The sequence below is a fragment of the Pseudoalteromonas aliena SW19 genome, assembly GCF_014905615.1.
GTDB classification, from domain to species: domain Bacteria; phylum Pseudomonadota; class Gammaproteobacteria; order Enterobacterales; family Alteromonadaceae; genus Pseudoalteromonas; species Pseudoalteromonas aliena.
Genome location: NZ_AQGU01000020.1, coordinates 1 through 57,671, shown reverse-complemented (window position 1 = coordinate 57,671; position 57,671 = coordinate 1). Strand labels below are relative to the sequence as shown.

Annotated in this window: 55 protein-coding genes (1 of these 55 running past the window's edge); 26 read left to right on the top strand and 29 right to left on the bottom strand. The window is 39.6% G+C overall.

Translation table 11 applies throughout. The features are described 5' to 3' along the window. The 18 genes from atpD to rpmH all read right to left on the bottom strand — a co-directional run. Positions 1-1,219: the 5' portion of a F0F1 ATP synthase subunit beta gene (atpD, locus tag PALI_RS02000; protein ID WP_024611288.1), read on the bottom strand. Its footprint begins 167 nt before the window's first position; the window shows 1,219 of its 1,386 coding nt (coding positions 1-1,219); the start codon lies at positions 1,217-1,219; its stop codon lies off the left edge, out of view. A 33-nt stretch (positions 1,220-1,252) separates the two neighbouring features. Continuing rightward, complete coding sequence (gene atpG / locus PALI_RS01995; RefSeq protein ID WP_193154695.1) at positions 1,253-2,113, bottom strand: F0F1 ATP synthase subunit gamma; 861 nt, start codon at positions 2,111-2,113, stop codon at positions 1,253-1,255. A gap of 60 nt (positions 2,114-2,173) precedes the next feature. Next, a complete protein-coding gene (gene atpA, locus PALI_RS01990) occupies positions 2,174-3,715 on the bottom strand; it encodes a F0F1 ATP synthase subunit alpha (protein WP_138584863.1) in 1,542 nt (513 codons plus the stop codon). Between the two features lie 14 nt (positions 3,716-3,729). Next, positions 3,730-4,263: a F0F1 ATP synthase subunit delta gene (gene atpH, locus PALI_RS01985; protein ID WP_077536547.1), complete on the bottom strand. Its 534-nt coding sequence runs from the start codon at positions 4,261-4,263 to the stop codon at positions 3,730-3,732. A 16-nt stretch (positions 4,264-4,279) separates the two neighbouring features. After that, positions 4,280-4,750 (bottom strand): F0F1 ATP synthase subunit B, encoded by a 471-nt coding sequence (gene atpF / locus PALI_RS01980; RefSeq protein WP_077536546.1) that lies wholly within the window; start codon positions 4,748-4,750, stop codon positions 4,280-4,282. A gap of 41 nt (positions 4,751-4,791) precedes the next feature. Then, positions 4,792-5,025, bottom strand: coding sequence for a F0F1 ATP synthase subunit C (gene atpE, locus PALI_RS01975; RefSeq protein WP_004335261.1), 234 nt, complete (start codon positions 5,023-5,025; stop codon positions 4,792-4,794). 61 nt (positions 5,026-5,086) lie between these two features. After that, positions 5,087-5,944 carry a F0F1 ATP synthase subunit A gene (gene atpB / locus PALI_RS01970; RefSeq protein ID WP_077536545.1) on the bottom strand — a complete coding sequence of 286 codons (858 nt, stop codon included), beginning with the start codon at positions 5,942-5,944 and terminating at the stop codon, positions 5,087-5,089. 15 nt (positions 5,945-5,959) lie between these two features. Further along, positions 5,960-6,340, bottom strand: coding sequence for an ATP synthase subunit I (locus PALI_RS01965; protein WP_182701909.1), 381 nt, complete (start codon positions 6,338-6,340; stop codon positions 5,960-5,962). Between the two features lie 142 nt (positions 6,341-6,482). After that, entirely contained in the window at positions 6,483-7,409 is a 927-nt protein-coding gene (locus PALI_RS01960; RefSeq protein ID WP_077536543.1) for a ParB/RepB/Spo0J family partition protein, read from the bottom strand. Positions 7,410-7,429: 20 nt separating this feature from the next. Then, positions 7,430-8,215: a ParA family protein gene (locus PALI_RS01955; RefSeq protein ID WP_004335235.1), complete on the bottom strand. Its 786-nt coding sequence runs from the start codon at positions 8,213-8,215 to the stop codon at positions 7,430-7,432. Between the two features lie 14 nt (positions 8,216-8,229). Then, entirely contained in the window at positions 8,230-8,850 is a 621-nt protein-coding gene (gene rsmG, locus PALI_RS01950) for a 16S rRNA (guanine(527)-N(7))-methyltransferase RsmG (RefSeq protein ID WP_077536541.1), read from the bottom strand. A 15-nt stretch (positions 8,851-8,865) separates the two neighbouring features. Next, positions 8,866-10,755 carry a tRNA uridine-5-carboxymethylaminomethyl(34) synthesis enzyme MnmG gene (mnmG, locus tag PALI_RS01945; RefSeq protein WP_077536540.1) on the bottom strand — a complete coding sequence of 630 codons (1,890 nt, stop codon included), beginning with the start codon at positions 10,753-10,755 and terminating at the stop codon, positions 8,866-8,868. Positions 10,756-11,183: 428 nt separating this feature from the next. Next, the gene (mioC, locus tag PALI_RS01940; RefSeq protein WP_193154693.1) at positions 11,184-11,633 is read right to left on the bottom strand and encodes an FMN-binding protein MioC; all 450 of its coding nucleotides are present in this window, start codon (positions 11,631-11,633) and stop codon (positions 11,184-11,186) included. Between the two features lie 1,104 nt (positions 11,634-12,737). Continuing rightward, positions 12,738-14,102 (bottom strand): tRNA uridine-5-carboxymethylaminomethyl(34) synthesis GTPase MnmE, encoded by a 1,365-nt coding sequence (mnmE, locus tag PALI_RS01935; protein WP_193154692.1) that lies wholly within the window; start codon positions 14,100-14,102, stop codon positions 12,738-12,740. 164 nt (positions 14,103-14,266) lie between these two features. Further along, positions 14,267-15,901 (bottom strand): membrane protein insertase YidC, encoded by a 1,635-nt coding sequence (yidC, locus tag PALI_RS01930; protein ID WP_193154691.1) that lies wholly within the window; start codon positions 15,899-15,901, stop codon positions 14,267-14,269. A gap of 8 nt (positions 15,902-15,909) precedes the next feature. After that, the gene (yidD, locus tag PALI_RS01925) at positions 15,910-16,179 is read right to left on the bottom strand and encodes a membrane protein insertion efficiency factor YidD (RefSeq protein WP_077536537.1); all 270 of its coding nucleotides are present in this window, start codon (positions 16,177-16,179) and stop codon (positions 15,910-15,912) included. Positions 16,180-16,308: 129 nt separating this feature from the next. Beyond that, positions 16,309-16,731 carry a ribonuclease P protein component gene (rnpA, locus tag PALI_RS01920; RefSeq protein ID WP_077536536.1) on the bottom strand — a complete coding sequence of 141 codons (423 nt, stop codon included), beginning with the start codon at positions 16,729-16,731 and terminating at the stop codon, positions 16,309-16,311. A 7-nt stretch (positions 16,732-16,738) separates the two neighbouring features. Continuing rightward, positions 16,739-16,873: a 50S ribosomal protein L34 gene (rpmH, locus tag PALI_RS01915; RefSeq protein ID WP_004335215.1), complete on the bottom strand. Its 135-nt coding sequence runs from the start codon at positions 16,871-16,873 to the stop codon at positions 16,739-16,741. Between the two features lie 517 nt (positions 16,874-17,390). Here rpmH and dnaA point away from each other — a divergent pair. From dnaA to PALI_RS01870, 9 genes are all read left to right on the top strand, one after another. Continuing rightward, on the top strand, positions 17,391-18,779 hold the full coding sequence (dnaA, locus tag PALI_RS01910; RefSeq protein ID WP_077536535.1) for a chromosomal replication initiator protein DnaA: 1,389 nt from the start codon (positions 17,391-17,393) through the stop codon (positions 18,777-18,779). A gap of 13 nt (positions 18,780-18,792) precedes the next feature. Then, positions 18,793-19,896 (top strand): DNA polymerase III subunit beta, encoded by a 1,104-nt coding sequence (dnaN, locus tag PALI_RS01905; protein ID WP_077536534.1) that lies wholly within the window; start codon positions 18,793-18,795, stop codon positions 19,894-19,896. Between the two features lie 15 nt (positions 19,897-19,911). Next, positions 19,912-21,006, top strand: coding sequence for a DNA replication/repair protein RecF (gene recF, locus PALI_RS01900; protein WP_193154690.1), 1,095 nt, complete (start codon positions 19,912-19,914; stop codon positions 21,004-21,006). Positions 21,007-21,018: 12 nt separating this feature from the next. Next, on the top strand, positions 21,019-23,445 hold the full coding sequence (gyrB, locus tag PALI_RS01895) for a DNA topoisomerase (ATP-hydrolyzing) subunit B (RefSeq protein ID WP_193154689.1): 2,427 nt from the start codon (positions 21,019-21,021) through the stop codon (positions 23,443-23,445). A gap of 142 nt (positions 23,446-23,587) precedes the next feature. Beyond that, positions 23,588-24,490, top strand: coding sequence for a glycine--tRNA ligase subunit alpha (glyQ, locus tag PALI_RS01890; RefSeq protein WP_007377648.1), 903 nt, complete (start codon positions 23,588-23,590; stop codon positions 24,488-24,490). Between the two features lie 2 nt (positions 24,491-24,492). Beyond that, on the top strand, positions 24,493-26,562 hold the full coding sequence (gene glyS / locus PALI_RS01885) for a glycine--tRNA ligase subunit beta (protein ID WP_193154688.1): 2,070 nt from the start codon (positions 24,493-24,495) through the stop codon (positions 26,560-26,562). Between the two features lie 74 nt (positions 26,563-26,636). Then, positions 26,637-27,086, top strand: a complete 450-nt coding sequence (locus PALI_RS01880; protein ID WP_193154687.1) for a hypothetical protein — start codon at positions 26,637-26,639, stop codon at positions 27,084-27,086. A gap of 148 nt (positions 27,087-27,234) precedes the next feature. Further along, positions 27,235-28,356, top strand: a complete 1,122-nt coding sequence (locus tag PALI_RS01875; RefSeq protein WP_008138036.1) for an AAA family ATPase — start codon at positions 27,235-27,237, stop codon at positions 28,354-28,356. Further along, positions 28,350-28,952, top strand: coding sequence for a DUF4276 family protein (locus tag PALI_RS01870; RefSeq protein WP_193154685.1), 603 nt, complete (start codon positions 28,350-28,352; stop codon positions 28,950-28,952). Before PALI_RS01875 ends, PALI_RS01870 begins: the two co-directional genes overlap by 7 nt. A gap of 12 nt (positions 28,953-28,964) precedes the next feature. On the opposite strand, the gene tusA is transcribed toward PALI_RS01870, so the two are convergent. The 3 genes from tusA to fadB form a co-directional block, all read right to left on the bottom strand. Beyond that, complete coding sequence (gene tusA / locus PALI_RS01865; RefSeq protein ID WP_007377644.1) at positions 28,965-29,204, bottom strand: sulfurtransferase TusA; 240 nt, start codon at positions 29,202-29,204, stop codon at positions 28,965-28,967. A 316-nt stretch (positions 29,205-29,520) separates the two neighbouring features. Continuing rightward, positions 29,521-30,690 (bottom strand): acetyl-CoA C-acyltransferase FadA, encoded by a 1,170-nt coding sequence (gene fadA, locus PALI_RS01860; RefSeq protein WP_004335189.1) that lies wholly within the window; start codon positions 30,688-30,690, stop codon positions 29,521-29,523. A gap of 4 nt (positions 30,691-30,694) precedes the next feature. Next, on the bottom strand, positions 30,695-32,854 hold the full coding sequence (fadB, locus tag PALI_RS01855; RefSeq protein ID WP_193154683.1) for a fatty acid oxidation complex subunit alpha FadB: 2,160 nt from the start codon (positions 32,852-32,854) through the stop codon (positions 30,695-30,697). Positions 32,855-33,046: 192 nt separating this feature from the next. Here fadB and PALI_RS01850 point away from each other — a divergent pair, with 192 nt between their 5' ends. The 9 genes from PALI_RS01850 to PALI_RS01810 all read left to right on the top strand — a co-directional run bounded on the left by PALI_RS01850 (position 33,047) and on the right by PALI_RS01810 (position 40,900). After that, a complete protein-coding gene (locus PALI_RS01850) occupies positions 33,047-34,933 on the top strand; it encodes a transglycosylase SLT domain-containing protein (protein ID WP_193154682.1) in 1,887 nt (628 codons plus the stop codon). Between the two features lie 114 nt (positions 34,934-35,047). Continuing rightward, the gene (pepQ, locus tag PALI_RS01845; protein ID WP_182701898.1) at positions 35,048-36,370 is read left to right on the top strand and encodes a Xaa-Pro dipeptidase; all 1,323 of its coding nucleotides are present in this window, start codon (positions 35,048-35,050) and stop codon (positions 36,368-36,370) included. 73 nt (positions 36,371-36,443) lie between these two features. Next, the gene (locus PALI_RS01840) at positions 36,444-37,058 is read left to right on the top strand and encodes a YigZ family protein (RefSeq protein WP_193154681.1); all 615 of its coding nucleotides are present in this window, start codon (positions 36,444-36,446) and stop codon (positions 37,056-37,058) included. 95 nt (positions 37,059-37,153) lie between these two features. Then, positions 37,154-38,605, top strand: coding sequence for a TrkH family potassium uptake protein (locus tag PALI_RS01835; protein WP_138584848.1), 1,452 nt, complete (start codon positions 37,154-37,156; stop codon positions 38,603-38,605). Between the two features lie 33 nt (positions 38,606-38,638). Continuing rightward, positions 38,639-39,304 carry a flagellar brake protein gene (locus PALI_RS01830; protein WP_077536522.1) on the top strand — a complete coding sequence of 222 codons (666 nt, stop codon included), beginning with the start codon at positions 38,639-38,641 and terminating at the stop codon, positions 39,302-39,304. Between the two features lie 457 nt (positions 39,305-39,761). Continuing rightward, entirely contained in the window at positions 39,762-39,974 is a 213-nt protein-coding gene (locus tag PALI_RS01825; protein WP_193154680.1) for an EF-hand domain-containing protein, read from the top strand. 63 nt (positions 39,975-40,037) lie between these two features. Further along, positions 40,038-40,250, top strand: coding sequence for an EF-hand domain-containing protein (locus PALI_RS01820; protein ID WP_138584847.1), 213 nt, complete (start codon positions 40,038-40,040; stop codon positions 40,248-40,250). A gap of 144 nt (positions 40,251-40,394) precedes the next feature. Beyond that, a complete protein-coding gene (locus PALI_RS01815) occupies positions 40,395-40,607 on the top strand; it encodes a calmodulin (RefSeq protein ID WP_193154679.1) in 213 nt (70 codons plus the stop codon). Between the two features lie 77 nt (positions 40,608-40,684). Beyond that, complete coding sequence (locus PALI_RS01810) at positions 40,685-40,900, top strand: EF-hand domain-containing protein (RefSeq protein ID WP_138584846.1); 216 nt, start codon at positions 40,685-40,687, stop codon at positions 40,898-40,900. Positions 40,901-41,254: 354 nt separating this feature from the next. Here PALI_RS01810 and PALI_RS01805 read toward each other — a convergent pair whose 3' ends face one another. From PALI_RS01805 to def, 5 genes are all read right to left on the bottom strand, one after another. Continuing rightward, complete coding sequence (locus PALI_RS01805) at positions 41,255-43,405, bottom strand: TonB-dependent siderophore receptor (RefSeq protein WP_226894476.1); 2,151 nt, start codon at positions 43,403-43,405, stop codon at positions 41,255-41,257. A gap of 643 nt (positions 43,406-44,048) precedes the next feature. Beyond that, positions 44,049-45,425, bottom strand: a complete 1,377-nt coding sequence (gene trkA, locus PALI_RS01800) for a Trk system potassium transporter TrkA (RefSeq protein WP_193154678.1) — start codon at positions 45,423-45,425, stop codon at positions 44,049-44,051. Between the two features lie 79 nt (positions 45,426-45,504). Further along, positions 45,505-46,803 carry a 16S rRNA (cytosine(967)-C(5))-methyltransferase RsmB gene (gene rsmB, locus PALI_RS01795; RefSeq protein ID WP_193154677.1) on the bottom strand — a complete coding sequence of 433 codons (1,299 nt, stop codon included), beginning with the start codon at positions 46,801-46,803 and terminating at the stop codon, positions 45,505-45,507. After that, the gene (fmt, locus tag PALI_RS01790; RefSeq protein WP_193154676.1) at positions 46,796-47,749 is read right to left on the bottom strand and encodes a methionyl-tRNA formyltransferase; all 954 of its coding nucleotides are present in this window, start codon (positions 47,747-47,749) and stop codon (positions 46,796-46,798) included. Before fmt ends, rsmB begins: the two co-directional genes overlap by 8 nt. Positions 47,750-47,770: 21 nt before the next feature. Next, positions 47,771-48,277, bottom strand: coding sequence for a peptide deformylase (gene def / locus PALI_RS01785; protein WP_193154674.1), 507 nt, complete (start codon positions 48,275-48,277; stop codon positions 47,771-47,773). A 118-nt stretch (positions 48,278-48,395) separates the two neighbouring features. Between def and PALI_RS01780 the strand changes: the two genes are divergently transcribed. From PALI_RS01780 to hemF, 6 genes are all read left to right on the top strand, one after another. Continuing rightward, positions 48,396-49,517, top strand: coding sequence for a LysM peptidoglycan-binding domain-containing protein (locus PALI_RS01780; RefSeq protein ID WP_193154672.1), 1,122 nt, complete (start codon positions 48,396-48,398; stop codon positions 49,515-49,517). Between the two features lie 31 nt (positions 49,518-49,548). Further along, entirely contained in the window at positions 49,549-50,640 is a 1,092-nt protein-coding gene (gene dprA, locus PALI_RS01775; protein ID WP_193154670.1) for a DNA-processing protein DprA, read from the top strand. A 1-nt stretch (position 50,641) separates the two neighbouring features. Next, positions 50,642-51,115 carry a DUF494 family protein gene (locus tag PALI_RS01770; RefSeq protein ID WP_138586671.1) on the top strand — a complete coding sequence of 158 codons (474 nt, stop codon included), beginning with the start codon at positions 50,642-50,644 and terminating at the stop codon, positions 51,113-51,115. 114 nt (positions 51,116-51,229) lie between these two features. Continuing rightward, a complete protein-coding gene (locus PALI_RS01765; protein ID WP_193154667.1) occupies positions 51,230-51,805 on the top strand; it encodes a DNA topoisomerase family protein in 576 nt (191 codons plus the stop codon). Positions 51,806-51,830: 25 nt separating this feature from the next. Then, a complete protein-coding gene (locus tag PALI_RS01760) occupies positions 51,831-52,394 on the top strand; it encodes an L-threonylcarbamoyladenylate synthase (protein WP_138586669.1) in 564 nt (187 codons plus the stop codon). A 1-nt stretch (position 52,395) separates the two neighbouring features. After that, the gene (hemF, locus tag PALI_RS01755) at positions 52,396-53,346 is read left to right on the top strand and encodes an oxygen-dependent coproporphyrinogen oxidase (RefSeq protein ID WP_193154665.1); all 951 of its coding nucleotides are present in this window, start codon (positions 52,396-52,398) and stop codon (positions 53,344-53,346) included. A gap of 116 nt (positions 53,347-53,462) precedes the next feature. Here hemF and PALI_RS01750 read toward each other — a convergent pair whose 3' ends face one another. Together PALI_RS01750 and PALI_RS01745 are read right to left on the bottom strand one after the other, a co-directional pair. Beyond that, positions 53,463-55,064 (bottom strand): methyl-accepting chemotaxis protein, encoded by a 1,602-nt coding sequence (locus tag PALI_RS01750; protein ID WP_193154663.1) that lies wholly within the window; start codon positions 55,062-55,064, stop codon positions 53,463-53,465. Between the two features lie 105 nt (positions 55,065-55,169). Then, entirely contained in the window at positions 55,170-55,607 is a 438-nt protein-coding gene (locus tag PALI_RS01745) for a group II truncated hemoglobin (protein ID WP_182701888.1), read from the bottom strand. Between the two features lie 53 nt (positions 55,608-55,660). On the opposite strand from PALI_RS01745, the gene aroE reads away from it, so the two are divergent. Next, a complete protein-coding gene (aroE, locus tag PALI_RS01740) occupies positions 55,661-56,485 on the top strand; it encodes a shikimate dehydrogenase (RefSeq protein WP_193154661.1) in 825 nt (274 codons plus the stop codon). Then, positions 56,482-56,742: a DUF1488 family protein gene (locus PALI_RS01735; protein WP_138586179.1), complete on the top strand. Its 261-nt coding sequence runs from the start codon at positions 56,482-56,484 to the stop codon at positions 56,740-56,742. The genes aroE and PALI_RS01735 overlap by 4 nt, the downstream gene beginning before the upstream one ends. Here the strand turns inward: PALI_RS01735 and PALI_RS01730 are convergent. Continuing rightward, positions 56,725-57,261 carry a gamma carbonic anhydrase family protein gene (locus PALI_RS01730; RefSeq protein WP_193154659.1) on the bottom strand — a complete coding sequence of 179 codons (537 nt, stop codon included), beginning with the start codon at positions 57,259-57,261 and terminating at the stop codon, positions 56,725-56,727. The two genes, PALI_RS01735 and PALI_RS01730, sit on opposite strands and share 18 nt — an antisense overlap. Between the last annotated feature and the right edge of the window lie 410 nt (positions 57,262-57,671).

Below are 57,671 nucleotides of genomic sequence, written 5' to 3'. Positions count from 1 at the left end.
AGAACGGCTGAGATAGGAAACGTTGGATTTTACGCGCACGAGATACAAGTTGCTTATCTTCGTCAGAAAGCTCGTCCATACCTAGGATTGCAATGATGTCTTTAAGTTCTTTGTAACGCTGAAGAACTGTTTGAACGCCACGTGCTGTATCGTAGTGCTCTTGACCAATTACTTGTGGGTCAAGTTGACGTGAAGATGAATCAAGTGGATCTACCGCTGGGTAAATACCAAGTGATGCGATATCACGTGAAAGTACTACAGTTGCATCTAAGTGAGCAAAGGTCGTTGCTGGAGATGGATCTGTTAAATCATCCGCAGGTACGTATACCGCTTGGATTGATGTAATTGAACCCGTCTTAGTTGAAGCGATACGCTCTTGAAGCACACCCATTTCTTCAGCAAGTGTAGGCTGGTAACCTACCGCTGATGGCATACGACCAAGTAGTGCAGATACTTCTGTACCAGCAAGTGTGTAACGGTAGATATTATCTACGAAGAAAAGTACATCGCGACCTTCGTCACGGAACTTTTCAGCCATAGTAAGACCTGTTAACGCTACGCGTAAACGGTTACCTGGAGGCTCGTTCATCTGACCGTATACAAGCGATACTTTATCAAGTACGTTTGAATCGTTCATCTCATGGTAGAAATCGTTACCCTCACGTGTACGCTCACCAACACCTGCGAATACTGAGTAGCCGCTGTGCTCGATTGCGATGTTACGGATAAGTTCCATCATGTTTACAGTTTTACCAACACCGGCACCACCGAATAAACCAACTTTACCACCTTTAGCAAATGGACATACAAGGTCGATAACCTTGATACCAGTTTCTAAAAGCTCAACTGAACTTGATTGCTCTTCGTATGAAGGCGCTGCACGGTGAATAGACATACGGTCTTCTTCGCCGATTGGACCCGCTTCATCAATTGGCTCACCAAGTACGTTCATGATACGACCAAGCGTTGCTTTACCAACTGGAACTTGAATCGATTCACCTGTATTCATAACTAAAGCACTACGACGTAAACCGTCTGTAGTACCCATAGCGATAGTACGCACTACACCGCCACCTAGCTGCTGCTGGACTTCTAAAGTCAAGCCTGCTAAGTCGCCATCTGTTACTCTTAGTGCGTGATATACCGCTGGCACGCTATCTTGTGGAAATTCAATATCCACAACGGCGCCGATAATTTGGACGACCTTACCTAAACTCATGTCTATTCCTCTCGTTAATCTTTACCCGAAGCATTAAACTGCTGCTGAGCCAGAACAAATCTCACTAATTTCTTGTGTGATTGCTGCTTGGCGAGCCTTGTTATAAACAAGCTGTAGCTCATCCATAAGGTCACCTGCGTTATCAGTTGCAGCTTTCATTGCAACCATACGAGCAGCCTGTTCAGAGGCAGCATTTTCTACCACACCTTGGTATGCTTGAGACTCAATAAAGCGTACTAACAAAGACTCTAAAATAGCCTCTGGGTTTGGCTCATATAAGTAATCCCATGTGTGGGCAGATACTTCTTCTTCAGCTTTTGGCAAAGGGAGTAACTGATCTATAATTGGCTCTTGCTTCATGGTATTAACGAACTTGTTATATACCAAGAATAAACGGTCTATTTTGCCTTCAGAAAATGCATCAAGCATAACTTTTACAGGACCAATTACGTCTTGTACTGAAGGTTTATCTCCTAGGCCCGCTTTTTTAGCGAGTAGTTGACCACCAAAACGTTGAAAGAAGCCAGCTGCTTTACTACCTAAAGTAGCAAATTCAGCATTAACACCTTTTTCTTTCCACGCTTTAACATCAAGTGCAACTTTCTTAAACTCGTTTGAGTTTAAGCCGCCACACAGACCACGGTCTGTAGAGATAACAATATAACCAACTCGTTTTACTTCACGTTCTTTCAAGAACGGGTGAGTAAAATCAAGATTTGCTTGAGCAACACGACCAATTACTTCACGTAATTTGTCAGCGTATGGACGGCTTGAAGCAACGCGTTCTTGCGCCCTTTTCATTTTAGACGCAGCAACCATTTCCATTGCGCTAGTGATCTTTTGAGTATTTTTAATACTCCCGATCTTGCTTTTAATCTCTTTTCCGCTGGCCATGACTCTCTCTCCGAATCAAGGTGTGCTTTAGAAAACTAAAGCGCACCATTAATAACTAAATTACCAAGTTTGCGTAGACTTGAACTTCTCTAGAAGTTCTTTAAGCTGCGCTTCGATCTCGGCATTTAAGTTACCTGTTTCATTGATTTGAGCCACAAGCTCTGCGTATGTGCTAGTTGCATAAGAAAGTAAAGCCTCTTCAAAGTCACCGATTTTCGCGATTTCGATATCTTGAAGGAAGCCTTTTTCAGCAGCAAATAGCGACAAAGACATTTCAGCAACAGACATTGGCGCGTACTGCTTCTGCTTCATTAGCTCTGTTACACGCTCACCATGCTCAAGTTGAGCACGAGTTGCATCATCAAGGTCAGACGCGAACTGCGAGAACGCAGCTAATTCACGGTACTGAGCTAGGGCTAGACGAATACCGCCACCTAGTTTCTTAACGATTTTAGTTTGCGCAGCACCACCAACACGCGATACCGAGATACCAGCATTTACTGCCGGACGGATACCTGAGTTGAATAAGTCAGTTTCTAAGAAAATCTGACCATCGGTGATAGAGATAACGTTAGTCGGTACGAACGCAGAAACGTCGCCGCCTTGAGTTTCAATGATTGGCAATGCCGTCAATGAACCTGTTTTACCTTTCACTTCACCATTGGTGAACTTTTCAACGTACTCAGCGTTTACACGCGATGCACGCTCTAAAAGACGAGAGTGAAGGTAGAATACGTCACCTGGGTATGCTTCACGGCCTGGTGGACGCTTAAGTAGTAATGAAATTTGACGGTAAGCAACTGCTTGCTTAGACAAATCATCATATACGATTAACGCGTTTTCACCACGGTCACGGAAGTATTCACCCATAGTACAGCCCGCGAACGGTGCTAAGTACTGAAGTGCCGCAGATTCAGAAGCAGATGCAACAACTACGATAGTATTTGCTAGTGCACCATGCTCTTCTAATTTACGTACTACGTTAGCAATAGTAGATGCTTTTTGACCAATCGCTACGTACACACACTTAACGCCTGTGTCTTTTTGATTGATGATTGCATCGATTGCTAGTGCAGTTTTACCTGTTTGGCGATCCCCAATGATAAGTTCACGTTGACCACGACCAACTGGAATCATCGCATCAATAGATTTATAACCAGTTTGAACTGGCTCATCTACAGATTTACGCTCGATTACACCTGGTGCAATTTTTTCTACAGGTTCAAACCCGTCGTTATCTAAAGCGCCTTTACCATCGATTGGTGCACCTAGTGTGTTTACAACACGACCAAGTAGACCAGGGCCAACAGGAACTTCTAAGATACGACCAGTTGTATATACTTTTACGCCTTCAGTAAGGTCAGCGTAAGGACCCATTACTACTGCACCAATTGAGTCGCGCTCAAGGTTTAGTGCGATAGCATAACGGCTGCCTGGAAGCTCAATCATTTCACCTTGCATACAGTCAGCTAGACCGTGGATGCGGATGATACCGTCAGTAACAGATACAATAGTACCTTCGTTACGAGCTTCACTTACAACTTCGAACTTCTCAATACGTTGTTTGATTAGTTCTGAAATTTCAGTGGAATTAAGTTGCATGCTCTTTTTCCCAATTACGATTGTAGTGTTGTGGCTAAGCGATTTAATTTACCGCGTAAAGAGCCGTCGATTACAGTGTCACCCGCCTTAATAATAAGGCCGCCAACAACTGTAGCGTCTTCACTACAATTCAGCTTAACTTTGCGTGCGAAACGTTTTTCAAGTGCCGCTACCAATGACTCCTGCTGCGTTGCAGCAAGAGGTGTTGCCGAAATCACGTCTACTTCGATTTCTTTGTCGTATTCTGCTTTAAATTCAGCAAATAACTGTGCAACTGCAGGTAGTGCTATCAAACGTCCATTTTCAGCCATCACCTTAACTAGGTTTTGACCTTGTTCGTTGAGCTGCTCTGCACAAATGCTGATAAATAATTCAGCTTGTGCATGAGCAGTAGGCAATCCAGATAGAATGGCTGATGCTTGTTCATCACCGGCAACGTGGCCAGCAAAGAACAACATGTCATTCCAACTTTCTATAGTGCCTTTTTCAACGGCAAGTTCAAAAGCCGCTTTAGCGTATGGGCGAGCGATAGTAGTCAATTCAGACATGCTCATACCCTCCTAATTACAGCTCAGCGACAAGTTTTTCAACGATGTCACTATGTGCGGCTTGATTAATTTCACGCTCTAAAATACGTTCTGCGCCAATCACTGCAAGAGTTGCTACTTGCTTACGTAGCTCTTCTGTTACACGATTACGCTCAGACTCAACTTCAGAGTGCCCTTGAGCAATGATATTTTCACGCTCTTGCTGTCCACGAACTGTTTCTTCGTCAACAATTAGCACTGCACGCTTTTTAGCTTGATCAATGATATCAGCCGCTTGAGCTTTTGCATCTTTAAGCTGTTCAGCAGCTTTCTTTTGCGCAAGTTCTAAGTCTTTTTCGGCTCTATCAGAGGCAGCTAAACCATCTTCGATTTTTTTCTGGCGAGCTTCAATTGCACCGTTTAGTGGTGGCCATACGTATTTCATACAAAATAATACGAACACCGTAAACGCAATCAATTCACCGATAAGAGTGGCGTTTAAATTCACAACCGCTCCTCCTTAAATAGTAAGCTGTTCAAAAAATAAAATTAAAGTACGAACAACAATACCATAGCGATACCAACACCAATCATTGCTACAGCATCGATTAGACCAGCAAGAATAAACATCTTAACTTGTAGCGAAGGTGCAAGCTCAGGTTGACGTGCACATGCTTCAAGGAATTTACCGCCCATGTTACCAAAACCGATTGCTGTGCCGATTGCACCAAAACCGATTAGTAAAGCTACTGCGATGTACTTAAGACCTAATACTAGTTCCATTTTTTTCTCCAAAGTTTCAATTGTAAAGTTAAAAGTAAAAGTAAAATTGTAAATATAAAAATTAGTGATTATCTGAGCTTGCCATGCTTAGGTATACGATTGTTAGCATCATAAATACGAATGCTTGCAATACAATGACTAAGATATGGAATACAGCCCAAACAAAATGCAATGGTAATTGCATAAATCCGATAGCGCCGATCAATATGAAAATCAATTCACCCGCATATAAGTTACCAAACAAACGTAGCGCTAATGAAAACGGTTTAGAAACCAGCGCAATCAGTTCAAGTAATAAGTTAAATGGGATTAAAAGGATTTGTAGTGCCATATTATTTGAGCTAAACGGGTGAAGCGTTAACTCTTTAATAAACCCGCCAATGCCTTTTATTTTAATAGAGTAACCAATCATTAAAATAAATACACCTAGCGCTAGCGCTGCAGTCAAATTGATATCTGTAGTAGGTACAACTTTCATGTACACGTCATGTGAATCCATACCAAATGCAGTCTCACCAACAAAGCCAGCAAGTGCAGGTAAGAAATCAACTGGGATTAAATCCATCAAGTTCATTAAAAATATCCAAACAAATATCGTTAATGCTAATGGTGCAATAAGCTTGCTTTTACCATGGAAAGTATCGCGTACGTTGTCGCCAACAAACTCTACGACCATTTCAATAAAACATTGAAATTTTCCAGGTACACCTAGTGTTGATTTTTTAGCGGCACTACGGAAGATCCATAAAAATATAAGACCTAAACCGATTGACCACGCGAGGGTATCTATATGCCATGTCCAGAATCCACTGTCCGTACATGCTTTATTGAAGGCGAGACCTGTATCGGTCGAGCACATCTTAGCATTGGTCAAATGGTGCTGGATATGGCCAGATAGAGTAACTTCTTCTGCTGCCATGTTATATCCCAAAAGTTAATGTTTAAAAAAAACGGGTGCAAACAATCCAGTAAATAACGCCAGTACATAACTACTAAAAAAAGGTAATAAAATCACCGGAAAATGCTTTAGTACTAGCGCAAACAATACGATTGTTAGCATAAATTTTAATCCGTTGCCGCGTTTTAACGAAGCATACGCTTGATCTGCTCTACTTGCTCCCATATATCTGAATGCATAGAGCGCAAATACAAAATGTGGAAGTACTGCTACAGCGCCACCAGCGAGTGATGAAAGTGCGGCATTGACTCCCGAACTAAAAAAAATAATTACAGCAGCAATTAATGCTACAACTCCCTGAAGACAAATTAACTTTAATGCGGCAAGTCGATATGGACTTGCTAACTTATTAGTCACTGTTAGTTAACCTTTATGGCGTTCTAATTGTTAGGGTGTTAAAACTGGCGAAATTATACTTAATCCTGCCAGTTTTGCAACTTGAGTAGACGGTTTGTAACACAAAATGGCTACAAATGTCTCTTTTCAGACATGTAATAAATTAATGGTGGGTATTGTCGTGATTGATACGGTTTAAAATGCCGTCTAACTCATCTAAATTTGTATATGAAATAACCAGTTTACCTTTGCCTTTTTTGTTGTAGTTAATTTCTACTTTGGCACCAAGGTTTTCAGCGAGTTGTTGCTCTAACTGCTTAACATCTGGATCTTTTTCAATGACTTCTTTGGCTGGTATCGGCTCTAAAATTGAGCGTACTAGCTTTTCTGTTTCACGAACAGTGAGCGCTTTAGCTACAGCTAAACGAGCAGCATCGGATTGTGCTTCACCTTCAAGGGCTAATAAGCAACGCGCATGACCCATTTCGATATCACCATGCTCTAACAAAATTTTCACATCACCGTTTAAATTATTTAAGCGTAATAAATTAGTGACTGTGGTGCGTGATTTACCAACGGCATCAGCTACTTGCTGATGTGTTAATTCAAATTCATTAAGTAGGCGATTTAACGCAACTGCTTCTTCCATTGCATTTAAGTCTTCACGCTGAATATTTTCTATCAGTGCAATAGCAACGGCTGCTTCATCTGGTACATCTTTAATAATACAAGGTACCGTTTCAAGCTTTGCTATTTGCGCTGCGCGCCAACGACGCTCACCCGCTATGATTTCAAAACTATTGTGGGCAACAGGGCGTACAACTATTGGTTGAATTATCCCTTGTGAGCGAATAGAACTAGCAAGCTCTTCTAACGCTTCTTCAGACATGTCTTTACGAGGTTGATATTTACCTGAGTGTAAAAACTCAATAGGGAGTTTTTGTAATTCACTGTTATTAGGTCCAGCTGCATTTTGCACAGCTTCGGTCACATTTGATGTGTCTTGTTCCTTGCTTTCGATTGGTGCAGGCTTTGACGAACTTAAAAGTGCGTCGAGTCCTCGGCCTAAACCTCGTTTTTTAGCAGACATGTTATTTTTTTACCTCAAAGTTAGGCGACAACTGACGCTGTTTTTTCTTTTCTGCGCAGCATTTCACCAGCAAGTGCTAAATAGGCTTTAGCGCCACTTGATGCCCGGTCATAATACATAGCAGGAGTACCAAAACTTGGGGCTTCCGCTAAGCGAACATTACGTGGGATCACCGTGCGATATACTTTATCGCCAAAATGTTGTTTTAATTGTTCTGATACATCATTTGCTAAACGATTGCGTGGATCATACATAGTACGAAGTATGCCTTCAATTTGTAAGCTAGGATTCACTAACTTAGCAAGTTGCGTAATCGTATCCATTAATGCTGTTAGTCCTTCGAGCGCATAATACTCACACTGCATCGGTACTAAAATAGAATCGGCTGCTGCCATGGCGTTAACCGTTAGCATATTTAGAGAAGGGGGACAGTCGATAAAAATAAATTCGTACTGATCCTGAATTTTTTCAAGCGCGTTACGCAAACGCACTTCACGAGCAAATAATTCCATAAGCTTAACTTCTGCAGCGGTTACGTCACCATTTGCAGCAATCATATGATATTCGCCCGACGTTTCTTTGATGATTACGTCTTCTATAGGTTTATCTTCAATTAGCAAATCGTAAATAGTTGGCACATCGCCATACTTATCCACGCCACTACCCATAGTCGCATTACCTTGCGGATCGAGATCAATTAACAGCACTTTACGTTTCGTTGCAGCCATGGACGCAGCGAGATTAACAGCGGTTGTAGTTTTACCCACTCCACCTTTTTGATTTGCTAATGCGATGACTTTTGCCACGGTGTCTCTGATCCCTAGTCTTTAGAAAGAATAATTAAATGTCGTTGTGCATCTAACTTAGGTACTTCTAATGCAATTTTTTGCTCAAACTTAACGCCAGCGGGTAATGACTCTAGCTCTTCGCTAGGGAATACACCCTTAAGGGCTATAAATTTACCAGAATGATCAATTAAGTGCGAACACCAGTCAACCATATCTTGTAATGAAGCAAATGCACGACTGAGTACGCCATCTAATTTAACACTTGGTTGATATTCTTCAACTCTTGACTGCACAGGGGTGACGTTATCGAGTCCAAGTTCATGTTTAACATGCATTAAAAATCGTACACGTTTGCCCAAGCTATCTAATAACACAAAATGTGTATCCGGTAATGCAATCGCTAATACGATACCCGGTAAACCAGGTCCTGTTCCAACATCAATATAATGATGACCGGGTAAATGAGGCGCAACAACTAAGCTATCCATAATATGCTTAATCATCATTTCTTCTGGTAAGCGTACTGAGGTTAAATTATAAGCTTTGTTCCACTTATTCAGTAACTCGACGTAACGAACTAGCTGTTGCTGTTGTTTTTCTGTTAGCGCAATATCAGTTTGCGCTAACAATGTAGTTAATTGTTGCTGTAACACTATGTACCCTTACTGTTACGCAGATTTGCGTAATAAGCCTTGCTTCTTCAGATACACTAATAATAGCGAAATCGCCGCTGGGGTGATACCAGAAATACGCGATGCTTGACCAATAGTGTCAGGACGCGACTCAACAAGCTTTGCAACTACCTCATTTGATAAACCAGATACGGTTTTATAATCAAACTCTTTTGGTAAAATTGTTTGCTCATGACGAAGTTGTTTATTGATCTCATCTTGTTGACGCGCAATGTAACCGGCGTACTTAGTATGGATCTCAACTTGTTCAAGTGCGGCTTTGTTTGTAAATTCAGATCCTAATCCATCAATAGCCATAAGATCGTTATAGCGAATCTCAGGACGGCGAAGTAATTCTTCTAAACTAGCTTCACGAGTAAGCGGTGTTTTTAGTAATGCATTAACTTGATCAATAACATTATGATCTTTGTGGATCCATGTATCTTTAATACGCTGTTTCTCTTTTTCGATCACTTCTATTTTTTCATTAAAAGCCTGCCAGCGTTCGTCATTAACAAGTCCTAGCTCACGGCCTTTTTCAGTTAAACGAATATCAGCATTATCTTCACGAAGTAATAAACGGTATTCGGCACGGCTTGTAAACATACGGTACGGTTCTTTCGTACCCAGTGTTGCCAAATCGTCGATTAAAACACCCACGTAAGCTTCATCACGGCGTGGAGTCCAAGAATCTTTACCTTGCACTTTTAGCGCCGCATTCATACCTGCAATTAAACCTTGTGCACCGGCTTCTTCATAGCCGGTAGTACCGTTAATTTGACCCGCAAAAAATAAGCCTTCAATAAATTTAGTTTCTAAAGACTGTTTTAAATCACGTGGATCAAAGTAATCGTATTCAATAGCGTAACCAGGACGACAAATATGTGCGTTTTCAAAACCTGTAATTGATTGCACTATTTCTAATTGCACGTCAAACGGTAAACTTGTTGAAATACCGTTAGGGTATAGCTCATAAGAGGTTAAGCCTTCTGGCTCAACAAAAATTTGATGTTTGTCTTTATCTGCAAAACGAACAATTTTATCTTCAATTGATGGGCAATAGCGCGGACCAATCCCTTCAATAACACCTGAGTACATTGGTGAACGATGTAAATTTTTACGAATTACATCATGTGTTTTTTCGTTTGTGTAAGTGATGTAACACGGTATTTGTTGTGGGTGATCTGATTGTTTACCCATAAATGAAAATACAGGTGTTGGTGTATCACCAGGCTGTGCTTCCATTTTTGTAAAATCAACAGTACGGGCATCAATACGCGGCGGTGTACCTGTTTTTAAACGATCCACTCTAAAAGGATGCTCGCGTAAACGTTCAGCCAATGCAATTGATGGAGGATCGCCAGCACGGCCACCTTTGTAATTTTCTAAACCTATGTGTATTTGGCCACCTAAAAAAGTACCTACGGTTAGCACCACACTCGGTGCACTAAAACGTAAACCCATTTGAGTTACTACGCCAGTGACACGATCGTTTTCAACAATAAGATCATCACATGATTGTTGAAAAATTTTAAGGTTATCTTGGTTTTGTAATGTTGTTTGAATTGCCGCTTTGTACAAAGCGCGATCTGCTTGTGCTCGAGTTGCACGAACAGCAGGTCCTTTTGAAGAATTCAGTGTACGAAATTGGATCCCGCCTTTGTCAATAGCTTGTGCCATTGCACCACCAAGCGCGTCAATTTCTTTTACCAAATGACCTTTGCCTATCCCACCAATTGCTGGATTACAAGACATTTGACCAAGGGTATCCATATTGTGAGTCAGTAGCAGGGTATTCATCCCCATTCGGGCAGCTGCTAATGCGGCTTCAGTGCCAGCATGTCCACCACCTACTACGATAACGTCAAAATTTTCGTGAAAAATCATTAATGGGATCCTACTTAAATCAAACCGGTAAACTTCAAAAGGGAGCGTATTCTACCTAGAAATTAGCAGAAAATAAATGATTAAACAGTGGGCAAGATCTAAGTATGTGATCTCTAATAATATAAAGGATCTTTTAAAGAGATCTTTAATTACTATTACTACTACTGATCGGCTTTTCTGTTGATAAGGTTTAGATCTTCATTTAAAACATGAAATTAGATCGGATCTAAAGGTGTTAATATGATCGGATCATCCAGCAAATAAGCTCTGATCAAAAAGGCACTTTATGCACAGGGCTGAATCAGTTAGATCTTATCCAATGGATAAGCATGCTTTAAAAAGCAGTTTATTCAATCTTTATCCACAAAATCTATTAAATTATTAGTAAATTGTGGGTAACTTTATATATAACTTTTCACTTGATCTATCTATTTTAAGCCTGTTTGAGCTATCCAAGAGTCTATCCATGCTAATGCAGTATCTTCTGGTAGTGGTTCATCAAGAATATTAAGCTCTAAACGCTCTGCTACTTTCATAGCCCCTTTTTGAGTTAATAATGCATCTATATTACGTCCAGCAAGGTTATAAGTGTCATAACTGGTGTCGCCCAAAGCGATTACTGAATATTTTAAATGAGATAAATCATTTACTTGTGTCAGATCTTCCACAAAACTAATAAGGTTTTCAGGGTAATCACCCGCACCATACGTTGATGTACAGATTAGCCAAATAGTATTTTGCTGATCAATATTATTAAACTCAGGTTGATCATGCAGTTGACTCGTAATACCTCGATTATTAAGTTCATCGTTTAATTGCTCTGCAACATACTCGGCTGATCCCATTTGGCTGCCAACAATAAGATTTACTGAACTCATGAATATTAGTGATCACATTAGTTTTAATTGTTGCCTATGATAACTGAGTGAGTATAACAGTAAAGTTAAGAGTGCTATTTTGTATAACTATTTTTGTAGTAATTTTACACTGCTTTTTTAGAGAGCCTTTAACTTATTGATAATTAATAGATTAACAAATTATCTTTAAATGTAATCTTCTTATCAAGTTGTTGATAAGGTTGGGGGAAGCTATGTTTAAAGTGATTTTTAGGTTGTTTTATATTCGCTAAGCTATTGATATTACTTATTAGTCAAAAACTGAATTGCAAATTTTTCGATCTAAAATACATGTTGATCATAATGTGGATATAAAGCCTGTTGATAACCTCAAATACAGATCAAAAATAATTTTAAAAAATGATCTAATAGAGCAGATCTAATGAAATTAATAAAAAATAAGCTTATAAACAGGTAAATTTTAATTGATCGCGAGTTTTTTGCGGCTGATTTACCTTGTTTTGGTATTTATTTGAGCAAAAAAGCTGGCTTTGTGGATAAGTGATCTGGATATTTTTAATTTAATATAGATTTAGATCCGTTATTTAAAAAAATTTAGTTGGTGAATTAGTAGATCAAAGGTTTAGTGGGCTTAACTGTTGAGTTGTTTTATTTAAATAATGATAGTGATCATCAAATCATATAGTGTCAAAAGTAAGCTTTTTACACTATTAACCTATGTTTTTTAGCTTTTTAATTGAGTAAAAAACATCATTTTTATGTGTGTGAGGTATGTTACAGAGTGTTTTGGCTAACTAAAGTTAGTATAAAAAGGCAATTTATAACTATTTTTTGCATGAAGCATAATGCTTTAAAAGCGTGTTCTGGTTTGAAAAATGTATCGATTATGTATTAATTATAGGTGCAAGTTTCGCTAATAATGCCTCCAAAGTGTGTACCTCTTGTTGTTTAATCTACGTAATCTGACCTCTCTTGGCTGTTATAAAGGTAACTTTGAATATTATTTTATTGGCAGTAATTCTCAGTTATTAGACCAATAAATAGCATATTTTAGAGCAGAATTTTTTATATAAAAAAGAGCACCTGAGTGCTCTTTATAATAAGAATATGTTTGTAATAAGGTGTTTATTTACCAATACAAAACGAGCTAAATATTTTGCCAAGTAGGTCGTCTGAGGTAAATTCACCTGTAATTTCGTTTAAATACTGCTGTGTTAAACGCAGTTCTTCAGCCAGTATTTCACCGGCAATGTGCATTTCTAATTGCGTTTTACCTGTATCTAAATGATACGCAGCACTTTCTAGTGCATCTAGATGACGGCGGCGCGCCATAAAGCCACCTTCAGTCGCGCCCTGAAAACCTATACAGGCCTTTAAATGCTCGCGAACGAGTTCAATACCGTCAGCATTTTTGGCACTTAAGCTGATGACCGGGTATTGTTGCTCTTGCTCCATACCGACTATATCGCCCGACAAATCAGCTTTATTTCTGATGACCGTAACGCCCATACCTTCTGGTAATTTTGCCATAAATTCAGGCCAAATTTTGTGTGGGTCAGTATCTATCGTATCTGTGCCATCAAGCATAAATAAAACCCGATCGGCTTGGTTTATTTCATCCCAAGCACGTTCAATACCTATTTGCTCTACGCGATCGGGGCTTTCGCGTAGGCCTGCGGTATCTATAATATGCAGTGGCATACCATCTATATGTATATGCTCTCGTAGTACGTCGCGAGTGGTACCGGCTATTTCTGTTACGATTGCGGCTTCACGACCAGCTAGGGCATTGAGTAGGCTTGATTTACCCGCATTAGGGCGACCTGCAATTACAACACGCATACCTTCGCGCATGATGCTGCCTTGTTTAGCTTGATTGGTTACGGTATTGAGCTGATTTATAATGGCATCTAAATCACCAGATACTTTACCGTCAGATAAAAAATCAATTTCTTCATCAGGAAAATCAATTGCCGCTTCTACGTACATACGTAAGTGAATTACTTTTTCTACCAGTGTTTCTATGTGCTTAGAAAATTCACCTTGCAGCGACTGTAGGGCGCTTTTAGCGGCTTGCTCACTTGTAGCATTAATTAAGTCGGCGATAGCTTCTGCTTGTGTTAAATCAAGCTTGTCGTTCATAAATGCACGCTCAGAAAACTCACCTGGCTTTGCTAAACGAACGCCGTCTATTTTACTAATTTCTTTAAGTAACATATCCAGTACTACAGGACCGCCGTGGCCTTGTAACTCAAGTACGTCTTCGCCAGTAAATGAGTTAGGGCCTGCAAAGTAAATGGCAATACCTTGATCAAGCTGTTTGCCAGTAAGGCTTTTAAATGGCACATAATCGGCGTAGCGAACTTTAGGTATTTTACCTACCACTTTTTCGGCAACACTTTTAGCAAGGCTACCTGAAACGCGAATAATACCAACACCACCACGTCCGGGGGCAGTTGCTTGTGCTGCAATTGTATCTTGATTGATCATGCTATTAATTTGCCAACGATGAGTAACTTTATGGCGGTATTGTAACCTATGAAATAAACACTCGCGAATACTCTGGTGAAAAACAGGCAATAAAAAAGGCGACCGAAGTCGCCTTTATATGAGTAATATACCCAAACCATCTTGATGTGGCTGGGTATAGGCAATTAGCCTCTTACTTTAATTCCTTTCTTTTCCATGCCACGGTAGATAATTAACATCTGGACGATAGAAATAAGGTTAGACACTAACCAGTAAAGAACCAAACCCGATGGGAACCATAAGAAAAATACAGAGAAGATAACCGGCATAAAGGTCATCATTTTTTGCTGCATTGGATCTGTCACCGTCATAGGTTGTAGTTTTTGCGTCACAAACATACTCAAACCAAATAAGATGGGTAGTACGTAGTATGGGTCTTTCGCAGAAAGATCTGTTAACCAAAAAATAAATTCAGCATGGCGAAGTTCAGTAGACTCTAAGAATACGTAGAACAAGGCTAAGAAAATTGGCATTTGTAGCAAAATAGGGAAACAGCCACCCATAGGGTTCACTTTTTCTTTTTTGTACATTTCCATAGTTGCTTGGCCGAACTTTTGACGGTCATCACCAAACTTTTCTTTAAGGGCTGCCATTTTAGGCTGTAGGGCACGCATTTTTGCCATCGAAGTATATTGCGCTTTGGTAAGTGGATACATTAACGATTTAACGATAATAGTGATGGCAATAATAGCTACACCCCAGTTACCCAAAATGCTGTGTAACCATTTTAGCAATACAAATAAAGGCTGCGAGATAAAAAATAACCAACCGTAATCTACAGTTAAATCTAGGTCTGGGTGAATCGCTTCAAGAATATCTGATTCTTTCGGACCCATATAATAAATAGCAGTTAGTGTTTGCTCACTACCTGCTTGAATATTAACAGCTTCATCTTTAGCACCAATAATAGCGGCATTACTTTTTGTAATTAAACTATAAAGTGTATTTGATTGATCCTGCATTGGCACCCAAGCACTTACAAAGTAATGCTGGATAAACGCAACATAACCACCTTGGGTGTTTTTGTTTAGGTTTTTATCAGCCATATCTGAAAAGCTATACTTTTCGTATTTTTCTTCATCAGTACCGTATGCAGCGCCTAAATAGTTTTGATCAACCATGCTGCCTTTTTCTTGTACTGTGCGCTTAATTTGAGTGTATAGCTGTACTTGAAGCGGTGCGCTGGTGGTGTTGTTAATTTTATATTCTAGACCAACATCGTATTGACCTTTTTTGAATACATAGGTTTTAGTAAAGTTAACACCATTACTATCAGTAAACTGAAGTGGAACACGAAGCTCATCACCTGTTAAGGTATATGATTTTTGTTCGGTACTGTAAGTAGGGCGGCCATTCGCTGATGCGTCAGGGCCATTCAAACCAATTAAGCCACTTTGTGAAAAGTATTGATTACCATCAAACTCACCAAGCAACATATAAGGCGTGTTACTTCCTTTGGTATCTTCGTATTGAAGAAGGTCTGTTTCAACAATGTCACCGCCTTTGGTGTCAATTTTAACTTTAAAAACGTCAGTTGTAATTTCAATAACTGAACGTTTAGCTAAAGTTGCTGAAGTAGGTAATTCTGAATCTGATGATGAAGGAATATAATCATCTGACTCTGGTGAATTTGCTTTTAGTGTTTGTGTTGTGGCACTTGGATCGACTTTAGGCTTGTTGTAATCATTGTCCCATTCTTGGAACAATAAAAACGACACTAGCATTAGGCCAATTAATAAAAACGTGCGTTGCGATTCCATAACAGCTCTTATTTCTCGTGTTGGTGGTTAATATATTTTTCAGGGACGGGGTCATCTCCGCCTGAATGTAAAGGATGGCATTTTAATATGCGCTTCAAAGCTAACCAACTCCCTTTTACCGATCCATGCAATTTAATTGCTTGAATAGCGTAACTAGAACAGGTTGGATTAAAACGACAATGCGGACCTAACAGCGGGCTAATCCACTTTTGATAACCGCGGATAAATAACACTAAACAAAAAGTTGGTAAAGCAACAAGTGGTTTAAGTAACCTCATGATGTTTATGCCCCTACTTAAGTTTAGTGAGATAGATATCATGTATTTAAAGACTCAATTAGAAATTTTAAATGCATGATTAAAAGGTGAGCTAAAGATACATTAATTAACCCTGCAATTCTATTGCAATTAGGCTTGTTTATTAGATTTAGCTGATTTGTTAGGGCGTTTCTTAAAAGGTGGCGGTTTAGGTGCACCTGGTTTACAGCGTTCGTTAATTTTTCGCCATAATTTAGTAAGTTGCTTGGTTAATTCTTCATTAGACTGATCGTCAATACCATTTTTGACCATAAGCACAATATCAATATTATCGATGCTGTGTTGATTTAAACGAAAACTTTCGCGAGCGAGACGTTTAATACGGTTTCGTTGGCATGCCTTTTTTACACGTTTTTTAGCAACAGTAAGACCTAACCTAGGTTTATCTTGGTCATTCGGTTTAGCTAATAGAGTAAAGAAAGGAGTTGCAGCCCGAGCGGGTTCATTAAATATGCGAGAGTAATGCGAGGGAGTTAACAGACGTAACTCCCTGCCAAAGCTAAAGTCTTCCACTTATAAATTAAGCAGAAAGAACTTTGCGGCCTTTAGCGCGGCGACGTGCTAATACTTTACGGCCATTTACAGTTGCCATGCGAGCACGGAAGCCGTGTGCACGTTTGCGTTTTAAAACGCTAGGTTGAAAAGTTCTTTTCATAACAATCTCATCCGATCGGTTAAAGTTAAAACATCCTATACAGGTCGCGATCCTGGCATAGGTGCCATTGCGAGCGCGAGATATTATAGATGAAGTGACTTAAAGTCAATCATAATTACACCCTACACTAAGTGTTAGTTACTCTATTAATGGTGATCGAAAATTATGATCAACTAGGATCATCATAAATAAGAAGTTTTCCACAGCCCCTGTATAGAAAGTGAATAAAAGCGGGGGAAAAGTAAAATGGATCGTAAAATTGGTTCGCGATCTTCGTGTTATTTTGTTATGATCTATCTTCAGGCTTTTAAATAAAAGCTCATTAAAATCAGTCTGTTAATGTTTTTATACAGCGATATCAACAATTTTATAAAAATCAATCTTTTACTTGTGGATAAAGTGCCTTCATAATACGCGGCCTTAGGCCACTTATTTGGCTATTTTTACGCAATAAATGCATGATTTTTAATCATTAATGATGTGCGGGAATAAAAATTATATCTCTGGGAGTTTAACTGTGTATCTGTCGGTTTGGCAAAGTTGTTTATATGTATTGCAAGATGAATTGCCTTCGCAGCAGTTCAGTATGTGGGTAAGACCACTTCAAGCAGAAAGTACCGAAGATACCTTGACGATTTATGCACCTAATCGCTTTGTGCTTGATTGGGTGAGAGAAAAGTACCTAAATAGAATTAACGAATTATTGGTTGAGATCTGTGGCGTTGAAGCACCAGAGCTGCGTTTTGATGTGGGAAGTAAACCTTTATTGAATGCGCAGGCTGCACCTGTTGTAGAAACTCAACTAGCGCCAAGTGCGCAGGCTTCAACAAAGCAACAGCCTCGAGAGCAAAAGCCGGTGGTTGAGCCTGCACCTAAGTCTGGTTATAAATCTAATATTAAAGAAAACTACACATTTGATAGTTTTGTTGAAGGTAAATCAAACCAATTAGCAAAAGCTGCGGCCACACAAGTTGCAGATAATCCTGGTTCTGCTTTTAACCCTGTATTTATATACGGTGGTACTGGTTTAGGTAAAACTCACTTATTGCATGCTGTAGGTAATGGCATAATGGCTAATAAGCCAGATGCTAAAATTGTTTATATGCATTCAGAGCGCTTTGTTCAAGACATGGTAAAAGCGCTACAAAATAATGCGATTGAAGAGTTTAAGCGCTATTACCGAAGTGTTGATGCATTAATGATTGATGATATTCAATTTTTTGCTAACAAAGAACGCTCTCAAGAAGAGTTCTTTCATACCTTTAATGCCTTACTTGAAGGCAACCAGCAAATTATCTTGACCTCTGACCGTTATCCTAAAGAGATTGAAGGCGTTGAAGATCGTCTTAAATCACGTTTTGGTTGGGGGTTAACTATCGCGATTGAGCCACCAGAGCTCGAAACGCGAGTTGCTATTTTGATGAAAAAAGCCCAGCAGAGTAAAATAAACTTACCTCACGAAGTTGCTTTTTTTATCGCTAAAAAATTACGTTCAAATGTACGCGAATTAGAAGGCGCGCTTAACCGTGTAATTGCTAACGCTAACTTTACAGGTCGTCCAATTTCTATCGATTTTGTAAAAGAAGCGCTGCGTGATTTGCTTGCCTTGCAAGATAAACTGGTTACCATAGATAACATTCAACGTACGGTTGCTGAATACTATCGAATTCGTATATCAGACCTGTTGTCTAAGCGTCGCAGTCGCTCTATAGCGAGACCGCGACAAGTTGCTATGGCACTGTCTAAAGAATTAACTAATCACAGTTTACCGGAGATTGGTGATGCATTTGGTGGACGCGATCATACGACCGTATTGCACGCTTGTCGTAAGATCAAATCGCTACGTGACGAAAGCCACGAAATTAAAGAAGATTACCAAAATTTAATAAGAACATTGTCATCTTAGGGCTGACTTTATTATGCAAATAACAATATCAAGACAACAATTTTTAAAGCCATTGGTACAAGTGTCTGGCGCCATAGAGCGTAAACACACGCTACCAATTTTATCTAACGTTTTGTTAGTAGTAGAAAACGGACAGCTTTCAATGACAGGGACTGACCTTGAAATTGAACTCGTTTCGGGCGTATTTGTAGGTGATGACATTGCTGATACAAAACTAACGTTACCCGCTAAAAAGTTACTCGATATTTGTAAAAGTCTACCTGATGGTTCAGACATTACTTTAAGCTTGCAAGAGCATCAATTACTTTTGACTAGTGGTAAAAGTCGCTTTTCATTAACGACTTTATCGGCTGATGACTTTCCAAATTTAGAGCAGTGGGATGGAGAGGTTGAGTTTCAGCTTACTCGTTTAGAGCTTCGAAAGTTACTCGAAAGCACGCATTTTTCGATGGCGAATCAAGATGTACGTTATTACTTAAATGGTATGTCGTTTGAAGTAGATAATACTGATATAAAAACAGTGGCCACTGACGGGCACCGTTTGGCTATAGCGCAAAAACAATTAACGCAATCGCTTAACACTCAGCGACAACTCATTATCCCTCGTAAAGGGGTGCAAGAAATTATGCGCCTAATGGTTGCTGATGACGAGTTAGTAACAATTCAATTTGGCGCTAATCATATTCGCATTATTGACCTTGAATTTATATTTACGAGTAAATTGGTTGATGGACGTTTTCCTGACTATCGTCGTGTATTACCGCGCGGTGGCGACAAAGTAATTACGGCTAATCGTGAATGGCTGCGAAATGCTTTTCAGCGCGTATCTATTCTATCGAACGAAAAGTTTAGGGGTGTTCGTTTAAACTTATCGAATGGTTTATTAAAAATTACGGCTAACAACCCAGAACAAGAGCAAGCTGAAGAAGTTGTTGAGGTAAGTTACCAAGGCGACGATTTAGAGATAGGTTTTAACGTATCTTATGTATTAGACGTTTTAAATACATTAAAAACAGAAGATGTATTATTTACATTAGCCGATTCAAACAGCAGCGCATTAATTGAAGGTGCAGGCGATGAAGAAGCGATGTACGTTGTTATGCCTATGCGCTTATAAGACTATTAATATATAATGAGTTTAAGTCATTTGAGCCTCAAATATTTTCGTAATATTGAGGCACTGACGCTAGAACCAGTAAATGGCGTTAACATAATATATGGTGAAAATGGCAGTGGTAAAACTAGCCTTTTAGAAGCTATTTATTACCTTTCTCACGGCAAGTCTTTTCGTACTCCAAAACACAAAAGTATTATTGCGCACCAGCAAGAACAATTTGTTATTCATGGTCGTAAAGCAATACATGATTTATCCATTCCTATCGGTATAAGTAAAACCCAAACAGGCGAAACGAATTTAAAAATTCAGGGTAAGGCAAGTCGTAAAATATCAGAGCTCGCTCAGCTCATGCCAGTTCAAATAATTACACCAGAGAGTTATTCTTTATTTTTTGGTGGACCTAAAGAGCGTAGAAAGTTTTTAGATTTGGGTTTGTTCCACGTGGAACATGAGTTTTTTTACTTGTGGCAATCGTTTAATAAAGTATTAAAACAGCGTAATGCATTGCTAAAGACTAAGCCTAAGAATTATTTTGACCAAATTAAGTTTTGGGACAAAGAATTTGTTAGACTGGCTGAACAAATAAATAAATTAAGAATGGCGTATATAAGTAGGTTTAAGCAGCAATTTTTTGATAAAATGTGTGCAGAATTAACGCTTATACGCGATTTAGAAATGAGCTTTAATGCAGGCTGGAAAGAGAATGAATCTCTTGCAGATGCATTAGAGCAAAACTTTGAGCGAGATGCTCGCCAAGGGTTTACAAGTAAAGGGCCGCATAAGGCCGATTTTAGTTTTAGTGTCGCTGGCAGTAGTGTAGAGAATACTTTTTCGCGCGGTCAATTGAAGCTATTACTGTATGCGTTAAAAGTAACGCAAAATAGCTTAATTGAGTCAGAGACAGATAAGCAATCAATATTGCTAATAGATGATCTACCTTCAGAGTTAGGCGAAGATACAAAAGAGAAAGTCGGACAGTTATTGTCTCACTGCAGTTCTCAAATTTTTATCTCTTCAATTTTGTCTGAAAGTATTTCTGCTGTGGTGGAACCCATGCAACGAGAACTACAAATGTTCCACGTGAAACATGGCAACCTAATAACAAGATAAGTGGGATTAACCATGTCTGAGAATTATGACTCGTCGAGTATTAAAGTACTTAAAGGATTAGACGCAGTAAGAAAGCGTCCTGGAATGTATATAGGGGACACCGATGATGGCACAGGCTTACACCACATGGTGTTTGAAGTAGTCGATAACTCTATCGATGAAGCCTTAGCTGGTCATTGTGATGATATTTATGTAACGATTCACCTAGATGGTTCTGTCTCAGTAAGAGATAACGGTCGTGGTATCCCAACTTCTATTCATGAAGAAGAAGGCGTATCAGCAGCAGAAGTTATCATGACGGTACTTCATGCTGGTGGTAAGTTTGATGATAACTCTTATAAAGTATCAGGTGGTTTACACGGTGTTGGTGTTTCTGTTGTAAATGCACTTTCTGAAAAGTTAAAGCTTACTGTTCGTCGTGAAGGGAAACTTCATGAGCAGTTTTACACTATGGGTGTTCCAGATGCACCTTTAGCAGTTATTGGTGATTCAGAAACGACTGGTACAGAATTACGTTTTTGGCCAAGTGGTGAAACATTTACAAATCTAGATTTTCATTATGAAATTCTAGCTAAGCGTTTACGCGAGCTTTCATTCCTAAATTCAGGTGTGAGCATCATTTTAAATGATGAACGTGAAGAAAATAAATCAGATCACTTTAAATACGAAGGCGGTATTCAAGCATTCGTAGAATACTTAAACCGTAATAAAACACCTATCCATAAAGGTGTATTCCATTTTACTCACGAACGTGAAGAAGATGGTATTAGCGTTGAAGTATCAATGCAGTGGAATGATGCATACCAAGAAAATATTTATTGTTTCACAAATAATATTCCACAACGTGATGGTGGTACTCACTTAGCCGGTTTTAGATCTGCGCTAACACGTACACTAAATAACTACATGGAAAAAGAAGGCTTTAATAAAAAGGCCAAAACAACCAGTAATGCGACCGGCGATGATGCCCGTGAAGGCCTAACTGCAGTTGTAAGCGTTAAAGTTCCTGATCCTAAGTTTTCATCACAAACTAAAGATAAGCTCGTTTCAAGCGAAGTTAAATCTGCGGTTGAGCAAGCAATGGCTGAAAAGTTCACTGAGTTTTTATTAGAAAACCCAGTAGATGCCAAAATTGTTGTTGGTAAAATCATTGATGCATCTCGTGCGCGTGAAGCGGCGCGTAAAGCTCGTGAAATGACACGTCGTAAAGGCGCTATGGACCTTGCCGGTTTACCAGGTAAATTAGCCGATTGTCAGGAAAAAGATCCTGCACAATCAGAACTTTACATCGTGGAAGGGGACTCTGCTGGCGGATCAGCCAAGCAGGGACGTAACCGTAAAAACCAAGCTATTCTTCCTCTTAAGGGTAAAATCTTAAACGTAGAAAAAGCACGTTTTGACAAAATGTTATCTTCGCAAGAAGTAGCAACGCTAATTACTGCATTAGGTTGTGGTATTGGTCGTGACGAATATAATCCTGAAAAACTACGTTATCATCGTATCATTATCATGACCGATGCGGACGTAGATGGTTCTCACATTCGTACCTTACTACTAACATTCTTCTATCGTCAAATGCCAGAAATCGTTGAGCGCGGTTATATTTACATTGCTCAACCACCACTTTATAAAGTGAAAAAAGGCAAGCAAGAGCGTTATATTAAAGATGATCCTGCATTAGTAGAATACCTAACATCACTTGCGCTTAACAATGCTGCTTTATATACAGGTACTGATGCATCGGCACTCGAAGGTGAAGCACTAGAAACAATCGTTCACGATTACCAAAACACAGTTAAAGTAATCGAGCGCTTAAAACGTAAATACCCAAGTACGGTTATGGAGCGTTTAATCTACCAAACCGAGCTGAAAAAAGAAGACCTTTCAGACGAAACTAAAGTAATTGCATGGACTAAAGAGTTAATTGACGATTTAGTTACTCGTGATGAAGATGCAACTATTTTTAATGCTGCAACACAGCATGATACTGAACGTAATTTATACTATCCAGTTGTGAATATTCGCCAGCACGGTGTAGATAAGTCACATGTACTTAGTCATGACTTTATTGCATCACGTGACTATCAACGTATTGCTGCAACTGGTGTTAACATTGCAAACATCATTACTGAAGGCGCATATATTCAACGCGGAGAGAAAACACTTCCTGTTGATAACTTTGTGGATGCTTTAGAATGGTTGATTGCTGAGTCTAAGCGTGGTTTATATATTCAACGCTATAAAGGACTAGGTGAAATGAACCCAAGCCAGCTTTGGGAAACGACAATGGACCCAGATGCACGCCGTATGTTACAAGTAACAATTGAAGATGCCGTTGGCGCCGATCAGTTATTTGCTACATTAATGGGTGACCAAGTAGAGCCACGCCGTGAGTTTATTGAAACTAACGCACTGCGCGTAGTTAACTTAGACGTGTAAAAAATAATACTTACTTCAAAAGAGGAGCCTGATGGCTCCTTTTTTATTTTCTTCAATTACACAAACTGCTTAAAACCTGAGTGTACACACGGTATACTAAGGGTAATTTTCACGCTACTTCTTAGATAGTAAAAAGCCAAATATGCAAAAATATGACGTAAAAACCTTTCAAGGTTTGATCCTGGCTTTACAGGATTATTGGGCGCAGCAAGGCTGTGTCATTATTCAACCACTTGATATGGAAGTGGGCGCAGGGACATTTCACCCGCAAACATTTTTAAAGTCTATTGGTCCAGAACCAATGTCTAGCGCATACGTTCAACCGTGTCGCCGTCCTACAGACGGTCGCTACGGCGAGAACCCAAATCGCTTACAGCACTACTACCAATTCCAAGTAGTTTTAAAGCCATCACCAGATAACATCCAAGAGCTTTACTTAGGCTCTTTAGCGGCTATGGGTATCGATACATTAACTCACGAAGTTCGCTTTGTAGAAGATAACTGGGAATCACCTACGTTAGGTGCGTGGGGCCTAGGATGGGAAATTTGGTTAAACGGCATGGAAGTAACGCAGTTTACCTACTTTCAGCAAGTTGGCGGTATTGAGTGTTCACCAGTAACAGGTGAAATTACTTACGGCCTAGAGCGTTTAGCTATGTACATTCAAGGCGTAGATAGTATTTACGACTTAGTATGGGCAGACGGTCCACTAGGGCGCGTAACCTACGGCGACGTGTTCCATCAAAATGAAGTAGAGCAGTCTACTTACAATTTTGAACACGCAAACGTAGAAGACTTATTTGCTCAGTTTGATAAATGTGAAGCAGAAAGCCAAAAGTTAATTGAAGCAAACTTACCACTACCGGCTTACGAGCAAGTAATGAAAGCATCGCACGCATTTAACTTACTAGACGCACGTCACGCCATTTCGGTAACCGAACGCCAACGTTATATTTTACGCGTTCGTGCGTTATCAAAAGCGTGTGCACAAAGTTACTATGACAAACGCGAAGCGCTTGGTTTCCCGCTGTGTAAGGATAAGTAAGTATGTCAGCACAAAATTTATTAGTAGAAATTGGCACAGAAGAGTTGCCACCAAAAGCACTGCGTAAATTAGCAGAAGCCTTTGCTGCAAACCTAACTGCAGAGCTAGAAACACTAGAATTAGCACACCAAGGCGTAAGCTGGTATGCATCGCCTCGTCGTTTAGGTTTACAAGTAAAAGCGCTTGCAGCTAAGCAACAAGACAAAGAAGTTGAAAAGCGTGGTCCAGCAACTAAAGCCGCATTTGACGGTGACGGTAACCCAACAAAAGCAGCAATGGGTTGGGCACGTGGTTGTGGTATTGAAGTAAAAGACGCACAAACACTCGAAACAGACAAAGGCGCATGGTTATTGCACATTGCTAAAGTAGCAGGGCAAGAAACTAAAACGCTAATGACAGGTGCAATTACTAAAGCATTGGCTAAATTACCAATTCCTAAACCTATGCGTTGGGGCGCGAATAAAACACAATTTATTCGTCCTGTGCACACGGTAACTATTTTGTTTGGTGATGAGCTACTTGAAGGCGAAATTCTTGGTAAGCAAATAACTAACCAGCTTCAGGGTCATCGTTTTCATCACCCAGAAATAATTAGCATTAACCATGCGGACGACGTTTTTGACGTACTTAAATCTGCTTACGTTATTGCTGATTACGAACAACGTAAAGCGCAAATTCGTACACAAATAGAAGAGGCTGCAAGCGCAGTTAACGCTGTTGTTGCAATGGATGAAGATTTACTAGAAGAAGTAACATCACTTGTAGAGTGGCCAGTGACTTTAACGGCAACGTTTGAAGAAGCATTTTTAGATGTACCGGCCGAAGCGTTAATTTACACCATGAAAGACGATCAAAAATACTTCCCGTTATTAGATCAAAACGGCAAACTTTTAAATAAGTTTTTGTTTGTATCTAACATCGAAAGTAAAGATCCAAGTGTGGTTATTTCTGGTAACGAAAAAGTAGTGCGCCCGCGTTTAGCCGATGCACAGTTCTTCTTTGAAACAGATAAAAAGAAAACCCTAGAAAGCCGACTAGAGTCGCTTGATAGCGTATTGTTCCAAAAGCAACTTGGTACGCTTAAAGATAAATCAATGCGTATTTGTGAACTGGCAGGTTACATTGCAGAGCAAATAGGTGCAGATAAAGCGCTTGCTGAGCGTGCGGGTAAATTATGTAAAACTGACCTAATGACTGAAATGGTCATGGAATTTACCGACGTGCAAGGCGTAATGGGAATGCATTACGCTCGCCACGACGGTGAAGCCGAAGATGTAGCCATAGCGCAAAACGAGCAGTACATGCCACGCTTTGCAGGGGATAACTTACCTACAAACTTAATTAGCTGCGCAGTAGCAATTGCTGATAAGTTTGACACGCTGGTGGGTATTTTTGGTATAGGCCAAGCACCTAAAGGTGACAAAGACCCATTTGCGCTTCGTCGTGCTGCTATTGGTGCATTGCGCATCATGGTCGAAAAAGAACTTCCACTTGATATTTTAGACCTAGTCGCTAAATCGCAAACATTGTTTGGCGACAAGTTAACTAACTTAAATGTATCAACTGACGTATTTGAATTTATGCTAGGGCGCTTCCGTGCTTGGTATCAAGACGAAGGGATTGAAGTAGACGTAATTCAAGCCGTGCTTGCACGTCGTCCGACTAAACCAGTTGATTTTGATCGCCGCGTTAAAGCCGTAAGTCATTTCCGTACATTAGACGCAGCAGAAGCGCTTGCAGCCGCTAATAAGCGTGTAGGTAATATTCTGGCTAAAAACGACATTACCAGCCAAGGTAGTGTTGATGAGAGCTTATTAAGCGACGACGCTGAAAAAGTATTGGCATCACAAGTAGCAAAATTTACCACTGACCTTGCACCACTTTACGCCGATGGAAACTACCAAGAAGCATTAAGCCAATTGGCAGGTATTCGTGAAAGTGTTGATAACTTTTTTGACAACGTAATGGTTATGGCCGACGATGAAGCTGTTAAGCAAAATCGTCTTGCGCTGCTAAGCCAGTTAAGCGGATTGTTTTTAGGTATTGCAGATATTTCTGTTTTACAAAAATAACACCGATTAGCAATTTAAAAAGCCAGCGTTTTGCTGGCTTTTTAGTTTTCACTGTATGCAAAGGATACTCATTGATGATCTCCATGAAACGAATTTTAACCTTAGCAATTGCTGGTTTACTTACTGCCTGTACGAGCCAAATTTCGATTAACGATGTATTGCCACAGCAAGAGCTAGATAAAACAATTTATCTAAGAGGCGACTTTACATTGTGGGATGCAGAACCCCAGTATCAGTTTGCGCCAGTTGGCCCCGCGCTTTATCAAGCGCAAGTTAAATTTTCTAGCCCTGGTAAAGTGTACGAATTTAAAATAGCCGATGCCGATTTTAGCGAAGGTTATAACTGTGGTTACAGCGACGCACAACCGGCAGGGCAAAGCCTAACACTCGGCCAGTCAGCTATCGCAGACTGTAATACTATTTATAACTACTTTAGTTTCACACCAGCAATAAAAGGCACGTACATAGTAAGTATTGATTACAGTGACTACGACAAGCCACAAGTGACGATAACTAAGAAGTAGAGCAAAGATAAATTGTAAGCTTAGCCTTTCATTTATAAGTTTCTAAGTGTAGTTAGTTTATTCATCTGTTAAAGTCTCTATAAAATATTAGTTCTAATTCGGAATTCGCTTTAGGTGTATATTCATACTTTGGTTAAGTTGGTAAGTTATGTCAGATTCAACTAATAATCACTTAGGTAAAGTGGTTGTTAAAGGGTTCAAATCAATAAAAAACTTTGAGCTAGAAATCAAACCGATCAATATATTGATTGGTGCGAATGGTTCAGGTAAATCAAATTTTATTTCCTTGTTTACTTTCTTGAGACACTTATCAGAAGGTAAACTACAAAATTATGTTCAAAAACATGGATCAGCAAGTGCTTTTTTTCATTTTGGGCCAAAGAAAACTAACGAAATAAGCATTGATATTGACGTTGGATATAATGGCTATCATGCAACATTTGGACACGGTATTAATGACGATACATTAATATTTAATACGGAATATTGTTCGATAAGAAGCTCTTCTAAAAGTTTTTCTATTCAAGGTACTAAAGGAGAAAGTGGCTTAGCACATAGCATAAAAGCTGATAGTCACCATGTGAAGAAATATACAAAATTATATCTAAATGATTGTCGTGTTTATCACTTTCACGACACTAGTGATACTGCAGGGTTCAAACAAGCCTGTGACCTTGATGCTGTAGACTATTTATATACAGATGCAAGCAATATTGCTGCATTTTTATATTATCTAAAGCATTCAACTTTAGAAGAATATAGTAATGCATATTTAGACATAGTTGAGGCTATACAAAATATAGCACCATATTTTCATGATTTTTATTTGGAGCCACGGGGGAGCGATAATTCAAAGCGCATCTTATTAAAATGGTTACATAAACAAAATGACGAACCATTTTCAGCAAATCAGTTATCAGATGGAACAATACGATTTATTTGTATGGCTACTTTATTCTTACAGCCTGAAACGCTAAGACCAAAAACTATTATCTTAGATGAACCTGAGCTTGGGTTACACCCTGCGGCATTAGATGAGTTAGCAGAAATAGTAAAAGTAACGTCAAAGGATAATCAAGTTATCTGTTCAACGCAGTCGGTAACTTTTGCGAATAAGTTTAACCCTGATGACTTCATTGTAGTCGATCAAAATGAAGGTAAATCTGAATTTAAGAGAGTTTCTACAGATGAGTTATCAGAATGGCTAGATGATTTTTCAATGGGAGATATTTGGTCTAAAAATCTTATCGGGGGCCGTCCAGAATGGTAAGAATAGGAATTTCAGTTGAAGGGCAAACAGAAGAGATATTCGTTAAAAAAGTTTTAGCACCTTATCTAGCTCAAAAAAACTTGTTTATGACCCCAATATGTATGCAAGGTGATGTAAATATAGATAAGGTACGTAGCGAACTGAAAAAAATAGCTAATAATTTTGATTATGTAACTACTTTTTATGATTTCTATGGATTTAAAAATAAAGTAGCAGGCGAAACTAAGCACTCATTAGAAATGCGTATTTTGAATGCTGTAGGCGAAAATATTAGAGGTCGATTGATACCTTTTGTGCAAATGTATGAGTTTGAAGGTATATTATTTTCATGCCCAAAAAGTTTTGCATTAATAATGAGACAAGCAAACCTTAAAGAGTGGGCAGATGGTTTATTACAGGAGTTTAGGGGTGATCCTGAAAAGATAAATAATTCGCCGCAGACTGCACCATCAAAAAGAATTATGTCTGTTGTTCGGTACAGAAAAACAACACATGGCCCTCGTATTGCTGAGGCTATTGGAGTAGAAACAATACGAAATAAATGTTCGGGTTTTAATGAGTGGCTTCATAAAATAGAGAAAATTAACGATAAGTAGCCATAAAATAATTTAAAGCCCTTTCTTTACCACATACCTATACGGTGCTTCTTCTGCATCTTTAGCCACCAGCGTATGATCCATAAACGTACAAAAACTCGGAATGTCGCGAGTTGTTGATGGGTCATCTGCGGTTATTAATAACGTTTCACCATCACTCATTTTTCGAATAGCAGCACGTACCATCATTACAGGCTCTGGACAGCGAAGGCCGATAGCATCTAATTGGTGATCGGGGTTATCAAAGCTCATAATAAATTGGCCTGTTTAAATAAAGTGGTTGCTGTTTACGCGAGTGCTTAAGTATAGCAATTAATAAGTTTGGCAGTTTAACGCAATTTTATGTGTAATTTAACTATTTTACTTAGATCTAGATCAGCATTTTGTTTAGTGTTTTTAGCCGTTTCAAAATGCTTTATTTGATAATAGGTCCGATCACATAATTACGCTGCTACATGCTTGTTTGATAATGGGTCGTTTTCATAAATTGAAGCTAATAAAAAAGGCGAACTGAATAAAATCAGTCCGCCTTTTTAATCACCAAGATGGTTTTACATGTTTAAACTAGTTAGTCTTGAACACGTTCAAATACAGTGGCAATGCCTTGGCCTAAACCAATACACATAGTTGCTAAACCGTATCGTACATTTTTGTCTTCCATTAAGTGAATAAGCGATGTGCTAATACGCGAACCCGAACAACCCAGAGGGTGACCCAATGCGATTGCGCCGCCATTTAAATTCACTTTTTCGTCAACAACATCCATTAACCCTAAATCTTTCATTACAGGTAATGATTGTGCTGCAAAGGCTTCGTTAAGTTCTACTACGCCTAGGTCATCAATTGTAATACCGGCTTGTGCAAGTGCTTTTTTACTTGCTGGTACTGGGCCGTAACCCATAATTGATGGATCGCAACCAGCGACCGCCATTGCTTTAATGCGTGCACGAATCGGTAAGCCAAGTTCTTTAGCTTTTTCTTCGCTCATTACTAACATTGCAGATGCGCCGTCAGAAAGTGCAGAAGACGTACCGGCTGTTACCGTACCCGATGCAGGATTAAATACAGGGCGAAGCTTTGATAGACCTTCTACTGTTGTTTCTGGGCGAATTACTTCGTCGTCTTCAACTAAGATAAGCGAACCATCTGCTGCGTGACCTTCCATTGCTAAAATTTCGCGACGGAAACGGCCTTCAACTGTGGCAGCTTGTGCACGTTGATGTGAACGGTAAGCAAATTCATCTTGCTGCTCACGGCTAATGCCATGAAGCGTTGCAAGGTATTCTGCTGTTAAGCCCATAGAGCCAGACGCTTGTGCAATTGATGTTGCTAAGCCTGGGTGAAAGTCGTTGCCGTGAGTCATAGGTACGTGGCCCATGTGCTCAACACCACCAATTAGGTAAGTGTCGCCAGCGCCGGTCATTATTGCGCGTGCTGCGTCATGCAATGCTTGCATTGAAGAGCCACATAAACGGTTAACCGTAACAGCAGGAACGCTGTGCGGAATACCGGCAAGCAATGATGCGTTACGTGCTACGTTAAAGCCTTGCTCTAATGTTTGCTGTACACAACCCCAATAAATATCGTCAATTGATGCTGGATCAACTGCTGGGTTGCGATCTAGTAAGCCTTTCATTAAATGTGCGCTTAAGTCTTCAGCACGTTTATGTTTGAATACACCACTTTTAGAGCGACCCATTGGTGTGCGGATACAATCTACAATTACTGGATTATTCATGATATTAACCTTCCACCTTATAGAAAACACGACCTTCTTCGGCCCACTTGCGAGTTTGCTCAGATACTTGGTAAATCGCACCTAGGTGAGCGTATTTGTCTGCTGCTGCAACAAAGTTAGCTAAACCAGTTTGATCTAAGTAACGGAACGCGCCGCCTCTAAATGGAGGGAAACCAACACCGTAAACGAGTGCCATATCTGCTTCTTGCGGCGAGGCAACAATGCCTTCTTGCAAACACAGTAGCACTTCGTTGATCATTGGAATCATACAACGGTCGATGATTTCTTGTTTATCAAATTCTTTTGGTGCGTCTGTAATTGGGCTTAATAGCTCAATTGCTGTCTCGTCATGAGACTTTTTAAGACGACCGCGACGATCTGTTTCGTATTTGTAAAAACCGGCTTTGTTCTTTTGACCAAAACGTTTTTCGTTAGCAAAAATAGTAACAGGGTCTTTATCTGCACGCGCCATGCGCTCAGGGAAACCGTCAGCCATTACACCAGTACAATGGAACGCTGTATCAATACCTACAACATCAAGTAGGTAAGCTGGACCCATAGGCCAGCCGAATACGTTCTCCATTACTTTATCTACTTTCGCAAAGTTAGCGCCTTCAACCACTAATTTGCTAAAACCAGCAAAGTAAGGGAATAAAACACGGTTTACAAAAAAGCCTGGGCAATCGTTAACAACAATTGGTGATTTACCTAATTTAAGCGCGTAATCAACTACTGCATTAATTGTTTTATCTGAGGTTTTTGCACCACGGATAATTTCTACTAATGGCATTTTTGGCACTGGATTGAAAAAGTGCATGCCACAGAAGTTTTCTGGCTTATCTAGCGCTTGCGCTAGTAAATCAATGCAAATAGTCGATGTGTTTGAAGTAAGTACAGTGCCTTCTGGCATGTTCTTTTCAAGATCAGCGAGTACTGCTTGCTTAACTTTAGGGTTTTCTACAACGGCTTCAACAATAATGTTGGCGCTTTGTAAGTCTGAATCGTTAAGTGTTGGTTTAATTTTGCTAAGTGTTGCCAACATTTTTTCCATTGGCATGTGGCCACGCTTAACTTTTGCACCTAACAGTTTAGACGCTTCACCCATACCTAAATCAAGCGCATCTTGCTGGATGTCTTTCATTATAATAGGCGTGCCTTTATAAGCAGACTGGTATGCAATACCGCCACCCATAATACCTGCACCTAATACAGCGGCTTGTTTAATTTCTACATCGCTGTGCTTAGCAAATTTACGTGCTTTACCTTTAATGTATTGATCAGCTAGGAATATACCTGTTTGTGCCGCAGCCTCTGGTGTACGTGCTAATTTAGCAAAGTTAGCGTTTTCGATTGCCATTGCTTCATCGCGAGTACAGTTTGCTGCTGCTTTAATAGTACGCACAGCCATAACCGGTGCAGGATAGTGGCCTTTGGTTTTACCCATTACCATACCTTCTGCCATTGCAAAGCTCATGCCTTGCTCAACACGGTTTAATTTAAGTGGCTGTAGTTTTACGTTGCGTTTTGATTGCCAATCTAGCTTGCCAGCAATCGCTAACTCAAGTGTTGATACACTTGACTCTAAAAGTTTGTCAGTACTAACTACTGCATCAAATGCGCCTACTTTCAGGGCATCTGCTGCGCGATTTTCTGCGCCAGAAGTAATCCACATCATTGCGTTATCTGCGCCAATGATGCGTGGTAAGCGCACTGTGCCACCAAACCCTGGCATTATGCCTAGTTTAACTTCTGGTAGGCCCATTTTAGCTGTTTCGCTTGCTACACGATAATCGGTAGCAAGTGCCCACTCACAACCACCGCCAAGTGCCAAGCCGTTTATGGCGCTTAGGGTTGGGAATGGTAAATCTTCGATTGCGTCGAAAATATCGGTCGCATTTTTGATCCACACTACTAATTCTTCTTCAGGTCTAGTAAATGTAGGTAAAAATTCGAAGATGTCGGCACCAATAATAAAGTGCTCTTTATCACTGGTAAAAATCATGCCTTTGATATCAGAATTGGCTGCTAATTCTTTTAATGCTGCTGCGCAATCTGAAAGAGTTTTTTGAGATAATGTGTTTACAGAACCTGTAGCACAAAACTTAAACTCGGCGATGTTTTCCTTTAGGAAGCTAACTTCAAAGGAATCGCTTTTATATAACATTATTATTCTCCCTAGTTGACGAACTAAGACTGGTACGATGAGTTTGCATTTCAATCAGTGTGCTTGCTTTAAATTAAAAATGCAACGAAAAATTTAACTCGGTTACAATCGGTTGGTTAAAATATAGCTGGTTTGGTGCTAAGGTGGTTGAAAAGTTTTTATTCACTACTTTAATTTTTATTAAAGGACATTATGAAAAAATATTTATTAAACTTTGCGGCAGCTGCATTTATTTTCCCTCTTCATTCTGCCGAAGTGAGTCTAGATAATGACGCATTTGTAGATGCCGAAAAAAAAGTACGTCATGGCAGCTATCAAAATTTTAAAACGGCGGTTAATAATTTAGATCACCCTTTAAAACCTTATGTTGAAAAAACCTATTGGCAGCGTCACCCCAATATTAAGTATCAAGCCGAAATAGAAAGCTATTTAACTATTTATCAGCATACGCCTCTTGAATGGCCTGTGCGTGAGGCATGGTTAAAGTATTTAAAAAGGAAAAATAAAAAAGCGGCATACATTAATAATTATCGTGAAACATCTAATACAGCGCTTACGTGTACTTACTTAGATTTTCAGCTAGATTTAGGCGCGCCTGAAAAGGCGATATTAAATCAAGTAACCGATTTATGGACTGTTGGAAAATCGCAACCCGCAGAGTGCGATAGCCTTTTTTCGTTATGGCGAAAAAAAGGCTATATGAGTAAGGAAATAGTTTGGCAGCGAATTACACTTGCGGCCCAAGGGGGGAAGCAAAGTTTATTACCTTACTTAAAAACACTGTTACCTAAAGGCGAGCGTTACTTAGCTGATTTATATTTAAAGGTGCGTCGTGACCCGAGTGCTTCAGCAGGTTTGTATCGATACAAAAAAAAGTCAGTAAAAGAAGGGCAAATAGCACTTTATGGTGTTAAGCGTTTAGTGTGGCGCGATAAAGAACTCGCTTTAAAAGCGTGGGAAAAGCTAGAGAAAATTTTTAAATACAGTGATGAAGCAAAAGCCGATGTGTATTACACCTTTGCATTATCGCTTGCTTCAAGCGGGCATAACCAAGCCAGCTTTTGGCTAAATAAAGTGCCAAAAGAGCGCCTAGACAGCAAGCTTATTCAATGGCAGCTGGGCAATATGCTTAAAACCCAAGATTGGGAAGGTATAGCGGCATTTTTTACAGGCAAAGATAATTTAAGTTTGGGTCAGCAATATTGGTTAGCTTATAGCTATGAACAACGTGGCGAGCAAAAAAAGGCTGATAGTATTTTTGTAAATGTGGCCGCTAATCGTGACTATTACGGGTTTTTAGCTGCGGCACGCTTAGGGTTACCTATAGAGCTAAATAATCAAGCGCTGGTGGTTGATCAAAAACTGCTGGACAAGGTGAGTAATGCGCCCGGTTTTAAGCGAGCAAAAGCGCTTTATGAATTAAAACGTTTTACTGCAGCCCGAAGAGAGTGGAATTATTTAACCAATACCTCTAGTGATGACGAGAAGCTCGCCGCTTCAAAGCTGGCGGCAGAGTTAGATTGGTACGATAGTGCTATTTTTACTCTCGCAAAAATAAAAGCATGGGATTATGTTGAACTGCGTTTTCCGTTTGCATTTCAAGACGTGTTTGAACGTTACAGTAAGCGCAGCAAAATTGACGTAGCGTGGAGCATTGCGATTGCAAGGCGTGAAAGTTCATTTGCACCTGATGCACGCTCGCATGCTAATGCACGTGGCTTGATGCAATTGCTACCAAGCACGGCTAAATACGTCAATAAAAGTAGTGTATCGAGTAATCGGTTATACCAACCGAAAACAAATATTAGGTTAGGCAGTAGCTATTTGCAGTATTTAAAAAAGAAAAATCATGGCAACGAAATACTCGCTACAGCTTCTTATAACGCTGGGTATCATCGTATTAAACGTTGGTTGCCTGATGAAGCTATTCCTGCTGAGTTATGGGTGGAGCTTATTCCGTATCGTGAAACTCGTGATTATGTAAAAAATGTATTTGCATATAGACAGGTTTATCATACTCGAATGGGCCGAGAAGGAAATGTACTAGCGCCGCTACTGGAAATGAAAATGGGCGGTTAGTAAACATATGTTTAAAGTAGGGGGATATCTAATGTGATTAGATGCCCCCTTATTTAATGCAATTGGTATAAGTGGTAGACTCAGAGCAAGTTAAATTTAACAGATGGATTAACAATGAATAAATTAGCCGTTTTATACGCCGAACATATTGCAACACTGCAACAGCGTACTCGTACAATTTGTGAAAGCGAAGGGTTAGAGGGATTAGTTATTCACTCGGGCCAAGCTAAACGTCAGTTTTTAGATGATATGTATTACCCGTTTAAAGTTAATCCTCAGTTTAAAGCATGGCTGCCAGTTATTGATAATCCGCATTGCTGGATTGTGGTAAATGGTAACGACAAGCCAAAACTAATATTTTATCGTCCTGTTGATTTTTGGCATAAAGTGCCGGACGAACCTCGTGATTTTTGGGCTGAGTATTTTGATATAGAACTACTGCTACAACCTGATCAAGTTGAAAAGCTACTGCCATACGATAAAGCTAAATACGCTTATATGGGCGAATATATAGAAGTAGCGCAAGCACTTGGTTTCAGTATTATGAACCCAGAACCTGTACTTAACTATTTTCATTACCACCGCGCTTATAAAACGCAGTACGAGCTTGAATGTTTACGCAACGCTAACCGCATTGCAGTAGACGGACACAAAGCTGCACGCGATACCTTTTTTAATGGTGGTAGCGAGTTTGATATTCAGCAAGCATACTTAATGGCTACACGTCAGAGTGAAAATGAAATGCCGTATGGCAACATTGTTGCACTTAACGAAAACTGCGCTATTTTGCATTACACGCACTTTGATCCAAAAGCACCACATACCCATAACTCATTTTTAATCGATGCTGGGGCAAACTTTAATGGTTACGCAGCTGATATTACCCGTACTTATGATTTTAAAAAGCAGGGTGAGTTTTCTGAGCTTGTGGATGCGATGACAGTACAGCAAATTGAATTAGGTCAAGGTTTGAAGCCTGGTATGCTTTATGGCGATTTGCACGTTGAGTGTCATAACCGTATTGCGCAAATATTAAGTGACTTTAAAATTGTTAACCTACCTGCGGCAGAAATTGTTGAGCGTAAAATTACCTCTACTTTTTTCCCGCATGGTTTAGGTCATCACTTAGGCTTACAAGTGCACGACATGGGTGGCTTTATGAGTGACGAAAAGGGTACTCACCAACCTTCGCCAGAAGGACATCCATTCTTACGTTGTACGCGCCTGATTGAAAAAAACCAAGTGTTTACTATTGAGCCAGGTTTATACTTTATTGACTCATTGCTTGGTGATTTAGCACAAACCGATAATAAGCAGTTCATTAACTGGGAAAAGGTTGAGTCGTTTAAACCGTTTGGTGGTATTCGCATTGAAGATAATATTATCGTTCATGAAGACAGCCTAGAAAATATGACGCGTGATTTAGACTTAGCTTAACGATACTATCTATGTTTGAATAATTGGGGCCATAAGGCCCCATTTTTTTGGTTGAATATTGGTTAAGTAAAGTATGTCAGAATATAAATACCCTGCAGCGGATGTGTTTCATCAAGAAGAAATTAAAAAAAGCACCTTTATTGTGCATATTGCACACACGCCAGATTTAGCCTGCGCAAAAGCATTTATTAAAAATATTGAAGAAAAATATTCAGACGCTCGTCATAATTGCTGGGCGCACGTAGCGGGTAATCCTGGTGGTAGCCATGTTTATGGTTTTTCGGATGATGGTGAGCCAAATGGCACTGCGGGTAAGCCTATGCTTAATGTGTTGGTGGGTTCGGGCCTTGGCGAAATAACAGCTGTAGTGACACGTTACTTTGGCGGTATAAAGCTAGGTACTGGTGGATTAGTACGTGCTTATGGTGGCTCATTAAATAATGCATTAGTAAAATTGCAAACGGTGCTTAAAGTTCCCAGTATTGAAATTACAGGAAGTAGTGAATACAGCATGCAAGGCGCGATTGAGCAGCGGCTAAAGAGCAACTACCAAGTACTTAATATTGATAAGCAATTTACTGCTAATATTGAATGGGTGATCACGATTGATAGCCGCCAAGCACAACAAGCAATTAAAGATATTTTTGATTTAAGCCACGGCGCAGTTGAGTTAACTATTAAAGAGTAATAACCTACACAAGTTGCATTTAATGCATACCACTTAATTTGAACAGGCTGACACTACTTAGCCTGAATTTACTAATAATAAAAGCGATAAGCTAAATGCAATTTCGTACCATCATAAAAATTCTTGGCCAACTTGTTGCGCTGTTTAGTATTACCATGGTGCCACCGGCACTGGTGTCTTTAATTTATAAAGACGGTGGTGGTGTTCCATTTGTTTTAGCATTTATATTTAGTATTGTTATTGGCCTAATGGCTTATTACCCGAACCGCCACGAAAACGGAGATTTAAAAGCCCGCGAAGGGTTTTTAATCGTAGTTCTGTTTTGGTTGGTATTAGGTGCATTCGCATCTTTACCGCTCATATTTTTACAAGAACCCAACCTATCATTTGCAGATGCGGTGTTTGAGGCATTTTCAGGCTTAACAACTACAGGTGCAACCGTACTGACGGGGATTGAATACCTCCCCAAATCCGTATTGTTTTATCGCCAACAGTTACAATGGTTTGGCGGTATGGGGATCATTGTACTCGCTGTAGCGATACTGCCTATGCTTGGTGTTGGTGGAATGCAGTTATATCGCGCTGAAATACCAGGGCCTGTAAAAGATTCTAAAATGACCCCGCGTATTGCTGATACAGCAAAACATCTTTGGTATATTTATGTGTCACTTACTACTGCGTGTATGCTTGCTTATTGGGCGGCTGGTATGGATTGGTTTGATGCTATTTGCCATGCGTTTTCAACCGTAGCCATTGGTGGGTTTTCTACTTATGATGCCTCGATAGGCCACTTTAACAGCCCAGTTATTAACTTTATTTGTGTGTTCTTTTTAATTATTGCAGCCATTAATTTTTCATTGCACTACGCAGCGGTAGCCAGTCGAAATGTACAGGTATATTTGCGCGACCCTGAGTTTAAAGTATTTTTGTGTATTCAATTAGCGCTGGTGGTTATTTGTTTTACGGTACTGTCATCAAATGAGATATACGCTAATGGTGATGAAACGCTAGATCAGGCTTTATTTCAAGCTGTATCAATGAGTACTACAGCGGGCTTTGCTACCGATAACTTTTCAACATGGCCATTGTTTTTACCAATATTACTTATATTTTCGAGCTTTATTGGTGGTTGTGCGGGTTCTACCGGTGGCGGTATGAAAGTAGTTCGTGTGTTTTTACTCTATTTACAAGGTGTGCGTGAGCTCAATCGTTTAGTACACCCTCGTGCTATATATTCTATAAAGTTAGGCCGAAAGGCGCTTCCAGATAAAGTCGTCGAAGCGGTATGGGGATTTTTTTCTGCTTATGCATTAGTGTTTATTATTATTATGTTAGCGCTTATGGGGACTGGTATGGATAACATAACGGCGTTCTCAGCTACTGCCGCATGTTTAAATAACTTAGGCCCTGGTTTGGGTGACGTTGCATCACACTATGGTGCTATAACCGATGGCGCTAAATGGTTGCTTACTATTGCAATGGTGTTTGGTCGCCTCGAAATATTTACTCTACTGGTACTATTTACACCAACGTTTTGGCGTGGGTAAAAAAGTCAGTAAATACATCATTGGGAAAGGGATATGCCAGCAAATTTAGAAAAGCTAAAGCATATAGGTGTAGGCAGCTTAGTCGACCTAGAAATATTAACACCTACAAGTAGTAAGCGTGTTAAAACTGAATTAGTTGGTTTGCTTGATGATAAGTTTATTATTTTAAATTACCCCAATTCTAAACGATTGCTTGCAGCCAGTGATTATTTGCGTGACGGTGTGATGGTGGTAGTAAGAGCGTTGATAGAAGGTAGTGGTGGGCAAGTTATAGCATTTCGTCAACAAGTTATGTCGGTTACTTCTCATCCTGCTCGGCTGGTTTTTATTAATTTTCCTAAACACGTGCAGTTATTTGATCTGCGTTCACAAGCACGTATCCCTACTTTATTGCCAGCTAAACTTAAGTTAAGTGACGAAAGAGTGCTTGATGGAGTGATCAAAGACGTTTCATTAACTGGCGTTATGTTTGATATCAAAAGCGATCAAGCGCTTGAAAATATAAAAGATATGCAATGCACTGTTATGCTCGATAGCAGTGGTAAAAACTTTGCAGGTGAAGTGTGCAGCGTTAAAGGCTATTCGGCGGGCGCTAAGTGCGGTATTAAGTTATTAGCCAGCGAAGACGAAATGAGAACTTTCATGAGAGAGCACTTTATTGATCCCTCAATGCTTAACTCTGAACTTGATGAAAGCTAAGTTTCGCTATTATGCAACAAACTAGTGATTTATTATTTTTTTGCAGAAAAATTATTTAACCATCACCAAATAAAATAATAAACCATATAAAACAATAATTTAAATTTCAAAAAATCCTTCCAATTGTATTTATAAAAAAAAGTTCAGCTAAGGTTTAGCTAAATTTCAATGTTAAATCATCTTTTAAGTATCTAAATTTATAAACTGTAGTATTTTGAATCTTCTTAACATCATGTTTTTAAAGGTGTTTTTGTTTTTGCTTGAAACCCTGTTGCCAAAAAGCAACAAAAAATCTTGAACAATTTGCTTTCCTCACTCCTAAAGTTAGTCAACTCATTGAAAATAAATAACTTTTAAAAGTTGGCATCTAAGTTGTAATAGTCTGGGTGTACTAAACAAAACGTGATTTAAAGTGAACTACTTAATCGCATAAACATAACTTTGAAGGATACATATTATGAAACGCATTAATAAAACTTTAGCACTTATCGCATTAGCATCTTCTTCAGCTGCATTTGCAGCAACTGATTTCGATACGTTAGATGTTGATGGTAGTGGGGCCATTAGCCAAGCTGAGGCATCAGTAGATGCAAAATTAATGAGCATGTTCTCTGAACTTGATATAGACCAAAATGGTGAGCTATCAAAAGAAGAATTTTCAAAAGCATAAGCTTAACGCTACGGGGTGGCATAAGCGCCCTGACATTACTCAAAAATTTTAAGGATACACGTTATGAAAACATTAAATAAAGCACTAGCACTTATGGCAATAGCCTCTTCTTCAGCCGCGTTTGCAGCAACCGACTTTAATACATTAGATGTGGATGGCAGTGGCACAATTAGTCAATCTGAGGCATCGGTAGATGCAAAGCTAATGAGCATGTTCTCAGAGCTTGATACTGACCAAAATGGTGAGTTATCAAAAGAAGAATTTTCTAAAGCTTAATTAAAGGTATTGATCCTGAGTTGCCAAAGACAACCTAAGTAGGCAAGGGAGCTTACGAAAGAGGATAACAAGGAAGTGAAAAATTACGGTTTAAGTTCGAGATCTCATTTTTTTGATAGAACATTTAATATGAAGGATTAAGTTATGAAACATTTAAATAAAGCGTTGGCACTTATGGCTATAGCGTCTTCTTCAGTTGCATTTGCAGCATCAGACCTTAATAGCCTTGATATAGATGGTAGCGGCACGATTAGCCCAAGCGAAGCGGCAGTTGATACTGATTTAATGGCTGAATTTGTTGAGCTAGATACCGATGGTAGTGGTGAGCTTTCCAAAGAAGAGTTCGCTAATTACTAACTCACCTTTTTAAATTAAACATTTTTCACAATTAGGGATCTTTGAAAAGGACTTCCCATCTTATTAGGAATATTATTATGAAAACATTAAACACAGCACTTGCAGTTTTGGTTCTAGCATCTTCGTCAGTGGCATATGCGGCAGTAGATTTTGCCTCTTTTGATGGTAATGGCGATGGCGTAATTAGTATGGAAGAAGCAAAAGTAAATCCTCAACTTGTGAAAATCTTTGATGATTTAGATGCTGACGGAAATGGTGAGATTTCTAAAGAAGAGTTTTCTAAAGTACAATAAAGAGCCACTGAAAACTCTTAATTGATATATAAAAGCAGCTAACCAGCTGCTTTTTCTTCGATGATAATAGGGCCTGTTGACCTTTGTGGATTAAAATTTGTTCAATCTAGGGGGCGTTTAATCGCGGCGCGAGGTTTGTAACCTAGTGGGCTAAGTAAAAACCGAGCAACAAAGAGTAAATTGCCCCTAGGCAGAACCCAAGGGCAGCGCATGTTTGGCATTTATGCTGCGTTATCGCCTATTTATGGGGAATAACCACACTACATAGGCTCTGCCTTGCTTAAATACCAAACACACTGCTGCAAATTTAACCTCGAAAGATCAACAGCCCCTAGGGCCGTTGACCACATTCTATTAAAAGTTGTAATCGAAACGCAGTGAGAATTTACGTGGGCTGCCGTACCGGTACTGGTTATAAAAACCAATTTGATTGTAGTAAGTTTTATCAAACAGGTTATCTATATTAGCGCTAATGGCTATTTGATCATTGAGCTGATAACTGGCCATTAAACTGGCTACTCCATAAGCTGACTGCTCTACTTCAACATTACCAAGTACTGGGTTTTTAACGTCATCATAACTGCGGCTCTGCCAGCGGTAGCCACCACCGATTTTAACACCTTTTAAATAACTACTTAGTCGATAGCTAGTGAAAAGCTTGTATTGATCTTTAGGGTTAGTGGTATTGAGCGGTTTTGTATCGTGGGTTTCGCCTTTACTATGAGTGTAGCCAACATAAAGATCCCAATTATCAGTTAAGCTCCCGTTGAGTTCAAATTCGTAACCTTCTGTTACGGTGCCATCTATAGGTCGATAGATAGCCTGCATGGTCTCAGGAATACTCTCACCTATGTATACACCTAAGTTATCTTGCTGGATTTCAAATGCTGACAAAGAGATATCAACGCGATCAGCAATTAATGACGCTTTAATACCTATTTCATAGTTTTTGCCTTTAATTGGTTCAAGGTAATCACCGTTGGCATCTACTCGACTTTGTGGAGTGAATATATCGGTATAGTTGGCATAAAGTGCCCAGCTATCAGTTAGCGAGTAAGTGGCACCTAAATAATTTGTGAGTTCGTTATTTAATTTAAAGTCGTGCTCACTACCAAAATTATCTTGATTGGTTTGCCAGCGATTTAAGCGGCTCCCTAAAATGAATGCAAGTTGATTCGTTATATTAAGCTGGGAAGCAAAGTAGAGCGCATCTTGTTTGGTTGTGCCATATGAACCATAAGCCGAATTTTGCTGCCAAATTGGTTTAGGGTAGTCGTAATTTGGGGTTGTAAAATCCCCAATAACACCGGCGCTTTGTTGTGCTGGGAAATACGGTGTAGAGAACGTTTGCTTTTGACTATTCCAGCCAAAGACTAATTGATGTGCTTGATTAAGCCAATCAAAGTGACCCGTAAGCTCTAGTTCATAAGTTCGCTGAATACGCTTTGCATCAATATAGTTAAGCGAACCGAGCGTCATACCTATATTTGTTTTTGGATCAGGGTGACCCTTCGCCCACATAACATCATAATGTAAGTCATTATTACCATAAACGTAACTAGCGCTTAGCTGCCAATCATTATTGAAATGGTGTTCTAAGCTAATAAAGCTATTTAATGCCTCGGTTTGTGACGATGCCCAGCTTGCTGCTGTAGACGTTTCTCGATCGTAATATGTACGACTACCGTCACTATAAAAAATAGGTAAACCACCTGACATTGTTCCTTGTGGATCCGTTGTTTGATGATCAATTGCAATCGTAAATAAGGTGCTATCGGTGAAGTCTGCTTCTACAATACCGTACACAGTATTACGACTTTGACTAAATCGATCTTGATATGACTCTTGCTCTTGATACGCAACAACTGCACGAGCACGAACACTCTCAGTGTTATTTATGCTACCGGAGATATCAACAACTCCTCTATATTGTTGCCAAGAACCAATAGAGGCGCTTACTTTTAATTGGTTGTTAACAGTAGGGCGTTTACGAATTAGGTTAATTGCGGCAGATGGGTTGCCCGCACCCAGCATTAAACCCGTTGCACCACGGACGACTTCAATTCGTTCGTAAATAGCGGTATCAGTTAAATTGTCACCATAGTTAAAACGGGTGTCATAAGTTGTAGCAATACCATCGTATAAAATACTGGTAACACTAATTCCTCGAGCAGAAATCGAAAACTTACCGTTATCCGCTTCTCTTGCATTGATGCCAGTAACACTGGTAATTGCTTCGATAGCGCTATTGAGCTGTTGATCAGCCATTAATTGACTCGTGATGGCAATAACAGATTGTGGGGTTTGCAGATGAGATAGGTCAAGGCCTGTTGCAGAGCTCATTGAGTTCGTTTTATAGCCACTATTTTTTTCACCAACAACAGTGAGCTTTTCAATGTCTTTTTTAACTTCGGCGTTTGCGTTTGGTGAAATTCCAGCAAGAAGAATACTAATAACACTACAATAGATAAGAGAAAGAGGTTTATTTAAAACAGGGCGTATCATTTTGAAAAAATCCATTTGTATTAAGAATAATGTGAAATTAACTTTTCACATAATGAAATACGTATTGAACTAAACCTTAAATATTTAAGTGGACTAACAATAACGATAAAAAGTGCTGTAATGGTGCTTCTATACAGAATAACTAATACAGCATTAATACCAATGAGCAATATTACTTAATCAATTTCAGGGATTAAATCTGACGCTAACAGCGTTAAAAATTCTGATATAGAACAATTGAATAACGAATTTTTTCCTTGTTATCGACATGATTTTCTTGCCTCAAAATAGAACGCTTAATTAAGCAAATTGGTATAAGTTCTAATTTTCTCGAATTCATATCAATCAGTATAAAAACCGTGAATAATTTAACGGATCAAAGCAAATACTAACATCGTGAAAACTTTATTTAGCTAGTTAGATTGCGATTATCTTATTGTTAAATAGCTCCCGCACTTATATCGATTGGCATTATTTGTTGGCCATCAAAAAGCTTAGTGCAATTTGTATCGTTGATGTTTGATTATCAAACAACGTGAGGGTAATAGATTTAAGCGCGCAAGTAAATGCTTTTGAGATTGATTCGTATTTGTTTTTGTGGTTTTCTATACATAAACTATGCATAGAAAACAAAGGAGGTTTTTTATAAAAAGATTGCGCTAACCTGAAACAGTTTTTCTACTACGTTAATGTGCTTTTTATCGATTAAAAACATAATAACGTGATCGCCCGATAAAATAATGGTGTCGTCGTGAGCAATAAGCACATCGTCATTACGCACTATTGCACCTATGGTGGTACCCGCAGGGAGTTTTATAGCAGCGATAGCCCGGCCAACGACCTTTGATGTATTTTCATCACCATGGGCAACGGCTTCAATCGCTTCGGCGGCACCTTTACGTAGTGAATACACGTTAACGATATCACCACGGCGTACGTGTGTTAATAACGCTGATATCGTTGCTTGTTGTGGAGAGATGGCAATGTCTATTTCGCCGCCCTGTACTAAGTCAACGTAAGCGCCACGCTGAATAAGCACCATGGTTTTTTGTGCGCCCATACGTTTTGCAAGCATGGCCGACATAATATTTGCTTCATCGTCGTTGGTTACGGCAATAAATACATCAACTTGTTCAATATGCTCTTCTGAGAGTAGTTCTTGATCAGATGCATCACCACAAAACACGACTGTGTTGTCGAGCATTTCAGATAGTTGCTCAGCACGCTCTTTACTGCGTTCAATGAGTTTAACGGTGTGATTTTTTTCAAGTGAGCGAGCAAGGCCTGCGCCAATATTACCACCACCCGCTATCATAATTTTTTTGTAAGAGCGTTCCAGTTTTTGTAGTTCGTTCATTACAGCGCGTATATGTTTTGTCGCGGCAATGAAAAACACTTCATCATCGGCTTCAATGACCGTTGTACCCAGTGGTTTAATTGCTTTACCTTGGCGATAAATAGCGGCAACGCGAGTTTCTACATTAGGAATGTGCTCTTTAAGTGCAGATAACGCATAGCCTACTAGCAAACCACCATAGTAAGCTTTTACGGCGACTAATGAGAGCATACCATCGGCAAACTGCAAGACTTGCAATGCACCAGGGTAGTCAATTAAGCGACGAATATATTTGGTCACCAGTGCTTCGGGGGCAATGTAGTGATCGATTGGTAAATCATCGTTTTGAAATAGTTTTTCACGGTATTTTAAATATTGCTCAGAACGAATTCGGGCAATTTTTGTAGGGGTTTTAAAAATACTGTAAGCGACTTGGCATGCAACCATGTTTACTTCGTCTGAACTGGTTACCGCTATAATCATATCAGCATCTTCTGCACCAGCACGACGTAATACGTCAGGATGAGCGCTGTGGCCCATCACCCCTTGTAAGTCGTACTTATCTTGGAGTTCACGTAAACGGTTACCATCTATATCAACAACGGTTATTTCGTTTTGCTCACCGACTAAGTTTTCAGCTAGTGTGGCACCAACTTGCCCAGCACCGAGTATGATTATTTTCATTATTTACCAGTGTTATAAGTAGCTATTCAAAGCCATTTTAATTAAAAAATGGCTAATTATCGAAAGTATTTAAGCTAAACTATTTAGACTTTTTCACTAATTTCGCATAATAAAAGCCATCACTTTCGCCAGGCAGTAATTGTAGCCCTGGTGTTGTAATAGTGTCTTTATCATGAAGAGGAATATGCTCTACGTCGTCGTTATTAGCCAAAAACTTAGCAACTTGTTGTTGGTTTTCCTGTGGAAGAACCGAACACGTAGCATATACCAATGTACCACCTGGTTTTAAAAGTGGCCAAATGCTATTGAGTATATCGCCTTGAAGTGCGGCTAAATCTACAATGTCTGATGCGCGACGAAGCCATTTTATATCTGGATGGCGACGAATAACGCCAGTTGCAGAACAAGGTACGTCTAATAAAATACGATCAAACTGTTGATCATCCCACCATGTGTGCGGTTGCGAGGCATCGCCACATTGTAGGTCTGCACCTAAGCCAATACGCGTTAAGTTTTGCTTAACACGTTCAAGGCGAGTTGCATCGCTATCGAGTGCAAGTACGTCTGCATCAGCAAGCTCTAATATGTGACATGTTTTACCGCCAGGTGCTGCACAGGCATCTAAAATAGTGTCGCCATCTTTTGGTTCTAAAAAGCGTGCTGCAAGTTGTGCTGCGGCATCTTGTACTGAACATGCACCTGTATCAAACTCAGGCAATGAAAATACATCACGCGGTTTAACAAGCTTAATCCCATCTATAAAGTCAGGGTTTAAGGTGTGTTCTATATCGTTCGCCGTTAGCATATCGCTGTATTCTTGCGTGCTATATTGTGCTTGATTTACACGTAACCACATAGGTGCTTGTTGTTGGTTTTCTGCAAGTAAGTCTTCCCAGCTATCAGGGTAGGCTTCTTTTACTTGTTTAATAAACCAATTTGGGTGGTTGTATAAACATACCGGAATAAGCTTCGCTTTTTCTTCAAGCTCAACTTGTTGGCGTTGAAAACTACGTAAAATAGCGTTAATAAGCCCTTTTAAACCTAAAGCACGTAGTTGAGCCAGTGCATTCACTGTTTCTGAGATTGCTGCATGTGGCGGTACACGCATGTGTTGTAGCTGATAAATACCTACATACAATAAAAATTGAAATATTCTGCGCTTACCTTTCAGTGGATCTTCCACTAAATGTTGGCAGTAGTTTTCAAGGCTAGGTAAGTAGCGTAAAACGCCATAACAAATTTGTTGCAGTAGCGCTTTGTCTTTTGGTGGCAAGCCTTGGCTAGCAAATGGCAGTTCTTGATTAAGCGAAGCGCCTTTATCAACTACGTTATATAAAGTTTCAGCGGCAAGCGCTCGTACGTTTTGGACATTACTCATTATTTTCGCCTAATACTGTGCCAGGGGTAACCCAGTCACCACGACCATTTAAGAAGTCGTTAATTGCCATTGGTTTTTTACCTTGCGGTTGTAATTGCGTAATACACAAAGCATGTTCACCACACGCTACTACAACGCCATTTTTATCGCTTGATAAAATTTGTCCTGGATTGCCCGATTGCAGCACAACCTGCGCTTGGTAAACCTTTACTGTTTGCTCGCTCATTTGAGTAAAGCACACCGGCCATGGGTTAAAAGAGCGAATGTTTCGCTCAATTTGCAGCGCACTCATAGACCAGTCTATATTTGCTTCCTCTTTAGAAAGCTTTTTAGCATAGTTAGCAAGTTCATCATTTTGAGGTTCTGGTGTGATCTCGCCATTCGCTAGTTTGTTAATGGTTTCAATTAACGCGTCTGGGCCTAGCTCAGCAAGCTTTGTATATAAACTAGCGCTAGTTTCTGTCGTGTTAATAGGACAGCGACTAATATGCAACATATCGCCGGTATCTAAGCCTTCATCCATTTGCATTATTGTTACGCCGGTTTGCTTATCACCCGCCCAAATAGCGCGTTGAATAGGTGCCGCACCGCGCCAGCGCGGTAATATAGAGCCATGCACATTTAAACAACCTAAGCGTGGGGCTTCTAATATCGCTTTAGGTAAAATTAAGCCATATGCTACAACAATCATAATGTCGGCATTTAAGCTTGTTAGTTCTGCTAATGCTTCATCATTTTTTAATGATTGTGGCTGAAAAACAGGGAGGTTGTGCTCAAGCGCTAGCTCTTTTACTTCACTGGCTTTTAGTTTTTTACCTCGACCAGCAGGGCGGTCGGGTTGGCTGTATACACCAACAATTTTATGTTCGCTTTGTATCAGCGCTTGTAAATGACGTGCGGCAAAGTCCGGCGTACCGGCAAATATAATGCGTAATGGTTGAGTCACTGAGTTTTCCTAAGGTGCTTATTACTGTTCTGCAAATTTAGCTTCTTTTTCAAGCTTTTTACGAATACGTTGGCGCTTTAATGGTGATAAGTAATCAATGAACAATTTACCTTGCAGGTGATCTAGTTCATGTTGAATACAAATAGCCAGTAATTCGTCTGCATCTAGTACAAACTCTTCACCGTTTTCGTTAAGTGCGGAGACTGTTACTGTTTCTGCGCGGTCAACTTTTGCATACGAATTAGGCACTGATAAACAGCCTTCTTCGCTAATGGTTGAGCCATCTTTTTTGATGATTTGTGGGTTAATTAATACCAGAGACTCATTTCGCTCTTCTGATACATCAATCACAACAATTCTTTGATGAATGTCTACTTGCGTAGCAGCTAGTCCGATGCCATTTTCATCATACATAGTTTCCAGCATGTCTTTAACAATTTGGCGTACTTGGTCATCAACTTGCACAACTTCTGTTGCTATTGTACGTAAACGCTCATCCGGAAATCTTAAAACTTCTAACCTAGCCATAGTTACCTTTTTCACTTGTGCTTAATTTAGGGTATTGTATGCTCTTATTTTAGCCATTCACGTTCACCTTTAACAGGTTTTGGTCAATAATAATGAAAAAACAATATGAGGAAGCTCAATGAAATCTCCGTTAGTCGCAGCCATGTTTGCATTAAGTGCTGCTTTTCCTGCAATTGCTGATGTGCTCGAAATAAAAAAAGATGCACCAAAACAGTATGTTGTAAAAAAAGGAGACACGCTTTGGGGAATTTCTGATATTTATTTGAGCGATTCATGGCTATGGCCAAAGTTATGGGAAATGAATTCTCATATTAGTAACCCTCACCTAATTTATCCTGGGGATGCACTTACTTTAGTTTATGATGCAGGTGGAACACCTCGCTTAGTGTTAAATAAAGCTTACAAAAAGCTTTCGCCAAAAGGTTATATTACTGCTAAAGGTAAAGATGCAGTGACGACTTTGCCGTTAGAATTAATTAAACCTTATCTAACTTATGAGCAGGCGCTTAATAACGAAGAAATAGATGGGAAACCCTATGTATTAGGTGCCAACCAAAACACGAAGACTCAAACTCTCGATCACATTTTATATGTTAATGGCGATTTAAAGCTTAATCAGGCTTATGCTATTTACCACAAAGGTGAGGCTTACACCGATCCAGATACAAATGAAATATTAGCTAACCGAGCAAGTTATGCCGGCATGGCTCGTGTATTTAGACGGGGCGATATTAGTAATGGCATTCCTTCATCAGTGAGGGTTGAATCGGTTAAGCGAGAAATTAAACAAGGTGATTTTTTATTACCTGCTATGCAGGGACAAACGTTACCCGCATATTTTAATATGCATAGACCTAAACAGCCTTTAGAGGGAAAAGTGATAGCCTCTGCTAATCATGTTAGAGAATTCAGCACAATGGATATTGTGGTGCTAAACTTAGGGGCAGAACAACAAATTGAACCAGGTCATGTGTTAGATATTGAGCGCCAATCGCCTGGTGTAATTGATGGGCAACGAGGCCCTCGTTACCCAGAGGATTCAAGTAAGTTAGAAAGGCTTATATCAAGTACGAGTGAGCTTTTAGGGTTAGAGCCAGACGAAAATAGCACTGTGTGGTCTATGCCAAAAGAAAAAGTTGGCGAGTTAATAGTATTTAAAGTGTATGACAAAGTTAGCTATGCATTAATTACTAAAAACCAGCACCCAATTCGCGTTGGAGATTTTGCAGTTATTCATTAAGAAGTAGCGAGTCGGTGCTCTAGGAGAGAGCATGGATCAGTCATCTGGCAAGCTAGCCCACTGGCTTGCCTTTTATATGTGTAAAGGGTTAGGTATAAAAACTCTTTTAGCATTATCTACAAATCATTCCCTTGAGTCGTTATTCGACTTATCTCATGATCAGCTTTTGCAGCTTGGATTAACTAATAATCAAGCTAGTAACTTACTTAATACTAATTGGCAGCAAGTAAGTCATTATGAGCAATTAATTGCACAGCATCATATCATTGCAGTGTGTATTTTTGACGCGCTTTATCCTGAAGATCTCCGGCAGATAGCAAGTGCTCCTTTATTACTCTTTTGTAGGGGGGATGTCTCGTTATTATCTACTCCACAAATTGCAATTGTAGGGAGTCGTAATGCCACACCTACCGGGCTTGAAATAGCATCAGAGTTTGCATACGAGTTAACTCTAGCGGGTATTACGGTTACTTCAGGTATGGCCAGAGGTATAGATGGCGCTGCACATAAAGGCTCGCTTGCAGGTACTGGTAAAACCATCGCAGTGCTCGGTACTGGAGTTGATATTTACTATCCTAAGCGTCATAAACTATTAACAGACCAAGTTTTAGAAAGCGGCCTATTGGTGAGTGAATTTTTACCAGGCACAGCAGCTCATGCACATAATTTTCCACGTCGTAATCGTATTATATCTGGGCTCGCGTTAGGTGTGCTTATTGTTGAGGCTGAAATTAAAAGCGGTTCACTAATAACAGTTCGTTATGCGTTAGAGCAAAATAAGGAGGTGTTTGCTGTACCTGGATCAATTAAGAATCCGTTAGCGCAGGCTAGCCACTTTTTAATAAAGCAAGGTGCTAAATTGGTAGAAAATGTAACCGATATTCTTGATGAAGTGAGTTTCACTTATCAAGAAGATATATATACTAAAGAGCAGTCTATTCAAGTTTATTCTCAATGCGAAGTTTTAAATAGTATAGGGTTTGAAGTAACTAGCGTAGACGATATTGTGCGTCGTGCGCAGTGGCCAATAGATAAAGTACTCGCTAGGTTGCTCGACTTAGAGTTAGACGATCAGATAGAGCGAGTGTTAGACGGTTATATTAAGTTAAGCGCAGGGAAGTAATATGTTTGATATTCTTATGTATCTTTTTGAAAATTACATTCATAGTGAAGCGGATATTTTTGCAGAGCAAAATGAGCTAACCGATGAGTTATTACGTGCGGGCTTTAATAAGCCAGAAATATTCAAAGCGCTCGACTGGCTAGAGCAATTAGCCGATTTACAACACAACGATGAATCTCCCTATCTTATAGCGAATCCTCAACACGCAATGCGTATATTTACTGAAAGCGAATGCCAAAGGCTGAGTGTTGAATGCCGCAGTTTTTTAATGTTCATTGAGCAAATAGGGGTTATTAATAGTGTGACTCGCGAAATGGTAATGGATCGCTTAGCCGCACTTGATAAATTAAACATAAGTTTAGAGGACTTAAAATGGATTGTGCTTATGGTGTTATTTAATGTCCCCGGTTCAGAAAAGGCATATGAACAAATGGAGGATTTAATTTTTGATGAACCCAGCGAGCTTCTTCATTAATAATTACCTTTAGTAAATTACTCAGGTTACTTAAACGGATAAGCACACCATTACTTGTATCTTTAAGTGGTTTGGGTATATTAGGCGAAAATTCACTAACCCTTTAGGATCACCATGAGTAAAATCGACCATTCGCTTTTCTCGGCGAACAAACACGCCCTCGAAAAAGAATACGAGATATGCCCGCAGTGTGGTTCAGAATTAGTGATCCGCAATAGTAAGTCTGGCCCATTCTTAGGTTGCGCAAGTTACCCTAAATGCGACTTTATTAGACCGCTGGCACATCACGACAGTAACGAAATAAAAATTCTTGAAGATTCAGCATGCCCTGAATGCAGTAAACCGCTGGTGGTTAAAAATGGTCGTTACGGGATGTTTATTGGATGCACTGGGTATCCGCAGTGCCACTACATTGCTAACGAAAACGAAGAAAAACAAAATGAAGAAGTGTTACCAAGTTGCCCTAAATGCAAAAAAGGTCACTTAGTCGCGCGTAGTAATAAGTTTGGTAAAGTGTTTTATTCTTGTGATTGCTACCCAAGCTGTAAATACACGCTTAATAATAAACCGGTTGAACACTCGTGTCCTGAATGCAACTGGCCAATCGTCATAGAAAGAAATATGGCAAATGGTACACTATTGCAATGCCCACAAAAAAGTTGCATGCATAAGCTTGCCTCAACTGAATAACGTTTAATTATTTCTGGAGACTATTTTGTCAGACGTTTCAAATACGCCCACTGCAATAACATGCTTAACGCAAGGCGAAGTTATTTTATACCCAACCGAAGCTGTATATGGTTTAGGTTGCGATCCAGATAATCAACAAGCCGTTGAAGCACTATTAGCAATTAAGCAGCGACCAGTCGAAAAAGGCCTTATTTTAATTGCTGATAACTATGGGCAATTATTAAAATACGTAGATGACGCAAAAATACCGATGGATAAACGCGCTGATATTTTTTCGAGTTGGCCTGCTGCAATTACGTGGGTTATGCCTGCTTCTAAAAACACACCAAAATGGTTAACAGGGCAGTTTGATACTATCGCAGTAAGAGTAACAAACCATCCAACAGTAAAACGTTTGTGCCAAGAGTTTGGCAAACCGCTGGTATCAACCAGTGCAAACTTAACAGGTCAAGAAACGGTCACTAGTATTGAGCAAGCTAAAACGCAATTTGCAGAGCAAGTTGGTTTTTATGTTGACGAGCCGTTAGGTGGTAATACTCAACCAAGCACAATTAAAGATGCCATGACTGGAAAAATATTTAGAGGTTAATATGCACAGCGAATTATTAGATCAAGTAAAAGCATACTTTATGGCTTTGCAAGACACTATTTGCCAAGGTTTAGAAGCAGCAGATGGCAGTGCCAAATTTATAGAAGATAATTGGCAACGAACAGAAGGCGGTGGTGGCCGTACACGTGTAACCACAAATGGCACAGTAATAGAGCAAGGTGGAGTTAACTACTCACACGTATTTGGTGCTTCAATGCCAGGCTCTGCAACAGCGCATAGACCTGAGCTTGCAGGGCGCAGCTTTCATGCATGCGGTGTGTCGTTAGTTATTCATCCAAAAAACCCACATGTGCCAACCAGCCATGCCAACGTACGTTTTTTTATAGCCGAAAAAGCAGGCGAAGAGCCAATATGGTGGTTTGGTGGTGGGTTTGACCTCACTCCTTTTTACCCCGTATTAGAAGATGTACAACATTGGCATCAAGTTGCTCACGATCTGTGTGCGCCATTTGGCGGTGAAGTTTATCCAAAATACAAAACATGGTGCGACGAGTATTTTTATTTAAAACACAGAGATGAAACACGAGGCGTAGGTGGTTTGTTTTTTGACGATTTAAACGAACTAGGCTTTGAAAAGAGTTTTGCGTTTATGCAATCTGTGGGTAATGGCTTTTTAGATGCCTATTTACCTATTATTGAGCGTCGTAAAAATGATGAGTACACAGCGCAACAACGTGATTTTCAACTTTACCGTCGCGGACGCTATGTAGAATTTAACCTAGTATGGGACCGAGGCACGTTATTTGGCTTACAAAGTGGTGGACGTACAGAATCTATATTAATGTCTATGCCACCACTGGCACGCTGGGAATATAATTTCAAACCAGAGCAAGGTAGTCCAGAAGCTAATTTATATCAGTACTACTTACGACCACAAGAGTGGCTAAGCAGTGAGCCTGTACAATTGATTGCTCGAGACTGGCAATTGTAATAACAAGGCGCTAATCTACTGGCCTATTGCAAGTAAATTCAACGCAGTTAGCGCTGCAAATAGCTGCTCGAGATAGATTTATTATCCAGAGTTCAGGTTATTTAGCGCCTTGTTTTTTAAGTTAATTTAAAACGCCTGACTTGCTCATCTAGCGAACGGGCAAGTGATAATAGTTCTTCACTTACTTTTTGATTATCGTTGGCATCCACTAATGATCGCTCCGCATTATCGCTAATGGCTACCACACTTTGGTTTATTTCTTCCGCAGCTAAGCTTTGTTGTTCTGTTGCATCCGCTATTTGCACATTAAGCTGATTGATTTCACTCATTTGAGAGGAAATATCTTTTAAAGCTTGTGCGACTTTTTTTACTTGTTGCGCTCTATCGTCTGCTTCTTCACATGAGTTACTCATCATTGTTACTGTGTGCGACGCTTCCGATTGCAGTTTGTCAATTGTGCGTTTAATTTCGTCAGTAGAATCATGGGTACGTGTTGCTAAAGTGCGTACTTCATCGGCGACAACGGCAAAACCTCGACCTGTTTCTCCCGCTCGAGCCGCTTCTATTGCGGCATTAAGTGCAAGTAGATTTGTTTGTTCGGCAATGCTACTGATCACTTCAAGTATTTTTCCTACTTCTAAAGTTTGTGCCTGCAGCTGGCTTACTTGTTGGGCTGCGCTGCGAACATCATCTGCAAGTTGATTTATGCTTATCTCAGTATGCTCAGCAACACGCAAACTTTGTTGTGCTAGCAGATTACTACTTTCTGACTTTTCGGAAGCAAAGTGAGTGGTATTTTTAACTTCGTTAGAAGAGCTTTCAAGCTCATTAATTGCAGCGGCAACAGAGTCTGTCCCTTGCTTTTGACTCAAAATTGCTTGTTCAGTCGCATCGGCTGATGCATAGATGGCTTCGGCAGAATGAATGAGCACTTTTGAAGAGTGTGAAACTTGCGCAATATTTTCTTTAAAGGTGGATATCATCTGGTTAAAGCTATTTGCTAAAGAGCTTAACTCATCGTTATTGTTATCCTCAATTTTGAGACTTAAATCATTATTGCTGGTGGCGAGATGCATCATGCGATCAATGTTATTAAGACGTTTAATAAATATTCTTCTAAAAAGTAAACCCAGCAACAAAAAAGCAGTGATAAAGAGTGTTGATAGCAGGGCTGTATTAATAAGTGTATTACGAGTTACAGCTGTTTCAATATCTGCGAGGGAATAACTGATTTTTACTACACCTAATACATCACCTTCTTGTGCTTGATGGCAGCCAAGACAGTTAGTCCCTTTATGATCACTACTTGCAAGCATCGGCTTTAAGTATGTCATATAGCGAGTACCTTGTTGCTGTTCGATAAAAAGATCTTCTTTGCCTTCAAGCGCTGCAATTTCTGCATCATTACTCGGGGTTTGGTTAGCAGCGCCTAATCCATAGAGCTTGTTTACAATAGGGCTGCGGATTATATGTGCGTCTTCAATGTTGGGATGGTTACGTAATTTACTGCTTAGTATTTCACGATTCGCCATTGTGCCAGTCAACATCATGGTGTTGATGGAATCAAAGTAGTTATCAGCAAGTAACTTAATATTGCTAGCGATTGTTTCCTGAGCAAGTGTGTGCTGTTGATTAGAACTGCTGATCAGGCTTGCACAAAGTACCAGCACACCCGTCAGTGCTAGCAGTGCATAAATTTTATGTTGAATTAATTTCACGTGCGTAATGCTCTCCCAAACAAGATAGCGTTATTATCTGTATTTGGAAGAATGAGGCATTGATATAGCGCAAACTTAAAAGATTAAAGTAACTGTTGTTCAGTTTTAATGTTGATTAATCATATGACTTGCTAATTGACCAAACGATTGCTTCAAGCCTTCTCGTAATAAAGGATTATCTATTTCAATATCAAGTGCTTTATTCATGCAATGCATCCATTGATCACGCAGGTCTTGATCAACAGGGAATGGCATGTGGCGTTTACGAAGCATTGGATGGCCATGTTTTTCAACAAATAAGTCTGGTCCACCTAACCAACCCGATAAAAATTCAAAAAACACTTGGCGAATTCGATCTAATGGCAGAGGATGCATATTATATAATGGTTTAGCGTATTCATCGGTCTCCATTATGTCGTAGAATCTATTAGAAATAGCACGAGCTCCTGTCTCTCCACCTATTATTTCGTAAGGTGTTTTTTCTGGCGTAGGTGCTTGTGTTACTGATACCGATTTAGATTTTGAAAAAAGTCGTTTAATCATATTATTTATCATCGTTAATAGGCAGTATATAGCTGCAAAGAGGTTGCTTTAAAATGGACAAATATGCGGTTTTTGGAAATCCAATTAAACATTCAAAATCCCCCGCGATACATAAACAATTTGCAGCCTCATTGGGTGAACAAATCGACTACCGCGCAATTTTAGCACCTATCGATAGTTTTGAAAAAACAGTATTGTCTTTTTTTGATCAAGGTGGCAAAGGGGCAAATGTGACCATGCCGTTTAAAGAGCAAGCCTATGCAATAGCAAGTGAGCTTACGCCATTAGCTAAAATAGTCGGGGCCGTTAATACGCTAAAAAAACGAGATGATGGCACATTATTAGGTGATAACACCGATGGTGTTGGTTTTATAAATGATTTACTCGCTAATAAAGTAGCCATTACTAATAAGCGAATTTTAATTATTGGTGCGGGTGGGGCTGCCCGAGGTGTTATTTTACCTTTACTAGAGCATAACCCTCAGGAAATAATAATCGTTAATCGCACCGCACAAAAAGCAAAAGAACTCGCAGAGCTGTTTGCTCAATACGGGTCTGTATCAGCCTTCGGTTTTAATGATTTACCAGTAAGCAATTACTCACTAATTATAAACTCTACGTCTAGCAGTATGAATAATGAGTTGCCAGCACTCGATGAAAAACACATAACTAACTGTGAAGTCGCTTATGACATGTTTTATTCACTACAAAATACCATTTTTATGAATTGGGTTGCGCAGCACAACATTAACGCTAAGCTTTTAGATGGCAGCGGTATGTTAGTGGGTCAGGCTGCTCAAGCATATTATGTGTGGCGTAATAAAATGCCAAAAATACTCCCCGTAGTTGATGCGCTTAAACAAGGAACGCTTAAATGAATCAGGCAATACAATTTATAGATAGGCTAGAGTTTAGAGAGCCCGATCATCAGTTAGTCTTTTTTGCACAAGTCAGTGGCATGCTGGTGGAGTGTGTAATAGCAGTAAATACACTTAAATTAACAGATGAAAGCCATGCAACAGAGTATTTTGAACAATACCGTTTTGATTACGAAGAACGTGCCGAGCAACTCATCGAAGAAGAGAGCTATAACTCGGCAGGTCAAATAGATGTCAGTTTATTGAGCTTCAGCTAAATACTCATCTTTAAGTAAAACGTAGTTATTGGCGGATACTTTTAAAAAGGCAAGTTCTTGTTCTGTAAGAGGGCGGGCTTGTTTAGCTGGACTTCCTACATATAAGTATCCCGACTCTAAACGTTTATTTGGTGGCACTAACGAGCCGCCACCAATAATAACATCGTCTTCAACAACCACGTTATCCATAATAATAGCGCCCATACCGACTAAAATGCGGTTTCCTAATACACAGCCATGCAACATCACTTTGTGACCCACAGTCACATCATCACCAATAATCAAAGGGTAGCCATCAGGGTTGCTTTTAGTTGCACGGGATAAATGTAATACACTGCCATCTTGTATATTGGTACGATCACCAATGCGTATATAGTTAACATCACCTCGTGCTGCGACCAATGGCCACACACTACAGTCAATGCCTAATGTAATATCACCGACTAGTATTGATGACTCATCAACATAAACAGACGCATTAAACGAAGGTGTTACACCTTTATAAGAACGGATTGCCATATTTGCACCTTTAAATAATAGTTTTTGTATTAATGAGTGTAACAGTAGCGCTAATTTAAGTACCGCTAAAGCATAATTTGATTATAAAACTATCAGTTTCGGGTGCTTTAGGTTAGTAACTGACCGAACAGCACTTTATTTACAGTTTTCTTAAAAAAGTGCTTGCGTAAAAATCTGTTCTCCCTATAATGCGACCCCACTGAGACGGGAAACGCCGAAGCATAGCAAGGCAGCAACGATTCAGAGAGTTACATAAAACTTCGGTTTTAAATCTTACAAAAGAAAGTTTAAAACTAAGTGTTGACTCGAAAAATAAAGGGTGTATTATTCGCATCCCTTGAGGCGCTAAAGCGACTCAAAACGTTCTTTAACAATATAAAGCAATCATCTGTGTGGGCACTCGTACAGAT

Bases quoted from the DNA above. Each gene is read 5' to 3' on its own strand.
- PALI_RS01810 (WP_138584846.1), top strand. From the start codon at position 40,685: ATGAAAACATTAAACACAGCACTTGCAGTTTTGGTTCTAGCATCTTCG.
- PALI_RS01875 (WP_008138036.1), top strand. From the start codon at position 27,235: ATGTCAGATTCAACTAATAATCACTTAGGTAAAGTGGTTGTTAAAGGG.
- PALI_RS01880 (WP_193154687.1), top strand. From the start codon at position 26,637: ATGATCTCCATGAAACGAATTTTAACCTTAGCAATTGCTGGTTTACTT.
- trkA (WP_193154678.1), bottom strand. From the start codon at position 45,425: ATGAAAATAATCATACTCGGTGCTGGGCAAGTTGGTGCCACACTAGCT.
- rpmH (WP_004335215.1), bottom strand. From the start codon at position 16,873: ATGAAAAGAACTTTTCAACCTAGCGTTTTAAAACGCAAACGTGCACAC.
- def (WP_193154674.1), bottom strand. From the start codon at position 48,277: ATGGCTAGGTTAGAAGTTTTAAGATTTCCGGATGAGCGTTTACGTACA.
- PALI_RS01765 (WP_193154667.1), top strand. From the start codon at position 51,230: ATGAGTAAAATCGACCATTCGCTTTTCTCGGCGAACAAACACGCCCTC.
- PALI_RS01850 (WP_193154682.1), top strand. From the start codon at position 33,047: ATGAAAAAATATTTATTAAACTTTGCGGCAGCTGCATTTATTTTCCCT.
- aroE (WP_193154661.1), top strand. From the start codon at position 55,661: ATGGACAAATATGCGGTTTTTGGAAATCCAATTAAACATTCAAAATCC.
- PALI_RS01840 (WP_193154681.1), top strand. From the start codon at position 36,444: ATGTCAGAATATAAATACCCTGCAGCGGATGTGTTTCATCAAGAAGAA.
- atpH (WP_077536547.1), bottom strand. From the start codon at position 4,263: ATGTCTGAATTGACTACTATCGCTCGCCCATACGCTAAAGCGGCTTTT.
- PALI_RS01805 (WP_226894476.1), bottom strand. From the start codon at position 43,405: ATGATACGCCCTGTTTTAAATAAACCTCTTTCTCTTATCTATTGTAGT.
- hemF (WP_193154665.1), top strand. From the start codon at position 52,396: ATGCACAGCGAATTATTAGATCAAGTAAAAGCATACTTTATGGCTTTG.
- PALI_RS01815 (WP_193154679.1), top strand. From the start codon at position 40,395: ATGAAACATTTAAATAAAGCGTTGGCACTTATGGCTATAGCGTCTTCT.
- fadA (WP_004335189.1), bottom strand. From the start codon at position 30,690: ATGAATAATCCAGTAATTGTAGATTGTATCCGCACACCAATGGGTCGC.
- PALI_RS01825 (WP_193154680.1), top strand. From the start codon at position 39,762: ATGAAACGCATTAATAAAACTTTAGCACTTATCGCATTAGCATCTTCT.
- PALI_RS01770 (WP_138586671.1), top strand. From the start codon at position 50,642: ATGTTTGATATTCTTATGTATCTTTTTGAAAATTACATTCATAGTGAA.
- pepQ (WP_182701898.1), top strand. From the start codon at position 35,048: ATGAATAAATTAGCCGTTTTATACGCCGAACATATTGCAACACTGCAA.
- gyrB (WP_193154689.1), top strand. From the start codon at position 21,019: ATGTCTGAGAATTATGACTCGTCGAGTATTAAAGTACTTAAAGGATTA.
- dnaN (WP_077536534.1), top strand. From the start codon at position 18,793: ATGCAAATAACAATATCAAGACAACAATTTTTAAAGCCATTGGTACAA.
- PALI_RS01745 (WP_182701888.1), bottom strand. From the start codon at position 55,607: ATGATTAAACGACTTTTTTCAAAATCTAAATCGGTATCAGTAACACAA.
- mnmG (WP_077536540.1), bottom strand. From the start codon at position 10,755: ATGATTTTTCACGAAAATTTTGACGTTATCGTAGTAGGTGGTGGACAT.
- PALI_RS01780 (WP_193154672.1), top strand. From the start codon at position 48,396: ATGAAATCTCCGTTAGTCGCAGCCATGTTTGCATTAAGTGCTGCTTTT.
- yidD (WP_077536537.1), bottom strand. From the start codon at position 16,179: ATGAGGTTACTTAAACCACTTGTTGCTTTACCAACTTTTTGTTTAGTG.
- tusA (WP_007377644.1), bottom strand. From the start codon at position 29,204: ATGAGCTTTGATAACCCCGATCACCAATTAGATGCTATCGGCCTTCGC.
- glyS (WP_193154688.1), top strand. From the start codon at position 24,493: ATGTCAGCACAAAATTTATTAGTAGAAATTGGCACAGAAGAGTTGCCA.
- PALI_RS01960 (WP_077536543.1), bottom strand. From the start codon at position 7,409: ATGTCTGCTAAAAAACGAGGTTTAGGCCGAGGACTCGACGCACTTTTA.
- PALI_RS01870 (WP_193154685.1), top strand. From the start codon at position 28,350: ATGGTAAGAATAGGAATTTCAGTTGAAGGGCAAACAGAAGAGATATTC.
- atpB (WP_077536545.1), bottom strand. From the start codon at position 5,944: ATGGCAGCAGAAGAAGTTACTCTATCTGGCCATATCCAGCACCATTTG.
- PALI_RS01820 (WP_138584847.1), top strand. From the start codon at position 40,038: ATGAAAACATTAAATAAAGCACTAGCACTTATGGCAATAGCCTCTTCT.
- PALI_RS01835 (WP_138584848.1), top strand. From the start codon at position 37,154: ATGCAATTTCGTACCATCATAAAAATTCTTGGCCAACTTGTTGCGCTG.
- dprA (WP_193154670.1), top strand. From the start codon at position 49,549: ATGGATCAGTCATCTGGCAAGCTAGCCCACTGGCTTGCCTTTTATATG.
- mnmE (WP_193154692.1), bottom strand. From the start codon at position 14,102: ATGATCAATCAAGATACAATTGCAGCACAAGCAACTGCCCCCGGACGT.
- recF (WP_193154690.1), top strand. From the start codon at position 19,912: ATGAGTTTAAGTCATTTGAGCCTCAAATATTTTCGTAATATTGAGGCA.
- PALI_RS01735 (WP_138586179.1), top strand. From the start codon at position 56,482: ATGAATCAGGCAATACAATTTATAGATAGGCTAGAGTTTAGAGAGCCC.
- atpA (WP_138584863.1), bottom strand. From the start codon at position 3,715: ATGCAACTTAATTCCACTGAAATTTCAGAACTAATCAAACAACGTATT.
- mioC (WP_193154693.1), bottom strand. From the start codon at position 11,633: ATGAGTTCAGTAAATCTTATTGTTGGCAGCCAAATGGGATCAGCCGAG.
- atpG (WP_193154695.1), bottom strand. From the start codon at position 2,113: ATGGCCAGCGGAAAAGAGATTAAAAGCAAGATCGGGAGTATTAAAAAT.
- rsmB (WP_193154677.1), bottom strand. From the start codon at position 46,803: ATGAGTAATGTCCAAAACGTACGAGCGCTTGCCGCTGAAACTTTATAT.
- fadB (WP_193154683.1), bottom strand. From the start codon at position 32,854: ATGTTATATAAAAGCGATTCCTTTGAAGTTAGCTTCCTAAAGGAAAAC.
- atpE (WP_004335261.1), bottom strand. From the start codon at position 5,025: ATGGAACTAGTATTAGGTCTTAAGTACATCGCAGTAGCTTTACTAATC.
- yidC (WP_193154691.1), bottom strand. From the start codon at position 15,901: ATGGAATCGCAACGCACGTTTTTATTAATTGGCCTAATGCTAGTGTCG.
- PALI_RS01830 (WP_077536522.1), top strand. From the start codon at position 38,639: ATGCCAGCAAATTTAGAAAAGCTAAAGCATATAGGTGTAGGCAGCTTA.
- PALI_RS01730 (WP_193154659.1), bottom strand. From the start codon at position 57,261: ATGGCAATCCGTTCTTATAAAGGTGTAACACCTTCGTTTAATGCGTCT.
- glyQ (WP_007377648.1), top strand. From the start codon at position 23,588: ATGCAAAAATATGACGTAAAAACCTTTCAAGGTTTGATCCTGGCTTTA.